General features: G+C 42.8%; 42 protein-coding genes and 2 tRNA genes. 8 read left to right on the plus strand and 36 right to left on the minus strand.

Annotation, left to right across the window (positions count from 1 at the left end; genetic code table 11):
* From JXA84_09495 to JXA84_09560, 14 genes are all read right to left on the minus strand, one after another.
* A partial coding sequence (locus tag JXA84_09495; GenBank protein ID MBN1151439.1) for an aminotransferase class I/II-fold pyridoxal phosphate-dependent enzyme occupies window positions 1–607 on the minus strand: 607 nt, incomplete at its 3' end.
* Window positions 608–619: 12 nt separating this feature from the next.
* Window positions 620–1,120: a pantetheine-phosphate adenylyltransferase gene (gene coaD, locus JXA84_09500; protein ID MBN1151440.1), complete on the minus strand. Its 501-nt coding sequence runs from the start codon at window positions 1,118–1,120 to the stop codon at window positions 620–622.
* Complete coding sequence (locus tag JXA84_09505; protein ID MBN1151441.1) at window positions 1,107–1,649, minus strand: RsmD family RNA methyltransferase; 543 nt, start codon at window positions 1,647–1,649, stop codon at window positions 1,107–1,109. Before JXA84_09505 ends, coaD begins: the two co-directional genes overlap by 14 nt.
* A complete protein-coding gene (locus JXA84_09510) occupies window positions 1,646–1,864 on the minus strand; it encodes a hypothetical protein (protein ID MBN1151442.1) in 219 nt (72 codons plus the stop codon). Before JXA84_09510 ends, JXA84_09505 begins: the two co-directional genes overlap by 4 nt.
* Window positions 1,861–2,811 (minus strand): D-glycerate dehydrogenase, encoded by a 951-nt coding sequence (locus JXA84_09515; GenBank protein MBN1151443.1) that lies wholly within the window; start codon window positions 2,809–2,811, stop codon window positions 1,861–1,863. The genes JXA84_09510 and JXA84_09515 overlap by 4 nt, the downstream gene beginning before the upstream one ends.
* A 34-nt stretch (window positions 2,812–2,845) precedes the next feature.
* A complete protein-coding gene (locus JXA84_09520; GenBank protein ID MBN1151444.1) occupies window positions 2,846–3,391 on the minus strand; it encodes an HDIG domain-containing protein in 546 nt (181 codons plus the stop codon).
* Between the two features lie 17 nt (window positions 3,392–3,408).
* Window positions 3,409–4,488, minus strand: a complete 1,080-nt coding sequence (locus tag JXA84_09525) for an aminopeptidase P family protein (GenBank protein ID MBN1151445.1) — start codon at window positions 4,486–4,488, stop codon at window positions 3,409–3,411.
* A complete protein-coding gene (locus JXA84_09530) occupies window positions 4,482–5,270 on the minus strand; it encodes an SUMF1/EgtB/PvdO family nonheme iron enzyme (GenBank protein ID MBN1151446.1) in 789 nt (262 codons plus the stop codon). Before JXA84_09530 ends, JXA84_09525 begins: the two co-directional genes overlap by 7 nt.
* Before the next feature lie 71 nt (window positions 5,271–5,341).
* A complete protein-coding gene (locus tag JXA84_09535) occupies window positions 5,342–6,298 on the minus strand; it encodes a hypothetical protein (protein ID MBN1151447.1) in 957 nt (318 codons plus the stop codon).
* A 13-nt stretch (window positions 6,299–6,311) separates the two neighbouring features.
* Window positions 6,312–7,370, minus strand: a complete 1,059-nt coding sequence (locus JXA84_09540; GenBank protein MBN1151448.1) for a hypothetical protein — start codon at window positions 7,368–7,370, stop codon at window positions 6,312–6,314.
* A 42-nt stretch (window positions 7,371–7,412) separates the two neighbouring features.
* On the minus strand, window positions 7,413–9,251 hold the full coding sequence (locus JXA84_09545) for an amino acid permease (GenBank protein ID MBN1151449.1): 1,839 nt from the start codon (window positions 9,249–9,251) through the stop codon (window positions 7,413–7,415).
* Complete coding sequence (locus JXA84_09550) at window positions 9,248–9,796, minus strand: hypothetical protein (protein MBN1151450.1); 549 nt, start codon at window positions 9,794–9,796, stop codon at window positions 9,248–9,250. The genes JXA84_09545 and JXA84_09550 overlap by 4 nt, the downstream gene beginning before the upstream one ends.
* 112 nt (window positions 9,797–9,908) lie before the next feature.
* Window positions 9,909–9,982 (minus strand) — tRNA-Pro (locus JXA84_09555).
* Window positions 9,983–9,994: 12 nt separating this feature from the next.
* A complete protein-coding gene (locus JXA84_09560; GenBank protein ID MBN1151451.1) occupies window positions 9,995–12,364 on the minus strand; it encodes a S8 family serine peptidase in 2,370 nt (789 codons plus the stop codon).
* Between the two features lie 75 nt (window positions 12,365–12,439).
* Here JXA84_09560 and JXA84_09565 point away from each other — a divergent pair, with 75 nt between their 5' ends.
* The 4 genes from JXA84_09565 to JXA84_09580 are packed head-to-tail and all read left to right on the plus strand — an operon-like array spanning window position 12,440 to window position 17,316.
* Window positions 12,440–14,227, plus strand: coding sequence for a hypothetical protein (locus tag JXA84_09565; GenBank protein MBN1151452.1), 1,788 nt, complete (start codon window positions 12,440–12,442; stop codon window positions 14,225–14,227).
* Complete coding sequence (locus JXA84_09570) at window positions 14,224–15,099, plus strand: HEAT repeat domain-containing protein (protein MBN1151453.1); 876 nt, start codon at window positions 14,224–14,226, stop codon at window positions 15,097–15,099. The genes JXA84_09565 and JXA84_09570 overlap by 4 nt, the downstream gene beginning before the upstream one ends.
* Window positions 15,100–15,101: 2 nt before the next feature.
* On the plus strand, window positions 15,102–16,565 hold the full coding sequence (locus JXA84_09575; protein MBN1151454.1) for an amidohydrolase family protein: 1,464 nt from the start codon (window positions 15,102–15,104) through the stop codon (window positions 16,563–16,565).
* Window positions 16,558–17,316: a hypothetical protein gene (locus JXA84_09580; GenBank protein MBN1151455.1), complete on the plus strand. Its 759-nt coding sequence runs from the start codon at window positions 16,558–16,560 to the stop codon at window positions 17,314–17,316. The genes JXA84_09575 and JXA84_09580 overlap by 8 nt, the downstream gene beginning before the upstream one ends.
* A gap of 26 nt (window positions 17,317–17,342) precedes the next feature.
* On the opposite strand, the gene JXA84_09585 is transcribed toward JXA84_09580, so the two are convergent.
* From JXA84_09585 to JXA84_09645, 13 genes are all read right to left on the minus strand, one after another.
* The gene (locus tag JXA84_09585) at window positions 17,343–18,302 is read right to left on the minus strand and encodes a glycosyltransferase family 2 protein (GenBank protein ID MBN1151456.1); all 960 of its coding nucleotides are present in this window, start codon (window positions 18,300–18,302) and stop codon (window positions 17,343–17,345) included.
* Complete coding sequence (locus JXA84_09590) at window positions 18,292–19,269, minus strand: flippase-like domain-containing protein (protein ID MBN1151457.1); 978 nt, start codon at window positions 19,267–19,269, stop codon at window positions 18,292–18,294. The genes JXA84_09585 and JXA84_09590 overlap by 11 nt, the downstream gene beginning before the upstream one ends.
* A gap of 38 nt (window positions 19,270–19,307) precedes the next feature.
* Window positions 19,308–20,408, minus strand: coding sequence for a glycosyltransferase family 4 protein (locus JXA84_09595; GenBank protein MBN1151458.1), 1,101 nt, complete (start codon window positions 20,406–20,408; stop codon window positions 19,308–19,310).
* Window positions 20,405–21,277: a GDP-mannose 4,6-dehydratase gene (locus JXA84_09600; protein ID MBN1151459.1), complete on the minus strand. Its 873-nt coding sequence runs from the start codon at window positions 21,275–21,277 to the stop codon at window positions 20,405–20,407. The genes JXA84_09595 and JXA84_09600 overlap by 4 nt, the downstream gene beginning before the upstream one ends.
* A 55-nt stretch (window positions 21,278–21,332) precedes the next feature.
* A complete protein-coding gene (locus tag JXA84_09605) occupies window positions 21,333–22,199 on the minus strand; it encodes a 2-oxoacid:ferredoxin oxidoreductase subunit beta (GenBank protein MBN1151460.1) in 867 nt (288 codons plus the stop codon).
* Window positions 22,196–22,411, minus strand: a complete 216-nt coding sequence (locus JXA84_09610; GenBank protein MBN1151461.1) for a 4Fe-4S binding protein — start codon at window positions 22,409–22,411, stop codon at window positions 22,196–22,198. The genes JXA84_09605 and JXA84_09610 overlap by 4 nt, the downstream gene beginning before the upstream one ends.
* Before the next feature lie 10 nt (window positions 22,412–22,421).
* Window positions 22,422–25,385 carry a hypothetical protein gene (locus tag JXA84_09615; protein ID MBN1151462.1) on the minus strand — a complete coding sequence of 988 codons (2,964 nt, stop codon included), beginning with the start codon at window positions 25,383–25,385 and terminating at the stop codon, window positions 22,422–22,424.
* Window positions 25,382–25,936 (minus strand): 2-oxoacid:acceptor oxidoreductase family protein, encoded by a 555-nt coding sequence (locus JXA84_09620; protein MBN1151463.1) that lies wholly within the window; start codon window positions 25,934–25,936, stop codon window positions 25,382–25,384. Before JXA84_09620 ends, JXA84_09615 begins: the two co-directional genes overlap by 4 nt.
* A 13-nt stretch (window positions 25,937–25,949) precedes the next feature.
* On the minus strand, window positions 25,950–27,074 hold the full coding sequence (locus tag JXA84_09625) for a 2-oxoacid:acceptor oxidoreductase subunit alpha (protein MBN1151464.1): 1,125 nt from the start codon (window positions 27,072–27,074) through the stop codon (window positions 25,950–25,952).
* On the minus strand, window positions 27,074–27,568 hold the full coding sequence (locus JXA84_09630; GenBank protein MBN1151465.1) for a gamma carbonic anhydrase family protein: 495 nt from the start codon (window positions 27,566–27,568) through the stop codon (window positions 27,074–27,076). Before JXA84_09630 ends, JXA84_09625 begins: the two co-directional genes overlap by 1 nt.
* A gap of 7 nt (window positions 27,569–27,575) precedes the next feature.
* Window positions 27,576–28,688, minus strand: a complete 1,113-nt coding sequence (locus JXA84_09635) for a hypothetical protein (protein MBN1151466.1) — start codon at window positions 28,686–28,688, stop codon at window positions 27,576–27,578.
* Complete coding sequence (locus JXA84_09640; protein ID MBN1151467.1) at window positions 28,660–29,595, minus strand: PQQ-like beta-propeller repeat protein; 936 nt, start codon at window positions 29,593–29,595, stop codon at window positions 28,660–28,662. Before JXA84_09640 ends, JXA84_09635 begins: the two co-directional genes overlap by 29 nt.
* 115 nt (window positions 29,596–29,710) lie before the next feature.
* Window positions 29,711–31,015 carry a MiaB/RimO family radical SAM methylthiotransferase gene (locus JXA84_09645; protein ID MBN1151468.1) on the minus strand — a complete coding sequence of 435 codons (1,305 nt, stop codon included), beginning with the start codon at window positions 31,013–31,015 and terminating at the stop codon, window positions 29,711–29,713.
* A gap of 46 nt (window positions 31,016–31,061) precedes the next feature.
* On the opposite strand from JXA84_09645, the gene JXA84_09650 reads away from it, so the two are divergent.
* Window positions 31,062–31,145 (plus strand) — tRNA-Leu (locus JXA84_09650).
* On the opposite strand, the gene JXA84_09655 is transcribed toward JXA84_09650, so the two are convergent.
* Both JXA84_09655 and JXA84_09660 read right to left on the minus strand, forming a co-directional pair.
* Entirely contained in the window at window positions 31,146–33,380 is a 2,235-nt protein-coding gene (locus JXA84_09655; GenBank protein MBN1151469.1) for a hypothetical protein, read from the minus strand.
* On the minus strand, window positions 33,377–33,892 hold the full coding sequence (locus tag JXA84_09660) for an O-acetyl-ADP-ribose deacetylase (protein ID MBN1151470.1): 516 nt from the start codon (window positions 33,890–33,892) through the stop codon (window positions 33,377–33,379). Before JXA84_09660 ends, JXA84_09655 begins: the two co-directional genes overlap by 4 nt.
* Window positions 33,893–33,988: 96 nt before the next feature.
* Here JXA84_09660 and JXA84_09665 point away from each other — a divergent pair, with 96 nt between their 5' ends.
* Window positions 33,989–36,025 carry a hypothetical protein gene (locus JXA84_09665; protein ID MBN1151471.1) on the plus strand — a complete coding sequence of 679 codons (2,037 nt, stop codon included), beginning with the start codon at window positions 33,989–33,991 and terminating at the stop codon, window positions 36,023–36,025.
* On the opposite strand, the gene uvrC is transcribed toward JXA84_09665, so the two are convergent.
* The 7 genes from uvrC to JXA84_09700 are packed head-to-tail and all read right to left on the minus strand — an operon-like array spanning window position 36,026 to window position 43,695.
* Window positions 36,026–37,795: an excinuclease ABC subunit UvrC gene (gene uvrC, locus JXA84_09670; protein MBN1151472.1), complete on the minus strand. Its 1,770-nt coding sequence runs from the start codon at window positions 37,793–37,795 to the stop codon at window positions 36,026–36,028. It abuts the gene before it with no gap.
* Window positions 37,796–37,806: 11 nt separating this feature from the next.
* Window positions 37,807–39,564 carry a S8 family serine peptidase gene (locus JXA84_09675; protein MBN1151473.1) on the minus strand — a complete coding sequence of 586 codons (1,758 nt, stop codon included), beginning with the start codon at window positions 39,562–39,564 and terminating at the stop codon, window positions 37,807–37,809.
* A 12-nt stretch (window positions 39,565–39,576) separates the two neighbouring features.
* Window positions 39,577–40,773, minus strand: coding sequence for an NAD(P)/FAD-dependent oxidoreductase (locus JXA84_09680; protein MBN1151474.1), 1,197 nt, complete (start codon window positions 40,771–40,773; stop codon window positions 39,577–39,579).
* Complete coding sequence (locus JXA84_09685) at window positions 40,757–40,954, minus strand: 4Fe-4S binding protein (GenBank protein MBN1151475.1); 198 nt, start codon at window positions 40,952–40,954, stop codon at window positions 40,757–40,759. Before JXA84_09685 ends, JXA84_09680 begins: the two co-directional genes overlap by 17 nt.
* A gap of 2 nt (window positions 40,955–40,956) precedes the next feature.
* Window positions 40,957–42,252: an FtsX-like permease family protein gene (locus JXA84_09690; protein ID MBN1151476.1), complete on the minus strand. Its 1,296-nt coding sequence runs from the start codon at window positions 42,250–42,252 to the stop codon at window positions 40,957–40,959.
* Window positions 42,242–42,922: an ABC transporter ATP-binding protein gene (locus JXA84_09695; GenBank protein ID MBN1151477.1), complete on the minus strand. Its 681-nt coding sequence runs from the start codon at window positions 42,920–42,922 to the stop codon at window positions 42,242–42,244. Before JXA84_09695 ends, JXA84_09690 begins: the two co-directional genes overlap by 11 nt.
* Window positions 42,910–43,695: a hypothetical protein gene (locus JXA84_09700; GenBank protein MBN1151478.1), complete on the minus strand. Its 786-nt coding sequence runs from the start codon at window positions 43,693–43,695 to the stop codon at window positions 42,910–42,912. The genes JXA84_09695 and JXA84_09700 overlap by 13 nt, the downstream gene beginning before the upstream one ends.
* Before the next feature lie 221 nt (window positions 43,696–43,916).
* On the opposite strand from JXA84_09700, the gene JXA84_09705 reads away from it, so the two are divergent.
* Complete coding sequence (locus JXA84_09705) at window positions 43,917–45,311, plus strand: undecaprenyl-phosphate glucose phosphotransferase (protein ID MBN1151479.1); 1,395 nt, start codon at window positions 43,917–43,919, stop codon at window positions 45,309–45,311.
* 31 nt (window positions 45,312–45,342) lie between these two features.
* Window positions 45,343–45,641, plus strand: a 299-nt coding sequence (locus JXA84_09710; protein ID MBN1151480.1) for a hypothetical protein, incomplete at its 3' end; no start/stop codon positions are given.

A 45,641-nucleotide genomic window follows, 5' to 3' on the forward strand; every position in this document is an offset into this window, starting at 1 on the left:
AGATCACCAATATTTTTTCGTGTTTTTTTATAACTTCCCATAGAGACTTCAAAACATCAATAGAATAGACATTTCCCACCGGGTTGGAGGGCGTGTTGACGAAGATGGCTTTTGTTTTATCCGTGATTTTTTCTGAGAGTTTTTCAGGGTCGAGAAGATAGTCTGTGTCTTTTGTATCAATGAATACGGGATTTGCACCAGTCAATTGTACAAGGTAGGGGTAACTAACCCAATAAGGAGAAGGTATAATCACCTCGTCCCCTGGTTCGCATGTAGCCATCAAAGCGTTGAATATTGCGTTTTTACAGCCCGCGCAGACCACCACATTTTGAAAATTGTATTTTTGGGAGATAAATTCATTTGTTCTCAGCGCTATTATTTCCCTGAGTTCTTTTATTCCGGAGGCCGGCAGATACCTCGTAAATCCTCTTTCAATAGCCTCCTCGGCGGCTTTACGAATATGCTCCGGTGTGTCAAAATCAGGTTCTCCAGCGGTCAAATTCGCGATATCAGCTCCCTGAGCTATGAGTTCTTTTACGAGTCCTGAAAGTCTTATGGTCTCTGAAGGTTTTATGAGCGCAGACCTCGATGACAAGAAAATGGACATACACCTTCTCCTTTATTTTTTTTTCAATTTGTATTTCGATTCCAGAGCACCCTGCACACAATTAGGGACCCATTGGCTGACGTCTCCTCCAAACGAAGCGATTTCTTTGACCATTGTTGAGCTCAAATAAATCAGTTCTTCTCTCGGAGCGAGAAATATAGTTTCTATGCTTGAATTTAACTTTCTGTTCATCAGGGCGAGAGATAGTTCGTATTCAAAATCGGAGACAAACCTGAGTCCGCGAATGACAATGTTGACGTTGCTTTTTTGAATATATTCCGCGAGAAGGCCTTTGTGGATTTCGACGCTGATCTCTTTAGTTTCTCCAATGGCTTTTATAATGAAGTCTTTTCTGTCTTCTGCGTTGAACACGTATTTTTTGCTCGGGTTGTCGGCTACGAGTATAATCAAATTCTGAAAAATACCCGAAGCTCTTCGGACAATATCCAAATGGCCGTTTGTCACAGGGTCAAATGACCCCGGGTAGATCGCGGAATTTTTATTTTTCCGCATTTTGGATCTCGAAGAAAAACAATTTTTTACCTCCGGTTTCAACAAAATCATCTAAAACAAAACTGTCGGGCAAATATAAATCCCTATTTGTGTGCCAGATAACTTTGGCACCTGTTTCAGAAAACTGGATTATTTTCAGCGCCAATTCTCCGATTTTTTCAAAAGCATATGGCGGGTCGACAAAAATCGGATTGAACCTCTCCCCGCACGAAAAGCTTAAAACATCGGATTTGAAAACTTTTATCCTGTCTTCTATTTTCCATTTTTTAGAAATTTCAGAAATATAAACAGCCCTTTTGGAGTCATTTTCGACAAAAACAACCCTGGAACAGCCTCTCGATAAAGCCTCAAACCCTATGGCCCCGGACCCGGAAAAAAGATCCAAAACATTTTTACCGATTATAAAATCTGAAATTTTGTCGAACATCCTTTTTCTCATGTAAGCAGTCATTGGCCTGACTCCTGAACCCACGCCCTTGAGAGGTCTGTTCTTGAGAATCCCGGCTACTATTTTTGTTTGAACTGTCAATTTTTCGAGGAGGTTTTTGGGGCTTTTTCTTTAAGTTGTTTTGCGAGTTTAGTGACCTCTTTCAAGAGTTCTTCTCTGTCGATCAACCCTTTTTCAGAGAGAACATTCACCAAAGCCTCTATCGCGATGGCGTTGTTGTAGGGAAGCCTCTGGTTCAAAGCCAGCTCGTCTACGTTTTTTTTCTCTCTGCCGAAAAGTTTTCTCAATTGACTCATTTCGTCACCTCAGGGTTTACGGAGTTGTATGGCAGTTCGCCTTCGAAGTACCTGACTATGCTCTCGGCGGCAATGATCGCCATTTTATCCCTCGTCTCTTTGGAAGCGCTTCCTATATGCGGAGCCAAGACGACGTTTTTCAGTTCCATAAGGTCTCTTTCGACCTCGGGTTCCCTTTCGAAGACGTCTAAGGCGGCTCCTGCTATAGCTCTATTCTTCAAAGCTTCACAAAGAGATTTTTCGTCTATCAAAGGGCCTCTCGCAGTATTGACTATGTAGGCGTTTCTTTTCATCTGACCTATTTTTTTTGCGTCTATCATGTGGTAGGTTTCTTTCGTCAAAGGCGCGTGCAGCGTGACAATATCCGATTGTCTTATCAAATCCTCGACTTCTTGGAATTCAGCACCGTAGGATTTTTCAAAATCTTCGTCTCTTGTTCTCGAGTGATAAACTATCCTCATGCCAAAACAAGACGCTCTTTTGGCTACAGCCCTGCCTATTCTTCCGAGACCGATTATTCCCAGAATTTTTCCGTTTAGGTCTCCTCCTATCAAAAGTTCGGGAGCCCACCCCTTGAAGTTGCCTTGTCTGACGAACCTGTCAGCTTCAGTTATCCTTCGGACAACCGAGAGAAGCAGTGCAAAGGTGAGGTCGGCAGTCGCTTCGGTCAGAACTCCCGGAGTGTTCGTGACAAGAATTTTTTTCTCGCCGGCGGATTTAAGATCAATATTGTCGAAACCAACGGCATAATTGGCGATAATTCTGAGATTGTCGGCGTAACGCAGGACTTCAGAGTCAATTTTGTCCGTTAACAGGCATAAAAGAGCGTCTTTCCCCTTTATCTTTTCACACAATTCCTCTCTCGGTATTGCTTGAGTTGGATCGGTAGGGAGCTGGTATCCTCCAAAATATTTTTTCAGTATATCCAGACCTGCCCCGGGAATCATTCTTGTCACCAGAATATTTTTTTTCAAAAAAACCTCACAGGCCAAGAGCTCCCGAAATTTCAGCCATAGATTTCAAACATACATCAATAAAATCTTCAAATTTAAGATTTGTCTTTTCTATGGTCATTATTTGGTCTCTGTTCGCCCCGGCCGCGAATCTTTTTTCTTTGAATCTTTTTTTAATAAATTCTCTGTCTATAGATCCGATCTTTTTATCAGGGTGCATCAGAGCCGAGGCGATCGCAAGACCGGTAAAAGGATCGACCGCGTAAAGGCAGAGTGACATTAAGTCCTCCGGCGGTTCGGGTTTACAATGGTTTTCGATGGCGTTTAAAATTTCTTCTTTCAACCCCTTGGATGACAACATTTCTCTTCCAATCTTGCCGTGCAGCTCAGGATTATCTTTGGTCATGTCGTAGTCGATATCGTGAAGTATTCCCGCCATAGCCCAATCGGACGCATCCCCGCCGAAGTGCTCGGCCAATCCTTTCATGCAAGCCTCTACAGCAAAAAGATGTTTTTTTAAGTTTTCGTTTTTTATGTTTTCATCTATCAACTTCAAAGCTTCTTCCCTGGTCATTGTCTTCTCCTTAAAGCTTAAACCACCAATTTATAATCGAACGGAGTCAATACTTCATTCGGGCTTGACACTAAAATCGTGTCTGAAAACCTCAATATGCCGAAATCCGGGATATTCAACGACAGCAAAGCCACCAAGGCTTCATTTTCGCGAAAAGTATGTTTGCTCAAAGGCGCCAGATAAAAATAATCAGATGACGCTCCGAGGCTGAATCCGGATACAGTCATAATATAATCCGAAAGAGATCCGAGTTTTTCAGAAATGAATTCAAAGGCTTTTCCGGCGATTTTGCCCACTTCTATCCAGTCAATCATCTTTCTGTAAGCGTCAAGAGCTTTGTTTAAAACTTCGAGTTTTTCCACTTCAGGTTCATTAAAAAATGAAGTCCTTCCGAATATCGGAGCTTCTGTTCTTATGCCTGCTGAAATCTCATACATGACCATGTCGCCGAGGCATAGTTTCTGTGATGTGGGAACGGGGTCTGGAAAACTTGAAGAGTTTGAAAAACTGACAATTGTTGGAACGCCGAGTCTTTCGGCGCCCGTATTATGGAGTTCCTCATCGACAATGTTCCTGGCCTGAATCTCTGTGATTCCCTCTTTGAGCCGAGGAATAAACCTTTCGACGGCTGTTTTCATTATTCTGTACGCTTCGGATATCGAATCCAACTGCCAATTTTCTTTTTCAGACGCGATCATAGACAGGGTAGATCCTAAATTTCTGCATGAAAAATGGGTTTTAATATCTTTCCTCAAAAACTGGTTGTCAACAGCCAGAACTGTCTCTGATTTTTTATCCTTCAGCACCTGTGATAATTCACTCAGGAAAAAACCGCCAGTTTCATAGCTACTTTTCCAAGAGCTTTTGACGGATTTAAAATCCGTGTCAGTCAAAACCCTGAAAAGCTCAATCGAAGACGGATCTGATATCAAAAACAAATCGTCTAAAAAAACAAGCAGAAGAGCTCTTGTCTCGATAAAGTTGATGAATTTTTTAGGGTTCAATACAAAGTAAATATCCAAAATTTTTGACACCACGCAACAATCCCAGCCGTTTTGAAGCATTTTGGCTCTTAATTTGTCTAAAGGGGTTACCATTGCACGGTTCCATCCGGCAATATGATTATTGTCGGTGGAAGTTCTTCTCTGTTTGGAGGGATGAATGCGCATCTAAAACCTATGTTTGAGTATACGATGTTAGGATAAGCTATGCCCCGGTAGGTGGTTGAAGCGAGCTCTTTTGAGTTCTCAAAAGAACCGCCTCTTATAACCTTCACAATGCTTCCGAAATACTCGCTTTCCGCCGAGCTGTTAGGGTAGGCGTTGTACCATGTCGATGTCCACTCAAAAACATTTCCAGCCATGTCCAAGACTCCGTAAGGGCTGGCAGAATAGTCTCCATGCCAACCGACGAATTGCGGAAGGCTGAATTTATCTTCTATGGTTCTTGCGGCGTCATCAAACCAGTCGTCACCCCATGGATAAACCCGCCCGTCTACACCCCGAGCGGCTTTTTCCCACTGTGTTTCCGTGGGAATAGTCTTTCCAAGCCATTCTGCGTAGTCTTCGGCGTCTTGGTAACTGATGAATCTCACCGGTTCGAAATATTTGCTCAAAGCCAGGTAACCGCCTGGCCAATTCTCCGGTTTGGGATGACCGGTCAATTCACAAAAAACCATGTACTGGTAACAAGTCACTTCGTATTTGTCTATGTAAAAATTGTCGGTGAAAGCGTTGTGCTGCGGGATTTCATCTTCTAAACCATTTGTTGAACCCATTTTAAAATTTCCGGCGGGGATCAAGACCATTTCCCACAAATTCATGTTTTTTTCGGTCATTATCCTGGGCTGTGAAGATTTAAATGTTTTATCGTATTTCACTATGATCTCAGGGCTGACACAAGAAGTGACTGTAAGACCATAAACCGAAAAAACAAAAAAGGAGAAAATTTTTATAGTATTATTGGAGATCCGCATTTTTCACAATTCCAGGCATCAGGTCTGTTTTCAAAACCGCATTTAGGACATTTAATCGTGTTTTCAGATTCATCTTGAGTTTCAAACATCTCGGAAGTTATGTCTTCATCCTCCTCTTCTGAGGGTGGTTCTTCCTGGGTCATATCCTCTTCTTCATCTTCCTGAAAAAGACTGTCGAAAGAGTCTTCAAAAGAATCTTTGGGTTTGGAGTATCCGTCGGTCACTGACTGAACGGTTTTTATAGGTTCAAAATCGCTTGATTCGGGTTTTTTCGCCTCTACGGAAAATGTGTCTTTCACTAAAGGCTCCTCGAAATCAGGTTTCTCTGAAGCGTATTCGATTTTATTTTGTTGGGGCTCTTTATCCGGGGAGTCAGAAAAAGAAAACGTGCTGTCCGACAAAAAATCCTCTTTTGAATCGAATTTAGCTTCAATTTCATCGTCAGCGTCAACTGGAAAACCTTTTTTAGGAGTTTCCTGCTTTACAACAGGAGTTTCGGCATAGGAATTTTGAGTAGAAAATTTTCCGATTAAATTTTCAAAATCCTTTCTCGATTTGCTTAGTATTACAAGGCTGTCTTCGTATTGTTTTCTGTTTAAAGCAAAAGTATTGTTTTTTTGCTGGTATTCTTCTTCGCGTATCTCTCCCAACATGTGCCGGAATTCAGTTTCTTCTATCTGAATCTGTATATAGTCTATTTTCTTCGTCAGTTCATCAATATCTTTGTCGAGGCTTTGAATTTTCTGATTTACTTCAACACCCATGCCGCTCAACTGAGAATTATAACTTTCAAGCTGAATAAAATAATCGTTTATCACTTTATCATATACATCGGGCCGAACTTTATCTTTTAGTTGCTCGGCTTTGCTAATCATCTCTTTCAAAGAAATAATCTTGGACAGAATAGCCTCAAAATTCCTCTCTTCAGGCATACTCAAAACTCCTTTATTTTTTTGTATTTATTATATCACCAATCAATGAAGAAAGTGACAAAAAAAGATCGGATCCACCTGTTCTGATATCGAGATTTTTGTGAAACAGAATTTCTCTAACTTTTGATATTTCTTTCTCTTTCCAGTTTTTAGCGCCTATGATATACTTCGGGGCATTTTCAGGAGAAACGTATATTCGGTAATCCTTAAGAAGAAGTTTTTGAAGTGAATAGCTGTCAGAAGGCAGGCATTTTTGATCCATATAGTACCTGATGGCGCGAATTGTATCGAAGTAAAGGGATAGAGTTCTCACAATTTCGTTTGTTTTAATCCCCCATCGTGTCGCGTCTTCGAGACAGATAATAGCATAACCGAGGTCTCTGCCCCCAACAGAAAACGCCAAATTCTCAAGCGTTCCCGTTTCCGTAAAAAGGTCTTTAATTTCAAGTCCTGTTCCTTTCAGCAATTCATCTTTTATGATCCCAAATATTCGGTGGAGTTCTACCGCGGTTTGCGGTCCTTGGGCACAAATAATCTCTTTGTTCTGAGGTTCAATATTGACGTCGTATATCTTTTCCAACTCACCGATAAATGATTTTCTCTCGTTCGGGTAAGGGTCCAAAAATATGCAGACCTCTGAAAACGAAGATATGTCTCTTATAACAGAAGGGCATTTCCGAGATGATAAATACCGTTTCCCTTCACCAAGGTCTGAGAGAAAGACGACTATAGATGTACCGGGAATTTTTTTTTGTTCCTGCTCGGAAAAATATTTGTTGTCCTTGAGTTGATCGGTCTTGTGAACAATGATGATTTTGTATTCTGAAAAAACCGGAATAGACCAAAGCGCTTCGACAATTTTATCAAAAGCGTTCTTTTCATCTCCCCAAACCACTACCCTGTCAAAGGATTTACCGGACGAGTCTAAAAAAGTTTTTTCAATTCTTTCCAAAAATAATTTTTTGGATACAAAATCTGGTCCAAGCAAAAGATACTTATTATTTTTTGTTTTTCCGATGTTTTCAATTGCTTCGGTTAAATTGAATACAATGTTTTTTACGCCAGTAATCATAAGTTGTCTTTGTAATAATATAACTGGGCTTTTTCATCAGAACTATTCAAAACGTCTTCTCTCGCTCAATTGTATAAGGTTTTTGATAGCTTGAAGATTCTTGCAATTAAGCCACCTTTTCTCGAATTTTCTGTTCAGCACTATCTGGGCGATAGCTGAAAGCGCTTGAAGGTGGAAGTTTCTTTCGTCCAACGATCCGATAACAACAAACACGGCTCTGACAGAGCTTTTTTCTTCTGAAAACACCAGGCCCTTAAGGGATCTCGCTACGATTATTTCAAAAATTTTTTCACCTTCGACTATAATGTGAGGAATCGCGACAAAAGGAGTGATTGCGGTCGAAGCCAGATTTTCTCTATCCATAAAAGATTTTTTTATCGTTTCCGTGTCGGCGTTTAATTTATCCGCTACGTCTTCGGAAATCATAGAAAAGAGTTCTTCAAGATTCATTTCAGCGTCGATGTCATAAACAAGGGCGTTGTCAATGAGTTTGTCGAATCTGTCGAAAACGATTTCGTCTCTGTCGGAGATTACTTTTTTTAGTTCGAGCTCGAGAGAATCAGAATGCATTTTTTTATTCGTTATTCTCTCTACAAGATGCAAAAGAGCGTATTCGTTTTTATTCTTGATTCTTCCGTACGCGAAGTAAAATATGACGGCGGTGAACACCAGAGCCATACTGGTCAGAACAGTCTTTATTCCCATGTCAACTATCAAAAAACAGTATAGTATCACGCTCAGTATTTGCAGCCATGGATAAAGAGGACTTTTAAAGGTCGGCTGGTAGTTTTCGATCCGGCTTTCCCTCAATACAATCAAAGATATCTGTATCAGTATATAAGTCAGAATAATACTCGTCGAAGCCACTTTGACCAAGTTTTCAAGTTTCAGAAAAAAAGCTGAAACAATTATTATCCCTGTCAAAACTACCGCGAAAACAGGAGTTCTCGGATGAGAAGGAATCTTTCCAAAAATTTTAGGCAGTAATTTATCTCTCGAAAGAGCATAAGGATACCTAGAAGCCGCCATAATTCCGGCGTTACCAGTTGAAATAAAAGCGAGCATAGCCGCTAAAGTCAGCGCGTAATAACCGAACCCACCGGAGAAGGTTTTTGCCGAATCGGCTATCGGAGTCAGACTTCCCGACAGAGAATCTGGAGTTAACGTACCGACCGCGACCATAGACATAAGAGAATAAAAAACGATTACTGTGAAGAGTGAAACAAATAATCCAAGCGGCAAGTTCTTTCTGGGGTTTTTAACTTCTTCGGCCACAGTAGTTATTTTAAGAAGCCCTCCGTAAGCGACAAAGACAAATCCGCTCGTCTTCATTATGGAGTTGATTCCGCCCGAGGAAAATCTCTCAAAGCGCATTATATCAATGTTTCCAATACCGACAATTATGTAAAATGATACGATCAGCACCAGGCCTACCACAACGATGCTTTGGAAAATCGCTGAGTCTTTTACGCCGATTATGTTGAGAAAAACAAAGAAAACGGACAAAGTGACTGCTGAAAAATATACGTTGACTCCTAAAATGATAAACAGAATTTCGGCAATACCAATAACCGCAAAAGCCGTTTTCATGGACAAACCCAGCCAGCTTATCAAGCCGCTTATAGTGCCCGTCAGAGGTCCCAGACTTCTCGTTATATAAAAATAATCGCCTCCGGCTTTCGGCATCGCCGAGGACAATTCCACAATGCTCAGCAAACCGAGCAACGCGAGGATTCCCGAAAATAAATAAGAGACGAAAACCGCAGGGCCTGTCTTTGAAAACGCCAAACCCGGCAAAATAAAGATTCCGGAACTTATCATGGTCCCTGTAGCTATGCAGTAAATTTCCAAAAAACCGAGGTCTTTTTTCAGGGAGTTCATAATTTAAACTTCAATTCTTTCGTCACTTTGAAAGTTTTTTTTGCTTCAGGATCGGATAGAAGTGGCGGAGTGCATATAATTAAAGCTTTTAACCCCCCCCCCTTATCGAATTCAACCTGCCACTCGACTTTTTCCATTTCATAAAAAAGAATAATTTCGTCATCATCTTCATCTCTCCAAAAAACATCGGGAAAAATCTCTTTGAAACTGTCTTCTGTAGTTGATTTCGATATTATTAGAGGTTTTCCTGAAAGGAGAAAATCGCCCTTGAATGGTTGAAAAGGCGGATAAAAGTCACTGACGTTGATAAAGATATCCACTATTTTATCATTTTCGGCGTCGAACTCGAATCCTTGAGAATAATAACTGAATTTCATGGACAGCGCGTTGGACCTGTCTTCTGGAGTTCCGAATTTCTTCAAAAGAGAGAAATCGTCAAAAATGCCGACCTGGGAAAGCTTTAGATATTTAAAATCGAACTTTATCGGTATAGATGGTTTAGGGCCCCAATCGCATCCAGGAAATTTTTTTCTACCGAAAATCATTTTTCCTCTTCATACCTTCAATTTTAACGGGATTTCTCGTCGGTGCAAGAAGCAAAAAATATTTCCTTTGACAAAAAAAAGAGGGATTTTTATCCCTCTTACACATTATAAATCGGGGCGAGAGGATTTGAACCTCCGGCTTCTTGGTCCCGAACCAAGCGCGCTACCGGGCTGCGCTACGCCCCGAACAAAAACTTTTTATTCAAAAATAAAAACTTTAGAATAAACTTTTCCGTATTCAGTTGTCAACAAATAGATGTAACTTCCCGTGGGCATGTTTCCGGCGGGTAAATCAATTGAATGACCTCCCGCGGTCTTCTGACCTTCGTAGGCGGTCGCTACCTCTCTTCCCGTCACGTCAAAAGCTTTGAGTGAGACGAGTCCGGAAGACGGCAGAAAGTAGTCCACTCTCACTGAATTTCGGGTGAAGTCATATTTTGCCGACAATGCAAGCTGCACTTCTCTGCCGGGTATAATGACTTCCTCAACTCCATTTTGCAGACACACTACGACACCGACAGGCCAGCCATAGTAATAACTGAAATCTGCGAGTTCTTCCCAACCTCCGGTATTTGTCCAAGCCCAGTCGCTCTTGTCTGCTATGTAGGAATTCTCATTTGCCGGGAACGGATACGACGAAGAATTTGCGTATGTGAAACCGACGAGAACCCACATGTCTCCTGTGGCGTTGATGGGTACGTGGTTCGCTCCGAGAGCGATATCATACCATTGTTCGGAACCTGTAACCGAAAAAGACGACATGAGCAAAGTGTCGCCGGGGTTGGTCGAAGACCCGTCGCCAAAAATGTAAAATTTCGCGTCGTTTGCGGGGTTGCTTCCGTCAGAAAGCATGAACAACACCCTTTCGATATAACGTCCCGAATAGGGTGACAATTCCGTGGGTGTAAACCTCACTCCCATCCCCATCCATTCCGGGGGATCTCCGTAATTAAAAGTTGTTCCAACAGTTCCCCAGTCCCAATAAGTCAATGTGTCGCACTGTGATGCCGGTTCTGTTTCAATCGTGAAAACAGCGTCGCTGACGTCATAAACAGTTGAAGGGTGATTGTAATCTCTCACTCTGACAAGGCATTGTGAAGAAGGAGCGTTGGGAATCGTCCATGACCTTGAATTGCCCGTCACGTTGCTCGCGACAGAAATCCAAGTCGATCCGTTGTTCGTGCTGTAGTGAACGTCAAAATTTGAGACATTATTGTCTGTCCATGTTATGTTGTGCGAAGATCCTATATACCAATGCTCCCCACCGTTTGGTGCCGTGACGGTTATCGAAGTGTCGGGCGCTGTCCCCTGCACCGAAGCGTAGGCGTTTATCTTTCCGGCTCCCATGTACCCACTGTTGTAGTAACTGCAGGAAGGCATGGAGTCGGCAGCGTCGTAGAGCCTTTGAATAATCTGTGTGTTATTTTCACCGGGGAATTGGCATCTCATCAATGTGATGAGACCCGCTGTAATGGGGCAGGCCATCGATGTTCCGTCCATGTAGGCGTATGTTCCAAAGGGCACTGTCGAGTATATGTTGACTCCTGGCGCTGATATATCTATCCATGTCCCGTAGTTGGAAAAATTTGCTTTCTGGTTTGAAGAATTTGTAGCGGCTACGGCTATAGTGTTGTCTCCAGCCGCTGGATAGTATGGAGAAGACGTGTTGTAATTTCCGGCAGCGGCTACACAGACTACATCGTAATTGTTGTAGGCGTCGTTGATGGCGGTCGCTATTGATGAAATTGGAGAACTGGCGACCCAGCTCATCGAGATAGCATCCGCTCCGTTTTGCGCTGAAAAGTTGATTCCCTGGACTATCGCTGAAACGTTAAGTTCTGTCCTGATTCCTATCAGTCCGATGCCGAATCCTATAGAAGAAATTCCAGTCGAGTTGTTTGTCACTGCGGCGGCACATCCTGAACAGTGTGTTCCGTGATCATAACTAGCGTTAGGTGGAGTCGGGTCGTTATCGTTGCTGACATAGTCGTACCCCGTAATGTAATTTCCGGCGAGATCCGCGTGTCCTTTTTCGCAGGCATCATCGACTATTGCCACTATGTGAGAATGGTTCCCTGTCTGGATGTCCCAAGCCGCTGGAGCCTGGATGTTGGGTAAAAACCACTGACTCGAATAAGATGGATCATTGGGAGTGAGAAAAGGTTCCCATGAATTAAAAGGCGTTATCCCCGCCATTTCCATTTGAAAGTTCAGTTCGCAGAAATCGACCCAGGGGTTGTGCGTAAAAGCATTTACGCTGGAAACAGCTCTATCGTCTCGCGTTGAAGAGAAAACATAGATTAAATCCAAACCGTAGTCTATGTTTCTGCCGTAATCGTAATCCGGGATCAATTGATCGTAGGATACGATTTCGTACTCCGAAAATATTGAATTCAACGAAGGGATATTCGACGATACGAGACCGTCGGCCACTTCGAATGTGATTTCATCTCTGGAGCTGTTTCTGAATTTTACAATCACTTCACCGGGTTTGTGTACCATAGCACCTGCTACAGCAGTCGTAGCGATAAAAACCGCCAAACATGCTAAAATCAATCGACACTTCAAAATGCCTCCTTTTTATTTTCTTGAAACTATTTATGAAATCACTTAATATTTAAAGAATATATCACAAATAGGCTTATGAGACAAATTATCTGTATTGTAATTTTAGTATCCCAACCCCTTTTTTCTCAGGAAGTTCCCCGTGACGAATACGATCATCCTCCTGAAGATTATTACAAAAAATTTATCCCTTTAGCTCTCAGCGTCCTGAGAACCTCCGAAAGCGACGTAGGTTTTGAATTCTCCAACCCTCCTGCCCTTTTTGCAGAATCTCTTAAAACAGTCCTCAGAAAACCGCTTTCAGGAAGCGATAAAATGAAAGAAATCATGGAGAACATCGAAAATCTCGATATCCGAAGGGTTTATCCTATTTTTTGTTCTCTTTCCCTGTTTTTCAAATCTTCTATGACGGTTGCTGACTATACAAATCCGGAATTATTTTTGGGAGAATGCCAAATGGTTTTATCAGAAACTTTCGGTGAACACCAAGACACCCTGTTATCTCTTGCCGGCTCACTGCTCAAAGACGACGCGGCTCTTCTCAACCTCGACCCGTATGAAGAATACGCTCTTTCACTCGAATACAGATCATTCGTGACTTCTTTCACGCTTTTCGCTTGCCAAATAGACCTCTCGGGCCATGCGGCGGTCTTCAACGCTCTGCTCGAACACTCGGATTTCGGTCTTTTTGACGGGGATGCAAGTCCCTGTCCTTATTCAGAAGGCGAAATTGTGAAATGGAAAGACACACCACAAGGTCCAATAATAATCGGAGGATTGGGTTCAAACGTCTACAGGTTCAAAACAGGGATAATAATAGACATGGGCGGAGACGACGTATATTACATCGGTGAAAATTTTTATTCCGTAACCATGATAATAGACGCCGAAGGAGACGACAAATATTTCGGAACAGACGATTTCTCAATAGCCGGAACTTTTGGCGGTGTTTCAGTTCTTATAGACAGCTCCGGCGACGACTTGTACCGGGGAGGCTACGCATCTGTAGCCTCCTCAATTTTCGGAATATCCCTTCTTGAAGACATTGAAGGAGACGACACATATTTGGGAAAAGTTGGTACCTGCGGTTCTTCAGCATGCGGAGTAGCGTCTCTGATAGACAGGTCAGGAGAAGACAGGTTTATTTCATACGCATACTCCCAGGGTTGCTCGGGGGTTTCCGGAGTCGGAATTTTCGCTGACATTGAAGGAAATGATTCCTACATCTGCAAGGGAGCGTATTTGGACGATTTAAGGTTCAGCCAGAGATACCTCTCTTTCGGTCAGGGTTTTTCAATAGGCCTCAGGCCGGATCTGCCCGGAGGGTTTGGATTGCTCCTCGACGGCGGCGGCAACGACTCCTACGACGCCGACGTCTTCTCGCAAGCTTGTTCCTACTGGTACGGTTTCGGAGGAATTTACGACAAGTCAGGAAACGACAGCTATTTAGCTTCCCAATACTCACAGGGATCAGGAGTTCACCTCGCGCTTGGTATACTTTTGGACAGTGACGGAGACGACACATACATAAGCAAATCTGTCTCTCAGGGCTGCGGACACGACTTTTCGACAGGAATACTCGTCGATGAAGGCGGCGACGATTTTTACAGCGCCGAAGGTCTTTGTCAAGGTGCCGGAAACGCCAATTCATGGAGCATTTTCGTTGAATCCGCCGGAGACGACCTCTACTCCGTCAAAATCTCTGAAAATTCCCGTGGATGGTCCGACACTCGACGCGGCTACAGGGGGACGGGTTTGTTTCTCGACATACGAGGTGACGATTCCTACCTTGGAATAGGCGATGATTCACTTGTGTTTTTAAGACCTGATCTCGGTTTATTCGCTGATATCGAGGACGGGTTTTGATTTTTTTAACGACGTTTTTTTTGCCTTTTTTTGTCTCTTCAACAGACCTGACCGTATTAGACAGCCTTTTCGTCAGGGCATCGGTCGGAAGATACGACTGGATAGAACTCAACGAACCCGCTAGAGAATCTTTCGCCCGGATGGAAGGAGACTACGTCCTCGATTTTTTGACTTCCAAACTCAAACATGCTTCCGCCAGAGAATTTTTAGCCATAACAGAGATTTTCAAAATCATGGGCATCCGAACCCGGGAGCGGCTGCTTTCTCTTATGGAAAATGAAGATGAAGACTTGAAGATCTCAGCTGTCTACATTTCAGGCGAAATGGAAGACTCCTTTCTAATAAACAGAGCCTCAAATCTTTCTCAAGACGAAAACTGGAGGGTCAGGGCAAACGTAGCGAGAATTCTCGGCAATTCATGCGACCCCTTTTTAATCCCTGTGATAAAAGATATGTTGGATGATTTCTACCCCACGGTAAGGCTCAACGCTCTCGTCTCACTCGGCAAATTTGATGATTTACCTTTTGATGTTCTGCTGAGAACAGCCGACCTTTTATGCGACTCGAATTTATTTGTCCGTGAAAAAGCCGTTGAAATACTTCTGATAGAAGATTCAATTTCTGCAGAGATTTTACTTCAAAACAGCGATTTTTACCTCGATGAATCGAGAGATCAATTTCTTGTTTTTTTCATGAAATCTTCACACTCTGAAGCCGTAAAAGTCTTAGAGAGTTTTTTGACAACAGCTTCAGACATTGAAAATACCGCCGTTTCAATAAATTTGAAATTTTACAACCCCGATCTATGGAATGCTCTGGAAAATTTTTGGACTGGTTCGAGTTCGAACATCAACAGCGAAACTGGAGAATAAATTTGAAAAGATTTGTTTTAAAAAACTGCCTTTTGTATCCAAATTATGAAAAAAAAGACGTGATGATTGAAAATGGAACCATTAAAGCGTTAGAAAACCCGGGAATAATTCAAAACGCCGAAGTAATAGACCTATCCGGAAAGCCTTTGCTACCAGGTTTCACGGATTGTCATACACACCTTAACCAGTGGGGGTTATCGCTCTCTGGACCGCACCTGGGCGACGCCCAAAGCAAGGAAGAATCCCTGCAGATAATATCGGATTTCATGTCCAAAAATCCTTCTTTCGAACATTTCGTCGCCTGCGACTACGACGAAAGTTTTTGGAGCGAAAAGGCCGGATTCAGCAAAAATGAACTCGATTCAATTTCACCAAAAAAACCGCTTGTCGCGAGAAGAATATGCGGACACTTAGCAGTCGCGAACACTTCAGCACTTGCTTATATCGATTCAAAAAAATCCGATTACCAAAATTTCTCGCCGGAGATGATAGACAGAAAAAGCGGCGTTTTAAAAGAAATTCCCGTTTTGAGGATCAACGAAATTTTCCCTCCAGGAGAAAAACTTTTAGAATCAGCCCTGAAAAACGCTGTTAAAAAATACCATTCTTTTGGGGTCACTTCGGTGGGCGAAATAACTTCCAACTCCTCCAGAAGGAAAATCCTCAACCTCGACGGGCTGAAAATGAAATTCAGGTTTGCCGCTGTTGAAAAAAATTTCGACGATTGCCTTAAAAATAAAGGCGAAATCGACGAAATAATAGCTCTGAAGATTTTTTTGGATGGATCCATAGGCGCTCGGACCGCGGCGGTTTCTTTTAAATGGACCGACGACGAAAACTCGGGTTTTTTGCTTATGGACAGTGAAAATATTAATTCCTACGTCATCAAAGCCCTCGACCATGGTAAAATGGTCTGGTCGCACGCCATTGGAGACAGAGCTATAAGACAGATTCTCGATGTTTATGAAAATTTCAACCCCGAGGACAGAAAGCATTTCCGTATAGAACATTTTGAACTCCCCCGTTTAGACGATATAAAAAGAGCGTCAGACCTCGGAATTTTTCTGAGCATGCAGCCCAATTTTATCAGGGCTTGGTCAGGTCCCGGTGGACTCTACGAAAATTGCATTCCCCAAGACGTTTACCGAAACAACAACCCGATATCCATGATTCAAAACCTGGGCGGCAGGATATGTTTCGGCTCAGACACGATGCCCCCGGGTCCATTCTGGGGGATAAAAGGAACGGTGAACGCATGGCTTGAATCTCAGAGAATCACAACCAAAGAAGCCATAGAGTACTACACCTTACACTCCGCACAATCTCTGGAAGATCTGGACAGAGGTGAAATTGCCAAAGGCTATCGAGCTGACTTGATAGTATTGTCGGTCATACCCGACCAGGACAACCTCGACGAAGTTAGAGTAGAAAAAGTCTTTATAGACGGCGAAATTGCGTATGGTTGACATTCACTGTCACCTTCTTCCAGGCGTCGACGACGGATCCTCTAATTGGGATGAGACCATGGATCTCGCACGTGAAATGCAGGACTTGGGTTTTAAAAAAATAGTCGCGACACCTCATTGTTACAATAATGGTTTTGACTCATCTTTAATAAAATCACTTACTGAAAAAGCCTCGAAAAACTTTTCGGAAAAAGGTGTCAAAATAGAAGTTATGCCTGGAGCTGAAATTTATTATGACGATTCGGTTTCGTTTGAACCCTCTTTTCACCTTGGCTTGACCCTCGGTGATTCAAAATACATACTCGTAGAATTCGGCTTTCTCGGGATTCCACAGCGGTTTGAAAATTTCAGGTTTAGCGCAGAGACTCACGGACTTGGAGTAATCCTCGCCCATCCCTGCCGATATCCCTACCTTGCTCTGAAAAACCTCGAAAAATTGGTACTCAACGGGACGCTTGTCCAGCTGAACCTCGGGGCTCTTTCCGGAAAATACGGCTTTGAGGCCGAGAACAGATGCAAAAAGATTCTTCAAGCAGGTCTTAGCCATTTTTTGGCTACTGATTCACACGGTTTAAACCGCTGGAACCGCACACTCGCAGAGGAATTGGAGACGGCGAAAAAAATTATCGGAGAAAAGGAGTTTTACTATTTAACTGGAGAAAATCCACAAAAAATTTTCAACGGCGCAAAAGCTTCATCAATCGCTCCCGTTGAAGTCAAAATAAAGACCGGAAAATTTTTTGGGGTTTGAAACCGAAAGATCGGTTTTAGCAATTTTCAGGTATCGGATTTATCTCCACAAGGATATTCCCTTTCCTTGTTTTCAATCTTATAAATCCTTTTGAGTATCATCTCCTGCTGTTTTGATATTCCCGCCAATTTTTCACCGACAATTCCGAGCATGAATGAAAGAAATCCTCCCAGGACAAGAAGAATGACGAGATATAAAAGAGGCCTGTAACCGTGGGAGAGCAACCTGAGCACGAGAGCCAAAAAAGCGACAACACCTCCGAATGCCATGGACAACAACCCAACTGTCCCGAAGACGAGCATTGGTTTTTTCATAATTCTTATTTCGGAAAAAACGCCCAGGAGGTCGAGAATACCTATAGGTATTCTCATCGCTGTGAATTTTGACTTACCGCTCTTTCTCGGATGTAAATTGACGTCAATCTCCCCTATCGCCGCGCCGGATTCATAGGCGAGAATTACAATATACCTGTGCCATTCTTTTCTCAAAGGGACGGAAACGATTGATTTCCTGTTGTACGCTTTTATCGAATTCATGTCTTTTACCGGTATTCTGAAAAGAAATTTTCCTAAAGAATTGTAGATATTTGAAACGAATCTTTTCTCATACTTACCTATTTTTTTCCCTGTGACGACGTCGTACTCGCCGTTTACCACGGGTCCCGCGAGTCTTTCAATGTCATCCACTTCGAATTGAAGGTCGGCGGGAAAAAAGACAAAAACGTCTGATCTCGCCGCTTCATGCCCTGTTTCAAGAGATTTCGTTATTCCCAACCTTCGGGGATGTTTTATGGTTGTAATCCATTCATCATCCTTTGTCAGCTCTTTTAAAACTTTTCCTGTCCCGTCTTTGCTGCCGTCGTCGACGATGACGACCTCAAAGTTAAAACGGCTTTTTCCCTTCAGGAATTTCAGAGAAGACACAAGTTCAGGGATGTTGTTCTCTTCGTCGCAGGCTGGAATGATCGCAGTATAATCATATCTCATCGATTCCTCCTCTTCCGAACTTCATCATAGGCAAAAAAATCAAGCCGCTGAGGCTGACAAAAAGCGAAACTATGTAATAAAAAAGCGACAGGGTCAGAGCTTCGGCAGACGAACAGCCAGTGTTGCCGAGCAAAAGTACCACAGAAGCTTCTCTTGGTCCTAGTCCTCCCGGCGTTGGTATCATTGACACAACGTTGATAAAAGGAAGGTATCCGAGAAGAGATGTGAACGAGACTCCGTCAAGGTTCAGAGCTCTGGCGAGAAAATACATATTCAGCGTCAAAAAAAACTGAAGGAGCATTGAAAAAAAGACCGCCTTGAAAGCCGTTGAAGGCCTGTCCATGTAGCTTTTAAAGGCTTCATACAGAGTGACAATTCTTGAACCAATTTTCAGAAAACGCATTTTCTTAACGTTGAAAGTTATGAATTCAAAAAATCTTCGATTTGAAAACAGTACCAGGAAAACCACCATGAAGACCAAAATCGAAAGTTCCACGCAGAAAATCAAAAAAGAGTGCTTCACTCCCATATAGAGTGGAAAACAAACTATTCCGAGGAGTATCATTCCTATCAACCCGAAAAAACGGTCGGCGAGGAGGGAACTGAAAACCTCTCCTTTCTTTTTTGTGATTGAAAAGGCATAAGCGCCTCTTATTGCGTCCATGCCTATAGATGCCGGAAGTATATTGTTGTAGAGGTAGCCTATGAACTGAATTTTAATAGTCGTAAAAAATTTTATTTTGTTTCCATGCGAGGTCAAAAGCAGGTGCCATCTCTCGACAGACTGCATAATCGCTGTTATGTTCGCTATGACAGCGGCGGCTACGAAAAAAAGATTGCTCGAAAGCACAAGACCGAGCATTCCCAGCCAAAGGTTCTCCCCTCCATGGGACTCTGCCCAAATGGCGCCCTGGTCTTTTTGAACTTTGTAAAAAACGACGAAAAGTATTACAATCGAAAAAAACATCTTTAAAAGGAAAAAAATAAAATTTTTATATCTGCTTTTCATTTGAGGATTCTTTCCATGAGTTGATACGTTTTTTCCGCCGCGTTTTCCCACGTCAAATCTTTTACCCTTTCAATGGCCCCCGTTTCGATTTTTTTTCTTTGTTCTACGTCTTTTAGAAGATTTGATACCGCCTTTGTCAGATCATCTAAATCACCATGCCTGACAAGGATTCCAGAAATACCGTCTATTATCGAATCTTTGATTCCCGGAGAGTCGGAAGCGACGACCGCCGTTCCGCATGCGTTGGCTTCGACCCCCGTCAATCCCCAGCCCTCCTTTTCAGAAGTGTTGACTACTATATTCGCTTTTCTCATCCAATAGACCTTTTCTTCAAGGGACACAAAACCTTTAAATTCATAATCCTCGGGGTTCAGCATTTTCGAAGCGATTTTTTTCAAACCCGTTAAGGCGTCTCCGTCGCCCACAATAACCAGCTTTATCCCCGGAAAATCTCTTTTCAACTCTTTCAGGGCTTTTAGGGGCAAATCTACTCTTTTATACTTCTTCACCCTTCCGACGTAGACCAATAGGGGAATCGCGCTCTTTTCGCCGCCCGGGTTATAGACAGACCTGTCGATTCCGCAGTGGATAACGTGTATTTTATCTTTCACAAAACCTCTCTTGACGAGATCTTCTTTCGTTGACTCTGAAATCACTTCCATTTCATGGTCTCTGTAAAATTTTAACAGAGGCTTTTCCCACAAATACACATACAAAGCGAGCGGAAAAGGGGCTTCTCGGAATACAGTGGTTCCGAAAAGATGCGGTATCACAGGCAAAACAGGCGACTTCACCCAAAGAGGGGCGTAAAAAGGTATTTTGTTTATATCTTCGACTACAATGTCAAAATGTTCGTGCCTGAGGTTTTTTATGTAGAAATCTCTCGCGTCGAAGTTAAAGGTAGCTCTTTTCCCTGTTCTGATGATATCGATTCCGTCTATAGTTTCTTCTCTTTTGGCGCCTTCGAAATTTGAGCAGAGAAGATAGACTTCGTTTCCCATTCGAGATATTCTCGAAAAAATTTCTTCTAAATGAACTTCAGCCCCTCCGCCGAGGGGGTTTTTTCTGTCGCACCAGTTTATGAGGAGTATTTTCATCTGTAATCTTCCAGTATCAGTTTCAATTCTTCTTCAATTTTCTTTTCAGCTCTGAATCCCGTCAATTGTTCAATTTTTTCCGAGGAGCCCAGTTGAAAATTGGGATCCGAAGCCCTGAAAAAGGATTCGTCCTGCTCGATTTGGGCTTTGACCCCCGCCTTTTCCACCATCATGAGTAATATCTGACGCAGGTCTAAATCTGATTTCCCGGCAAGGTTGTAGATTTCTCCGCTCTCGGCTTTGTCAATCAATCGGATATAGAACGTAAGGGCGTCTTCCGCGGTGATGTATGTGCGTTTTGGTTTTAAATTGCCTGTCTTAATGACCGGCTTTCTGGAACCTTTTTTAATTTCCATTATCTGCTTGGCAACAGAAGGTATAAAAAACCTGCTGTTTTGCCCCCTTCCAATTTGAGGGAAAGGCCTTATCACGCAGCATTCAACCCCGTATGTCCTAAAGTATTGCAAAACCGCTTCTTCAGCCGCTGCTTTACTTGCGCCGTAAGGGCTCAAAGGCTTTTTGGGGTCCTCTTCTTTAGCTTTTTCATTTCCGGTGTCACCGTAGACCTCCGACGAAGATATAAAAAAGAATTTCACCCCGTTATCCCTGGCAGCTTCCAGAAAATTGACTGTCCCCATGAAGTTGACCTTAAAAGTCTCAACTGGATTCTTGAATGAGTAACCCGCGCTCGACTGCGCGGCAAAATGGTATATCAAATCCGGCTTCACAAAATCTACAAGAGTTTTGACGCTTTCAAAATCGGTGATGTCGCATTTTTGGAATTGAACCCCTTCAACTCCTTCAATCAAATCGCTGTATGTCGTCCCGAACACTTTGTATTTTTTATCAACCGCCAATTTTTTTGCCACGAGCCCACCGACAAAACCATCAGCACCAGTAATTAGCAATTTTAAATGATTTGAATTATAAATCATAAAGTTTTGCTTTGCAATAATCTTTCAATATGCTGTTTTTTGATTTATTTGGTTCAATAATTAGCTTTTTATATTTATCTGAATACTCTTCGGAGGGTATGTTCTTGAATATCCCCATAGGAATTTTTTCCTTTTTTGCCTCTTCGTCGAGCGCATCGTATGCTTTTATTGGGACCATCCTCTTTCTAAGCCAGTCCATCATGCTGTAAGGGGTTTTGAGCTTGTTTCGTTTTCCGTATTGTACATGGCAAAAACTTAAAATTTCTACGACCGAAAACCCCTCGTAGTTCAGCGCCTGATATATTATGTCGTCCAGGCCAGGGACATGAACAGCCGAACTTCTGGCGACAAAACCTGCTCCGGCGCCAATCGCCAGAGCTGCAATGTCGAAATTATTGTCTATGTTTCCGTAGGGTGTAGTAGAAGCTATCGCTTTTCCAGGCGTCGTAGGAGAGAATTGTCCTCCTGTCATGCCGTATATGTAGTTGTTGAAGATCAGGGCGGTTATGTTGAGGTTTCTTCTCGACGCGTGTATAAAGTGATTTCCCCCAATGGCTACAGCGTCTCCATCTCCCATGACAGATATGACGTTCATCTTTGGATTTGAAAACTTTATGCCGCACGCAAAAGCCAAAGATCTGCCATGGGTTGTGTGAAGAGTGTTGAAATCAACATAACCGGGTGTCCTGCTGGAGCAACCTATGCCGGAAACCAGCGTTATGTCGTCTTTATTCCATCCGGTTTTGTGTATTGCCCTTAAAAGAGAGCCCAAAATTATACCGTGGCCGCATCCTGGACACCATATATGAGGGAGTTTGTCTTTCCTCAAATATGAGAGGACAATTTCTGTCGTCATGCTTCTTCTCCTTTTATTTCCGTTACAGTGACAGCGAAATCCGGACAGACATATTCGCACCTCAAGCATCCTATGCAGTCATCAGGTCTCGCTCCGAAAGCTTTTTGTCTTGAATTGAGTTCAAGGACTTTTTTTGGGCAGGCAAGAACGCAATTTTCGCATCCCTTGCAAAGTTTTTCATCAACCGTGACAATAAATTTTTTTCCCTGCAAACTCGACCTCCTAAACAAATACGGATTGAACCAATTTAGCGATATTATTTTTTGATTTCACCATTATATCTCTGTAGAACTCGTCAAAATCAGACCAAGATTTCCCATGGTAGGGTATGATCGAAGCTTTAAAATTCCTGAAAATCTCAGCGACATCAACAATATTCGTCTTGGCTACCGTCAAACGCATGCACTGCCTTATCTCTCTGAGCTGTTTTAGGTGCATAAAGGCGAGGTCTAATTCGCCGGCGTAACCAGGGATTTTTTGGCGTAAATCTTCGAGAAGCTCGTCGCCGAACTTAAATGTCACACGATGTTTGGCTTTTAAAACGAGCACAACCATTTCTATGTCCTTTATTCCCCCGGGGCTTTCTTTGACGTTGTATATAAAATTGGAATTGTCAGCGTGACGATTCCGAATCTCTTCTATCATATTACGGGCAAAAATTTCCCAGTTTGAAAAAATCTGGTTTTCTATGAATTCATTCTTGAATTTTTGGAGAAAACTTTCGGATCCAACCAGAAATTTGGATTCCAGAATCTGGGATTTCTCGATGAAATTTTCCGATGAATCATCCGCGAAAAGATTTTTTAAATCGTTCAGTTTGGTAACGTATGTGCCGAAATGGTCGGCTAACCTGAACTGCGGAAGCGTTCCAGTCCTCACAATTTCCCGGCTCATTTTTGAAAGTATCTTGTTGTAGGTTGAGAATGTCTTCAAATCTTCCGAGCCAAATACTGCGACCAAATCTATATCGTCGTTGAAAGAACTGCCCCGAGCCATGCTACCTGCGACCAGCAGCATGAATTTGTCGTCGTCTCGAAGTCGGATCGATTTTTGTTCTTCCATCTCGAGTGAACAAATATCGAAAAGCGTCGTCAGGTAGTCGTCGTTTAAATCCATAAAACTTCCGGAGATTTCGTCGAAAGGTTTGCCCAGAATACCTTCAAGTCCAATGTTTAAAAATTTCAAAATATAAAATCTCGTCAAAAGTGATTTCTGTAGCTGTCTGTTTACAGTTCTGAAAATATCGGCGAAAATTCCCGAGCAGATGTCCTCGATTTTTTCTTCTGATTCAATAAGCTTTACTATCCATGGATCGGATAGAATTATTCTCTGGAAATATTTCCGAAAATACCTGCTGCCCTCGGAATACACGGTTAGGATGTTTTTAAAATTCTCATTTTTAGATTTTTTAAGTTTCCTCTCGGAAAAGTCTTCCTTTAGTTCTGAAAATGATTTTTGGATTTTCCTTAAGCTTTCTCTGTCTATGTTTTCAAGAAGTCTGCAAAAACCGATGTTGTCCTTTTCGAAAAATCCTACGAGTGAAAATAGAAGGTCCGGGTTTCTGTCCAAACATTCCATGAGAAAGCCCAAAAATTCTTCCGCAACTCTGTGGAACTCTTCATCATCGGGCAATTTTTCCAGCATGATGATAAAAGAGACGAGTCCGTCAAAAGTATATTCTACATGGGAGAAAAGGCCCTTAAGAATAACCTTTCTCAACCTCTCGTTCAACGCCAGGTAATCCTTTGTGAATACTTTTAGAAGTTTATAATCATCCGAGGCAAAAGATTCGAGTATGTCGTCCCAGAAATCCGAGCTTTTATAAATGCCGGAGTTTTTGGCGAAATTCACGGCGAGGTTGCCTCTGTTCTCGGAGAGGATTTCGTTGACCAACGTTATTCTCTTCAGGTATTCACGACAGTCTTCGAGCATAAGCTGGACTATTTTTTTTACCCTTCTCAAGTGGTCGTAGTATCTTATGAGGATATGCTCCTGTTTAGAAACCGCTCCTATTGAACCTATTCCCATCGCCGTGGACACCTGGTTTATCGTCCTTATGTTTTCCGGTAGGTCGAGGTATATCTGCTCTTCCTGTGTCCCGTAGAGCATAAAAAGAAACCGAAAAGTCTCAATAAAAGCAAGGCTTTCTCCAATTGCTTTGTATATGTCCCAGTTCTTCGAATCCAGATATTTCAGTTTGTCGAGAACCGCCCATGGATTTTTTTTGAAAACTCCGTATCTTGTCTTTTGAATGGATAACAGGGCTTTTATCATTCTCAGGGCGTCGTTTTTCGGATTGATATATTGAGATTCTATCGGTCTGTTTAAATAAAGCCTTATCTCTCCGAGTATCATTCTCAGATAAGCTTCGTGAAATCTGATGTCGGACGTGTAATCCTGGTAAAACAGCCTCTGGACAGCGTTTTCAAAACTATCCATTATTTCTTTGGGTCCGTAAATCTTCTTCGCGCCAATGATCTCGGTGATAAAAACGAAATTGGAAATATTCTCAATCGCGAAATCGGCGAATTCATCAACTGTAGCGCTGTATTTGTTGTTGTTTATGCTCTCGGCAAGATGAAAGTGCATTGGGGTTCCGTATTTAGTCAGGATTTTGTTTATTCGGCTCAACAGCTTGTCCAAATCTCTCGTTTCCTCTTCAACAGTAATCACCGCTACATCTATGTCGTCCAAATCTGTTCGGGTTCCTACGCTCGCTATGATGAATTGGGGGGTATTCAAACCTCTTGAGAGTATGGGCACGAGGTTTTCCAGAAATATCGATGTCAAAGACCTGAATTTCCATCCTATTTCCCTCATGAAGTTCATGTAAACTTTTAGAGGGTCTGATTTGATGACTTCAGGCTTCATGTAATCAATCATCGTGACGTTGAGTTCCACAAGTTTCATGGAATAATAGGTGCCAAGGTATTTTAGTTTGTCCTCATACTCGACATCCAGACCTGATAACAGCGACATCTCCCTGGACAACTGCTTGTCGAAATCGGGAAGGCTGTGCGAAAAATGAATTTTGTCTGAAAGGTTGTTTTTGTTGAGTACTTCAACGAGCGAATCATAATAGCTCTCGATGAAATAGGCGTATTTCCGCATGTGGTTTCCCCATTCGGAAATTTCAATTAAATTCCTCTGAAGAGGAGTGAGTAACTTGTGCTCGGTGCTTTTCAAAGTCCCTGTATTTGTTTGCCTTTTTCGTAACCTATTTCAAACGCCTGCAAATTCAGGTCTTCTGTGCCTTTTGGAACCCTTGACTTTATGGCTTCTTTCACGGAATCTACCGTTAGAATATTCGATATGTTTATGACAAGCCCAAGGGCTATCATGTTTGCGACAATGGGTTTTTTGAGTTCGTTGATAGCAATGTCGGTGATATCGGATGAAAAAAACCTCACGCCTTCGATTTCTCTCGGAGAATGGACGAGTTCTTTGTCGTATAAAACTACGCCGCCTTTTTTTGTCATATCCGAATACTTGTCAAAAGCTTCTTGTGTCATCGCTAAAAGAAAATCAACTTGTCCCGCTTTAGGGTAATCTATGTCTTCGTCGGAAATTATCACTTCGCTTCTGCTCGCTCCGCCCCTTGATTCGGGGCCGTATGATTGACTTTGTGTCGCGTTGAGGTCGGAAAATATAGCGGCCGCCTCGGCCAATATTTTGCCTATCAAGATAAGGCCCTGCCCTCCTGCTCCGCTTAAACGTATTTCGTATCTAAAAGACATTTCAAGTCCCCTTTTAAAATTTTTTAAGAACTTTCAATATATCCTCAGGATGCATGGATTCGCCGTCGTATCTGTTCGCTCCCAAAACTTTTACCCTTCCGGAGACGGCATTTTCGACTTCGTGAAGCGCCTGCCCCATGTTCATTTCCGCTACGATTATTCCCTTTAGGTTTTCAGTCAGAGCGAAAATTTCTTTGTCGGGAAAAGGCCAAAGGGTCAGCGCTTTCATCAATCCGACCTTAAATCCCTGTTCTCTCGCCATTTTCAAAGCTTTTCTCGAACACCTCGCCGAACTGCCGAAAGAAAATATCAAGTATTCCGCGTCTTTAACGTCTATAAGTTCCGTCATGACTGTTGAGTTTCTGGCCAGGTCGAATTTTTTACGCCATCTGTCTTTCAGGGCTTTGATCTTTTCGTTGTCGTTTGTCGGAAAACCCGTCTCATCGTGCATGAGTCCGGTGACGTGGTGCCTGTACCCGCTTCCGAAATCAGCCATTGGAGGAACGCCGTCCTCGGTGTCCTCGTATGGCCTGAAATTCTCATGCTTGACGGAAGGCCTCTTTCTTTCAACCACTTCAATCTGCCCAGGTTCGGGAAGGACCATTTTTTCGGTCATATGTCCCACTATTTCGTCCATTAAAAGAATCACAGGCGACCTGTATTTTTCTGAGAGGTTGAAAGCTTTCACTGTCAGGTCAAACGTCTCTTGGACGCTCGAAGGGGAAAGGACTATTATAAAATGGTCTCCATGGGTTCCCCATCTGCTCTGCATCAGATCTTCCTGAGACGGCATCGTAGGGCTTCCGGTCGAAGGTCCTCCGCGCTGAACGTTGACAATGACGCATGGAATTTCGGCGTTACAAGCGTATCCTATGTTTTCCTGCTTTAGGCTGAAACCAGGTCCTGAAGTCGCGGTTAAAGACTTCACCCCGTTGAGACTCGCGCCAATCACAGCGGCTATAGAGGCTATTTCATCCTCCATCTGTATGAATTTACCCCCGAGTTGAGGCAGCAAAACCGCCATTTCCTCAGCTATTTCGCTCGAGGGCGTGATTGGATATCCGGCAAAAAACCTGCAGCCGGCTATAATAGCGCCGTAGGCGCAGGCTTCGTTGCCGTGCATCATTTTTTTTATCATCAATCCTCCTGTCTTTTCAGACTTATTTCAACCAAACTTTTTTTAGCCAATTTTACGTACTCAACAGCAGATTCGGTTATTTTTTGTACCTCTTTGTCGGTGAGTTGCCTCTTAATCTTTGCCGGAATTCCCGCCACAAGGCTGTTTTTAGGAATTTCCTGATTTTCAAGGACCACAGAACCCGCGGCTACTATTGAATTGTCGTTTATTTTTGCGCCGTCGAGTATTATGGCGCCCATACCGATCAATATATTGTCTCCAATTACGCATCCGTGGATTATTGCACCATGCCCGACCGTTACATTTTTCCCGACAACAACAGGCAATTCATGGGTTACATGCACAAGACAGCCGTCTTGAATATTAGTGTTCTCGCCTATTTGGATATAGTTGATGTCCCCTCTCAGGACCGCGCACGGCCATACATTGGCGTTTTCGCCAAGCCTGACATCTCCTTCGAGGACGGATTTGTCACTCAAGTATTTTTTTTGCAATTTGTCCTCACTTTCCGAATATTCTTAGACCATTTTCCGAAAAAAAAGTCAAAACACCTGAAAAAACAAAAAAGTCCGACATGACCGAACTGTCTGTGAAAATTCTCATGGTTTCACCATTGTAATCTACAACGGATAAAAAACTATCTCCAGCCAAAACAATAGCGTTTTCAAAAAGCAGAGGTTTTCCATACAGATCTTCTCTTTGCCAGGACAATCTCCCTTCTTTCGCATCGAAGAGAAAACAGTTCTTTTCACCCTCAAAAAGGGAGGAGACCACTATTTTATTTTCCTTGACGGCGACAAAACAAGGCGATGATATTCGCGGCATCGAAAGTTTTCCGTCTAAAAAACCTGTCTCGGGGTCCAGGATGTGAAAACTGCCTTCACAGTCGAGAAAGGCGGGTTTGGATCTGAAAACTACCGGAACCGATCTTATGGGGAAAAAATTTCCCGTGAAATAGCTCCAGAGAAACTCTAAATCTTCAAAATCAAGGCAAACCAGTTTTCCTTCAGCTCCTGGCGCGAAAATTTTACCGTCAAAAACCAGAGGTGCTATTCTTCCGCTCCCCCTGAAATCGGCTCCTTCGTAAACTGCTGAAATTTCGCCATTGGACACCGTTATTTTGTAAATTCCCTTTTCGCAAAAAACGACGAGAAAGTCTTTATAGATCACAAGATGAGAAATTATGGGGCAAACAAGACCTTTTCTCCAGACCTCTTTAAAATCCGGGTCGAGTTTTACCAGCCAAAAACTGTCAGCGACAGCGTAAAAAAAACCGCCTGACTCAATCACCGAAGATATTTGCCCGCCGATTCTGCCTCTGTCGATTATCTTGCACTTTTCCAAGTCAATAGATAAAACTTCTCCTGTGTTTCCAAAACACACAAAATTTTCTTCCAAAGAAAAAATTCCGGCACAGGGTGTTTTTATGTCAAAAAATAGTTCATCGCTTTTTTCGAACAATCCAAGATCGAAAATTTCGGATCTATAGGGAGAATGAAAGTTGTCTCCACCGTAAACCGAAAAATCGTACTGCCTGGCAGTTGAACAGGAAACGAGAGTTAAAACTGACAATAAAAAAAATCTTCTACCTTTTCCCGATGACACAAAAAACACCTTTCTCTCCTACTGCAAACAAAAATTTACCGAAATTTTCAAAATACTTTACTCCGGACAATCCCATTTGAAACGTCATTTTAGAGGTTCCCGTCCACCTGTCGACGACAATAAACTTGCCGTCGAGGCTGGCATATATAACATAATCCCCTTCTAATAAAGGTTTGACCAAATACAAATTTTCTGTCTTGAGATTCCAAAGGAAACCGTCAGACACCCTGAAATATACTCCTAAATCCCCGTTTTCTGCAATATAATAAACATCTTCACAGGACAGGTCAAAGAAAAACCCCATATCTAAGAATAATTTTCTATTGTCGTGGATTCTTCCGTCAAAACTCTCTAACGAAACCAGAGATCCGTCACAAAAAGAGACGAAAACCGTGTCGTTGAAGACGTCGAAATCACTGGGAATAGCTGTCTCGTCAAATGGTGAAAACCAGAGAACGTTGCCCGTATTTTCGTCCAGACACCAAAGTTCTTCCCTCGTCAGAAAGAAAACCTTTCCCATGCTTTTGACCGGTTTTCTCATTCCTATGCCAGTGGCGTCTGTAATACCGACTTCTGAAATAAACAGTGTCTTGACGTCGAGAATGTAGATCATTCCGTCAATTTTTTGGTAGAATATTTTATATTCGCTCTCAAAAGAAGGCATGTATCTGCCCTTTGAAATTTTGAACTCCTGCAAGATCTCGAATTTTTCGTCAAACATTTTTATGACACCGTCTTCGAAAAGAACCACCATTTCACCGTTTACGCAATTTATCGCAGAGACGGAACTTTGGAATGTCGTGTCGAAAATTCTACTGCCATTTTCCAGAGAATACATAGTTATCCTGCCCAACGAGTTTCCGACAATGAGAATCGAATCGCCTTTTGTGTCCCAGGAGTTTATCTCTCCCCCCAAAGAATCTCGGAAAAGAGTGAAGTACTCGAAATTTTCAGGCTCTTGGGCGATATTTATTTCTCTTCTGGAACAGGAAAAGAAAATAAAAGAAATCAAAAAATACTTACATATTTTTTTACTCGGTGTTTTCGGCATATATTCTGTTTTTTGTAACTCTCGTGATTTTAAAATTTGACCAAGTTCCGCTGAAAAGTTTTCTTTCGCCGTCTTTTATGAAAATTGCCTTGTCTATATCGGGCATATCCCAGTCTGTCCTAGCTACAGCGTAATCTCCCAGGTATCCGTCGATAATTCCCTCGACCACTTCACCCTGCCTTTTTTTGTCCTGTTCGAGCATTATGTCTTCAAGAACTTTTTTTACTTTGAAATACCTTTTTCTCGACACGCTTTTTGATATTTGACTTTCAAAATTTATCGCTGGAGTCTTTTCTTCCGGGCTGAATACAAAAATTCCCGCTCTTTCAAATTTGATCTTGGGCGCGCAATCTAAAAGTAATTCAACATCATCCTCGTCTTCTCCTGGAAAACCGACCATAAAGGTCGTCCTTAAAGCGACCTCGTTAATTTTTTTTCTGATCTTGCAAACCAGATCAAGAATTTTTTCTCCTGAATAACCTCTGTTCATGCTCTTTAGGATTTTGTCAGAGAAATGCTGAACAGGAATGTCGAGACATTTAACCATTTTCTCTGAATTTCCAATGGTGTCTATCAAATTGTCGTCTAATCCCTTTGGGTGCAGATAAGGTATTCTGTACCTCGTTTCTTTGTTGACCGTGTTTTCCAATTTTCGGATTAAATCCGTCAGAAGGCTTTCTCCTCTGTTCAGGTCTTTTCCGTAAGCAGTGGCGTCCTGAGAGACGAGAATCAATTCAGTGCAACCTTCATCTTGAAATTTTTCTACCTCTGCGATTATATTTTCCATGGGTCTGCTTCTCAAAAGACCTCTGATGTAGGGAATCGCGCAGAAAGAACAATTGTTGAGACAACCCTCGGATATTTTGACGAAGCCTATATGGAATAACCCCATCCTGTTTCGGTTGCCTTCAAGAGACGGCAGTAAAAGGTCTCTTGAGCTCTCTCCGGTCTTTAAAGCCTTTACGAAAGATTCGGGATTCGACCCTTCAACCCAAATGTCGACTTCGGGAAGGTTTTTTTTCAATTCTGCTCCGTGCCTTCTGAAAATACAACCTCCCACGACGAGAACCGCCTCTTTTTTCATAGAAAGACGGGTCTCAATTATCATCTCTATGCTCTCCCGCCTCGCCTCTTCTACGAAACCGCAACCCAAAAATATGCATATATCAGCGCTCTCTGGGGAATTGGTCTCAAGATAAGAGTTTTCGATGAGCCTTGAAGAGACCAATTCCGCATCGACGTGGTTTCTGTGGCATCCGTTGAAGTCTATAAAAAATTTTTTCATTCTTGATTTGTCCTGTCCGAGCAATTATAATCTCTCTTCTTTATGTGCCGGAGTGGCGGAACTGGTAGACGCACTGGACTCAAAATCCAGCGGGGTTAGCTCCATATGGGTTCGATTCCCATCTCCGGCATTAACTTTCATAAATGACAATTTCATCGCCTTCAAAAACGTTGTCAATTTTTTTAACTTCCCTGAAATTTTCCGAAATTTTCGACTCCAGTCCGCCCTTTTCTAAAGCTCGGTTTTGAAACCTTTTTTTTCTTATGTAGATTATTTTTCCCTTGATGTTTTTCAGATTTTTTTCTATCACGTTTTGGTAGGGCTCAGAGTAATTTCCCCCAAAACCCGCCGCGTTTGAAATCAAGCGGGATTTGGCTTCTGTTAATTCATAGCCCAAAGGTTGCTCACGGGCTACAGCAAAATCCGCGCGAACCAATTCCGTTTTCTGAAAACACAAATTCTCCCTGAAAGACCTCAAAACATAAGAAAAGGAAAGATAGAACTCGGAAAAAAGGTTAAAATCGGACAATACAGCGCTGTCCCTTTTTTTGGTGTAGGCCATCATCAGACATACAAGAAAGAAGAGCTTTTCATTTTTATCCTCGATTTTATCTATTTCACCTAATATAAAAGAGACAGACAGTTTATTTCTCGTCGTGTCAGACCTGAAGAGAGAAATTTCATCGTAGAATCGACCGCCATTTTTCTCCAAAGAGTCAAGAATCTCTTTAAAAGCAATAAAATCTTCATCCGTGAATTTAATCGACACTGCTTTTCTCAAAGATGAATATGAGCACCCCGTATTCGAGCATATTGCCTGGGCTCCGTCGTTTCCCACCGGATGTCGGTAAACAACCATTTCAGAACCACACGACGGGCATTTTTTTCCGGTGAAAAGATATTTTTTAGAAACCTCCGTAAATATTTTCTGCTGTTCAGAAATCCTTTTTTTCACCCTTCTGATAAAATCGTACTCTTGTCTTTTTTGTTCGAAAACTATACCGGAAAGCATCTTTTCCCAAGAGGATAAAGGTATAAATTTTACCTTTCGCTTTGACGATTCAAGCATTTTACAAACGTCGAGAGCCCCTTCAAAAGAAAAGACGAAACCGGTTTCACCCCTATTGGTCGCGAGGTCTAAAAGATCTCTCAACGGGAAAAGAATCCTCTCCGAGGATTTTTTCGGCAAACGCATTTGAGTTGAGCTTTCGTCTTCTTTTCTGCCGGGTTTTTTATCCGCCGTCAGTAGATAAACCTTCAATTTTATGTCTTTCAAGGTGAAATTAAGGACGTCTCCCTTTTCCAGAGAGAGAGCTCTGATTATACTCTGCGCGTTCAGAAGTCTCTTTTTTGAAAAGTCGTATTCTACGAGCATTTTTTTCCCGCCTATCTCGAGTATGATCTGCGTGTCATTGTCGGGAAAAAACTCGTAAACCACAGGCTTTAAAATCAGATAGCCCTCTTTAAGCGATTTCTCGGAAACAGGATTTGTCGTGTAAAACTTTCTCGTCCCCGGCTGGTAGAGGGTTCTCGATTTTTCATACTCCCATTTTTTCAGGTGCCAAAATCCCCTGCGAGCAGACGCAAACCTTTTGTCCTCGGAAAGGGCCGCGGAAATAGTCCTGTCTTTAAACTCCATCCCGAATTTATCCCTTAAATCGTCTTTCAGTTCTCTCAAGAGCAAAGGCCTCTGTTTTTCAACAAAAACAGATTGAATCATTTCGGTCACGTTTGATTGAAAATGCTTGAAAGACTTTTCTTCCGAAGCCAGTATGGATTTACCGATATTTCTGACAATATTTTTTTTAGTTAAACGGGACAATTCCGCGTAAAAGCCCCCGTCAGGGTTTATGTATATACCTGTGTTTTCGGATATGTGTCTCGCCAGATCGTTTCTGTGCACGAACAGTTTATTTTCTAAAAGAAAGTCTGTTATTTTCTCGGAGAAAAATTCTCCAATACTCGATGTCGGCATAAACTCTTTTTTTGCGGCGAAATAATCGCTTGTCCCCCACCTGTAAAATCCGCTGTCGACCAAAACTTTCTTTATGGTGAAGCTCTCCTGGGAAGTTATCTTGCCCCTGTTTATCAGGCATGTGGAAATTTCCTGGACGAACATGGGTTTTTTCTTTTCTTCGAGAATTTCCTTCACCGCTTCTTTAAGCTTTATATCGTCTTTTGTCCCGGTGTTTATTCTCCAATAACCGTTTCCGTCGCTTTCAAACCTTCTGTCCTGACTCATCAGAGCGTTGACGGTGCCCGGCTTTACCTTGAAACCGGCTTTTGACAGCGCTTTATGGATATCCATGTAGTGAAGTTCAGGATTTTCCTCGAGTAAAAGAAATATTTCGTTTGAAATGCTCATGAATTATTTTCCATACATAGAATGTTTTTGTATATTTTTTTGTCTTCCGGCGAAAAGCAAACAAATATTACTTTTTTGGGCAGGGCGTGTTTTTTTGAAAACTCAAGAACAGCGTTGACGGCTATTCGGGCGGCTTTTATTTTCGGGTATCCGTAAACACCTGTGCTTATCGCGGGAAATGTTATAATCTCGACGCCGTTGTTCTCCCCCAGCAAAAGAGAATTCCTGTAGCAGTTCTCCAGCAATTCAGGTTCTCCGTCCTTTCCTCCCCTCCAAACAGGGCCCACCGTGTGTATGATGTATTTTGCGCCGAGTTTAAAACCCGGGGAAATTTTTGCCTGCCCGGTCTTGCATCCTCCAAGCCCTCTGCAGTATTCGAGCAGTTGGGGACCCGCGGCTCTGTGAATAGCGCCGTCCACGCCACCTCCTCCGAGAAGAGTATGGTTTGCGGCGTTGACAATTGCGTCCGCCGCAATTTTCGTGATATCACCTTCGATGACTGTAATTTCCATTTTCTCTTGCTTGCCCTGTGGATTTAATTTTTATTTTAACATATAATCGAAGTTATAAAAAATTATGATTTTTCGTCTGATTTTTCAGGAGGATAAATGAAACTTTTTTTGACGTTCACCCTTTTATTTTCTTTTTCTCTGACAGGAATTATTTTTGCTCAATCCGGCGAAAAATACGAGTACTACTCGATCCGGATAAATTCCAGAGAAGACATGGACATAATCCGAAACATGGGAAACGCTTTTATTGTCTCTAGGGATGGTGATCTCTTATACATCGAAGCAGACTATACGGCGGCTCTAAAACTCGCCTCGTCGGGTTACAGGTTGGCAAAACTCTCACAAGAGGATATTTTCGGAAAAGCTCCCGAAGGTTATTATCACAGTTGGGATCAAGTTCTTTTAGAAATTGACTCCTTCACCAGCACATATCCGGGTATAACAAAATGCGACACCATAGGTTTTTCAGTCCAAAACAGGCCTATTGTCAGGATTAAAATAAGCGACAATCCTACAGCCGATGAGCTCGAAGGCAGAATCCAGTTCAACGGATGCCACCACGGAAACGAGAAAATTGCGACGGAGATCAACCTCTACTATATGCGGTATCTCTGTGAAAACTACGGCGTTTTAGGCGAAGTGACATCAATGGTCGACAACAGGGAGATATTCATAATACCTGTCGTCAACCCCGACGGATTCGTCCTGAACCTAAGGAGAAATGCAAACAATATTGACCTCAACAGAGACTATGGATACCAGTGGTTCAGCGAAAGCGGAGCTTCCGTCCCTTTTTCCGAGCCTGAATCCAGGGTAATGAGAGACGATTTCATAAACGCCGGATACACCGTTTCTCTTTCCTACCACTCGACAGCTCAATACGTAAACTATCTCTGGGATTATTCACCAAACAACATACCGGATTACTACGAAGAAGTCGACATGTTCTCAATTCCCTACTCAGATTCCACAGGTTATGTTCCGATAAGGGGTAATGACTGGTATCAGATCGCTGGTTCATGTCAGGACGCCACATACGGCCTTTTTGGCATTTTGGCTGTGACGATAGAGACTTTGATGCCCACAACAGACCCCGACCCGGAATGCCTGAACAATCTGGGTGCTATGAAAATGACGACAAAGTTTGCAGGATACGGCATCAAGGGATATGTATTCGACTCTTTGACAAACCAGCCTCTCGAGGCAGTTTTGTTTTTTCAAAAAGGGTCCGACCCAAAATGGCCTGTAAACTCAAGGGTGCAAAACGGTGAATATCAGAAAATCCTGTCCCCGGGGTCTTATCAGGTCACGGCGCATGCACCGGGCCACCAATCAAAAAGCCTGACAGTGCAAGTTTACTCAGACACTTCAATCGTCCAAAATTTCTATCTTGCTCCATCAAACTCTGCATTTGGCTTAAGGATGATGTGCGCCAGGCAGGAATATTCAAATTTTTCGAATACCACGTATTCATTCAACGCTCTCGGTCCTTCCGACGGAGTCGCGATGTCCCTGAACCGACAGGGTTACGCAATAATTGATTTCGGAGAGAATCACCGCATAACAGACGTAGCCGGATACGACCTGAAGATCCATGAGGCCGACGATGGAACACTTGATTCATGCCTGGTCTACGCGGGAAACTCTCCCGATTACAGCGGAGCTTGGATTTACCTCGGAAAAATATCCGGCACGGACAGCTTCGACATATCTTCAGCCGGCATCACAAGCGCCAGATACGTGAAAATTCTCGACGACGGAAGCTCGACATCCGGAACAACCCCCGGTTACGACCTTGACGCCGTGACCGGAATAAACCAGCCGCTTTCAGTAGAAGAACCCGAACTCCCCGGGGTTGAAAACGAATTGAGTTTCAGTCTGTCGGGCAATTTTCTGGGAAAAAAATTACTCATAGTCAAAAACCAAACAGGTGAGACATTCCCTGTAGAAATCTCCATTTCAGACCTCTCTGGAAGAATAGTCAATCGGGATATTTATGCCGTGGAAACCGGCGAAAATCTTCTTGATCTATCGGTTTTATTCGGCAGGGACATTGTCCGTTCAGGCACTCATTTTCTGATAATTGAAGGCGACGGTGTCTTTCAGTCTTTTAAACTGGTAACGGTGAAATAATCAATATTTTTTTTTGACGAAGTCGACGATATATCTCGCCTTTTTCTCCCCTATTAAATCTATTTCGGCGACTTCCTCGACAGGACAATTTTTTATGTCCTGAATTTTTTTGAACTTTTTTCTCAATTCTCTGGCAATTTTTTCACCAACACCCGGTATCTCGAGAAAAGAGGATTTAAAGAGGTTTTTAGTCCTTTTTTTCCTGTGCGATGTCACCCCGAACCTGTGGCTCTCGTCTCTTATCCTCTTCAGGAGAAATAAAACCGGAGAAAACCCAGGCAAAGAGAGGGTTTCCCCGTTTTCAAAATGGATGGTTTCATACCTTTTCGCTATTGAGATGGCGTCTATTTCAAGCCTCGACTCCCTCATTCCCCTTAGCGCCGCCTTCAACTGCTCAGGACCTCCATCGAGAACGACGAGATCGGGTTTTTCAAGATCTCCAGACGCAACATGCTGTGAAAATTTTTTGACGACGAAATTCATCGCCGCCAGGTCGTCAAAACCGTCGGGTATATCGTATTGACGGTACATCTTTTTATAAGGCCTGGCGTTTTTAAAACAGATCTGACTGCCTTTTATTTCCCTGAACTTTGTGTGGGAAATGTCGAAACAATATATTGTCTGGGGCGGCTCATCTAGTTTGAGGGCTAATGCGAAATCTCTGAGCAGGGGGGGAACTCCCCTTTTTACGGGCAAGAGTTTGCTCAAGGCGATTTTCGAGATTTCGTCGAGTTTATCCCTTTCAAAAGCATTTCTGGGGTTTCTGATGACGGATTTAGTCCCGTGTGAATCCTTCATCCATTCTTCAATCAAATTTTTATCGTTTACCCTGGTCTGTGAAAGAATGATTTCAGGGGGCTGTCTCGACCTGTAAAAGTCCACTATAAATCTGGAGAACGCCTCTTCTTCGCTTATTTCAGTGGGAAGTTCGGTCATGACCGGAAATGCCTCGTGTAATCTACCTTCTCTTATCTGCATAATGAAAAAACAACCTCTTCTTCCCCTTTTCGCAAAACCGACAATGTCCCTGTTCCTCCCATCGTTGAAAATCTTTCTCTCTCCGAACATTATATTTCTCATGTGGGTTATCGCGTCCCTCTTTTCGGCGGCTTTCTCGTATTCCATTTTTTCAGAAAGCTCTTCCATCTGGATCTGGAAAGACCTAACCATTTTCTGAACTCCTCCAGACAGGAAATCCACAAAGGCAAGAATTGATTCTCTGTATTCAGCCCTGCTAATTTTTTCTGCGCAAGGCGCTGAACAGAGCCCAATGTGGTAATCCAGGCATTCTTTCTTGGGCAAAACCCCTGTACAGGACCTGAACTTAAAGTATTTTCTCGAAAGAAACAGCGTGTTTCTCAGCGAATTGGGTTTCAGGTAGGGTCCGAAATACTTCGCTCCGTCCTTTTTTACGTATCTCACAACCTCGGGGTAAGGCCATTTTTCGCTTAGGTCTATTCTTATATAAGGAAATCTCTTGTCGTCTTTGAGAAGAACGTTGTATTTAGGCCTGTGAAACTTTATGAGGTCGGCTTCGAGAATAAGAGCTTCGCTCTCTGTTTTCAGCGTCAGAAAATCGAGGTCTCTCGCCAATTTAATTATTTGGGTGTTTTTGGTATTCTCTTCTTTGAAATAGCTTATGACGCGCTTCTTTAAACTCTTTGCCTTTCCTATGTAAACAGGTTTTCTCGCAATATCCCTGAAAATATAAACGCCGGGTGTATCCGGCGCGTTTACCGCCGTCTCTTTGAGTCTGTCTCTGATTGTCAAGGGCTAAAACGTCACCTGACTACCGCTATTCTCTTGATATCTTTTCCGTAACCTGTCTCCAGAACAAGATAGTATAGTCCTGAAGCCACAAAATCCCCGTCACGGTTCTTTCCGTTCCAAGAAAACGTGTGCCTTCCATCGTCTATAACGCCAATTTCATGAGACCAGACCATCGTCCCGTCGAGAGTGAAAACGTAAAAACTCGCATAAGTCCTGTCGAGGAGTATGTACTCAATTGTCAGTGAAGAAGCATCGGAAGGTTTGAAAGGGTTAGGATATAAAATTTGGATAGTGTTGTCTGTAACCGGTTCAACTTCGGGTGTCTGGCTGTGAAGCGCCGCGTATATATTAGCGACTCCCCAGCCAGTTGTGTCGTTCGGATTTTGATTTCTCGACGCGGTGGATTTCAGGGCGTTGATGACGTCTGAGAGCTTCCACGAGGGATGTGCCTGTAATAGAAGCGCAACGCCACCCGCTGTTACCGCCGTAGCGCTCGAAGTCCCTCCCGCGTAGCTGTAACCGCTGTCTCCTGAATTCGGTTCGAGAGTCAGCGCCCACCATGAAGCGGAAACTTCAGGTTTCCTCCTGCCGTCAAAAGTCGGCCCGCAAGCGCTCGCGTACCAGGTGTTGTTTGAAGAAGAGAGTCTCATGTAGTGGTTCCCGGAAGAATCTGTCCCTCCCAGGGAGAGAATAGAATCGGCGTCGGCGGGAGTCTTGATACATGTGTCGAGGTCAGGCTGTATCGCCGAGTTGAGCCACGTGATGTTGCTCATCGCTGTGACTACGACAATCCCTGCCCGTGCTGCTTGATAAGCAGCTCTCGAAGCGTAAGTCGTCTGACCGTTCATAGAGTTGTAAGACCAGTCCAGGGAGTCTCTGAAGACCTTGTAGGAAAGGCTCGAAGATATTATGTCCGCCCCCGCTGAATCTGCTCTTTCAGCGGCTAAAACCCACCAGTGCTCTTCGTGGACTACGTCGAGGTTGTTGCCGTCGTACCATTCGGTCTTGTATAGGCAAAAATCCGCGTTTTTCGCGGCTCCTATAAGCATTCCCGATTTGTCGCCCGCTATAAGCCCGAACATCCTCGTCCCGTGCCTGAATTCACCCAGGGGGTCAGGGTAATTTATCGTGTCTTGAGGGTCGCCCTGTGCCGTAGAGCGGTTTCCGTTGACGAAATCCCATTCATCTACTATTCTCATGCTGTCGCTTTGAGAGAACCTGTCGAGAGCTTCGTGCGTCCTGTTAAAACCGGAATCAAAAATTGAAACAATAACTCCTTCTCCCCTGTATCCTTCATCATGACATTGTTTAATTCCTAAAAAAGAAAGCTGGAACTCACTCGGACCATAAATGAGATCTCCGTCAAACGACTTAAAAACTTGAGTTTCATCGAGATCAGACTCCATGACATTCACTTTATCTACATAAACAACATAACTAAGGTCTTTTATACTTTCCAAAAGATTTGAGTCATCTGTTCTTATCACTGCTGAATTCAGCCATTTTGAAGTGCCGATAATATCTACGCCGACTGCTTCGACTTCTGACATATAGTAAGGGCTGACGGGTACATCGTCGAGTGTGACCCCTGAACCTCTTATGGTTCTCCTCCAAAGTGATCTTGGAGAAAGGTGGTTTTGAGCCTCTATCATGACGCTTTCTACCCCTCCTCTTCTGTCGATGTCTTTGTCCCTGAAAAAAACCCAGTAATCAGCGCTTTGTATGTAAAGTGGAAATAACAAAAGCAGAATTGACGTTAGTTTTAGCATATATCCTCCGGTTTATTTATTGAAGACCATTTTCATCAACGTCGGGACCAATGAAGATGTCATTTTAAAAAGGGCAGGCACAGACTTAATCAGTCCTAAAAGCATTTCATCCGCTGAAAATTTTTCTATGGTTTTGCCGTCCAGATTCTTTTTTGCCCAGTCAAAAACCGGCGGCATAATTTTTTTGTCGTTTGCTATATAGACGTTTCTCAAAAAAAGCCTCTGTTCAAACTGTCTTCCCTCACCGTGCCACCACGCTTTGTCGTATATATTAGAATCTTCGAGTTTATCCTTTTTTAGGAGTTTTGACGCTATTTCAGACGCAAGCCTCGCAGATGTGAGCGCAGGTCCTATTCCTCCTCCGCTCAAAGGATCTGCCAGTCTTGCGGCGTCTCCGACGAGAAAAACCCCGTTGGCGGAAAGTCTGTCCATCTTTTTTACCGGCACCACGCCGGCAGTTTCGGAAACTATTCCTGCGCTTTTGAAACTTCCGCTCAGCCAATCATCGAGCCTCTCCAAAGCAGTTTTGCCCCCGGCATCTCCCCTTATTCCAAGACCTATATTGGCGGAATGGTTTTCCTTTGGAAAACTCCAGGCGTATCCACCGGTGAACAGATCTTCATCAAGAGCCAAAAGAAGCGCTCCATCCTCTTCCATACCTGAAATATCGGCTCGGACTTCACAGCAGGAATAAATATCCCTCGGCGAAATGCTCGTGTCTATGCCCGCCATTTTGCCTACCATAGATTCAGGCCCGTCTGCGCCGACGACAATTTTCGCTTCTATTTCAACCGGTAATCCGTTTTTTTGCCCTTTCGCCCTCCAAAATCCATCTTTTTGCTTGAGTTCGTTTACAGTGCAGCCCAGAATAATTTCAGCGCCCGCTCTCGCCGCGAGATACCCCAGATATTGGTCGAACAATTCTCTGTTCAAAATTACGCCGTGGCCGGGAGAATTCAACCTCACCCTGTCGCATTTATAGTCAATTATGATTCTGTCTATCTCAAAAGAGACCAGGTTTTTAGGGATTTCACCGACGATATCCCTAATGGTCGGTAGGTCCAACCCCTCCGCGCATCTTATGTCCCCTCCTATTCTGTCCCTTCTCTCGACTGCCGTGACTTGAAAACCCTCCTGGGCTAAAAACCTGGCGGCGGTCGTCCCCGCTGGGCCGCATCCGACTACGAGGGCGTCAGTTTTTATCTTCATCTTTCTCTCCAAGTTTTATGGCACCCATTGGGCATACTTTGACGCAGTTCATGCAGAAAACGCATCTCTCATGTGAATAAAACAGTTTATCATTTTTCATCGAAAGAGCTGTCGGCTGACAGACTGCAACGCATCCCCCGCACAATTTGCACTTTGAATGTTCAATCAATATCCTTTTCATATTCACTCCGCGAGAAGTTCCGGCAAGTTTCTATCAACTGTTCTCAAATATACAAAATAAGCTATAACGGAAGGAATTATACTCAAAGTGAGCAGTATAATCAAAAGTAAAATTACCGGAAACGCGATTACACCGCCGGTGAGTATGTGTATAGAAGGCAAAAACTGTTCTATAAACTTGTCCAAAGCTTTTGAGAGCGCGAATCCCAGAGAATAACCTATAAGCAAATCCACAAAAGCAATTGAAAAAACCTGAAAAGAAAATATTTTCGTAAGATCAGAAGTTGAAGCGCCGAGAGCCCTTAAAACTCCTATCTGACCGGAACGCTCTGATATTCCTCTTGAAATAGTGTATATCGTGCTCGTCAGGGACGAGATGACGATTATCAGAGAGAAAGCGGTTATGCCGAAAGTTACAAGCCTTAAAAAAGTAGATGTTTTTTTGACAAGTTCGCTGTCGGTTCTCGCTTCAAAACCCATTTTTTCTATTTCCTCTACAACTTTTGAGACCTCAGAAGGCGACTCCACTGTCACTATCACTGAGGAATACTGCTGCGGCTTTTCGGGGTGGTAGTAGGAATTAGCCTCCCTGACAAACTCTGTCGGGACTCCGAGGGCGAGAAGCGACAGGTTGGATGATAGCCCGACGAGTTTTACCCTGAATAGCCTTGGCGGCAGGCTTTCTTCTGTTATAGAGCTTCTACCGACTTCGAGGTTTGCTTCAAAACCTATCACGGCTTCGGGGGTTATTCCGGGAAGTTTATTTGCCGGTGCCAGTCCCGCGTTGTAAAGATTTAGAAGTGAAGATGAAATCACCACGGGCAAAATCCTTGCTGAACTGTCGTAGAAACTCCGTTTAAAATGGAGTCTTGCGACAGGGTCGTCTATGTAAGAACTGTCAATTCCCTCTATAGTGACATCAGTGAAGTAATTGCCTTGAATCCCGGGGACGTGCCCTGATAAAGAAGCTGGGACTGTGCAGAATAGCTGTGAATCAATTGAGACTACTCCCTCTATTCGAAGAATTTTTACGGCCGCTTCGTAGTCGAGAATCGAAGAGTTTTTTTTGTCGATGGTGAAAAAACCGACCCTGTTGACGGCAGGAGACACGAGTATCTGACCGCTGGTGAGAGAAGACGAGAATATTTTCCCAAGCGCGGATTTGATGCCAAACCCGAGAGAGAGAAAAAGGAAGACAAGCGAAGTGCTTACAACAAGCATTGTGCTCGAATACAAAAACGAGGACCAGTGCCCGCTGTTCCAAAAAGAGAAAGCCCGGATTGAGTTCCTAAACTTCATCCACGACCTCCACTTTTTTATCTTGAACCAAAAAGACACAGTCCGGGTTCAAGGAAACATTGTGGACAACTGCAATAAATGTAAAAGGCTTTTCTGATCTCAGTTCACCGACAAGGTCGAAAAGAATTTTTGTGTTTTTCTCATCGAGGCTCGCCGTAGGCTCATCGCAGAGAAGTATCGAAGGAGAATTTATCAGCGCTCTGGAAAACGCCACCCTCTGTTTTTCTCCCCTTGAAAGCTTGTTTACGCTGTGGTTATAAACTTCTTCCAACCCAAGCCGCACAAGAAGCCATTTTGCCCTTTCATTAATCCTTTTATAAGGCAAATCCGTAAAAAGGGCCGGCAAGACTACATTTTCAAGAGCGGAGAGATTCCCCAATAAATGAAAATCCTGAAACACAAAACCAATCATCTTCTGCCTCATCAGAGACATCTCCCTGTTTCCGAGTTTTTTCACGTCTTTGCCGTCAATGAGAACTTCTCCGGAAAAATCCTTGTCTATCGACCCCAGAATTCTCAGCAAGGTCGATTTGCCGCTTCCGGAGAGGCCTTTGATGAAATATATCTTTTCTTTCTCGATTTTAAGATCAATATCTTTTAGGACCTCTAAAGTTTCGGAGGGGAGTTTGTAGCACTTTTTGAGGTTTTTTACATTTATCAGAGGTTCCAAAAAAACCGCCTGGAAATTGACGCGTGGACTTTTTTCGGATCCCATCCACTGAAAGATACTTTGGCTGAAATCTCCCCAGAATCCACTATTGCGAAAGCTTCCAAAACAAGGCTCTTTTCACCCATCACCCTCGCCGAGAAGCCTTGAACTTTTTCGGCTTTGACATCCTCCAAAAAAAGAGGCTTCAATTCCGAAGGGACCATGTCGAGTAGCGAGAAAACCGAACCCGGTATAAAAACCCTCACCCAGTCATTTTCTGAAAACATCTCCGACAATTTTTGAAAATTGTCCGATCTATGAAAAGGCCTGTCGTTTTCAATGATCCCTTTTAGTATTGTGTAGGACGAGCTTCCGGAATAGACATACGCCCTGGAATCCACAAGGGTATAGCCTCCCGTTTCCCTGTTAAGGTCGTCGCGGAATATCACCATTTTCTCGACAGTGTCTTTTAGGCTTTCAATTCTAGAGGGAAAAGCGGTGTCAGAGATAAACATGAACTTAATCTCTCCATTTACCGGGTTGAAGCCTAAAAAACAGAAAGCCCAGGGTTTTTGAATTCTCTGGGGTAACGGCCAACCCATTCTATTTATCAATACTTCTCTCAACACACCGTAATACTGATCCGAGACTTCATCGGGTGTTTTTTGTGTGACTTCAAAATACAGCATAACACCTTCTTGAACATTCTCTCCGTAAGGCGTAAAAGTCTTTTGAATGCAACCCGTTGAATAAAAGATATAAAACCCTAAAAAAACAAAGAAAACTTTCTTCATATCAGCTCCTTGATTTCAGGATTATAAGATTTTTTAATCTATATATTAAGTCCTTTTTATCTAAAATCAAAAAAATGCTTTATTATGTTTGATTTTGAAAATACGACGCTATTAATTATGTGGTTTTAACGAGATCTCAATGATCTACCAATTAAGGTATTGAATATCCAAAAAAAATCAGCTTGAACATAAATTTTCTGTATATTAGAATGTTTGCTTAAATGAAAATTAGAAGAAGAAACTTTATTCAATTTTACCTTTATCTCGCCGCAGATTTATTGACCATTTTTTTTTCATTTGTCCTGGCGTATTATGCCAGATTCAATTTCATAAAATTTCATCTGGTACCTGGTTTTAAACCTTTTTTTGAAATCTATTTAATGGCTTTCTTCTTCACAACATTTTCTTATCTTTTAATATTCTACCTTCTCGGACTGTACGATACTCAGAAAAAACACTACATTATTGATGAATTTTATGACATAGCCAAAGGAATCCTTTTCGGAACAGCCCTTGCTCTTCTGCCTGCCTTTTTTTACAGAACAGGAAGCTTCTCGAGACTTGTCCTTGTCATAGGCGGGACGATTTCTTTCTTTCTCATCAACCTCAACAGGGTTCTCATATACATAATCCTCAGATATTTCAACAAAAAAGGAAGAGGCGTAATCAGGACAGCAATTGTCGGAAGCGGAGAACCGGCAAAAACCATTTTAGAAATGCTCAACAGAGACAAAGAATTCAAGTTAATCGGTCAGATCGCTGGAATAAATGACATGTCCTTAGAAAATGTAAAACTCCTCGGATCAAGCGAAGACATACGAACGATAGTCAAAGAAGAAGGAATTGACATGCTCGTCATGGCATTCCCTCTCAGAAACTCGAGCGACGCGACCAACATAATAAGGAGCTGTGCTAATCTCGACGTCCAGCTCAGGTTTCTTCCCGACATACACGGCCTTGTTTCGAGCAGAATAAAATTTTTTGAAATCGGCGGCCTTCCTCTTCTCGGCCTAAGAGTTTTCCCCCTGACAGGCATCAACAAGTTCATTAAACGTTTCCTCGACATAACGGTTTCAACAGTGGGACTAATATTCACCTCTCCTTTGATGCTTCTTACCGCCTTAGGTGTAAAATTGACTTCCCCCGGTCCCGTCTTCTATCGGCAAGAAAGAGTTGGAAAAGACGGAAAAATCTTTATAATGATAAAATTCAGATCAATGAAAAAAGACGCGGAAAAATACACAGGTCCCGTGTATGCCCAGAAAGAAGACTCTCGCAAGACCAGATTTGGTTCTTTTATCAGGGCGGCAAGCATTGACGAACTCCCACAACTTTTTAATGTCATCAAAGGCGATATGAGCTTGATAGGCCCCAGGCCCGAACGAGAGATTTTCGTCGAGAAATTTATAGAAGAAATTCCAAGATATAACGAGCGACACCGTGTAAAACCCGGCATCACCGGCTGGGCTCAGGCAAATGATTTACGGGCAAATTCGTCCATCGAAGAACGTGTTGCCTATGACTTGTATTATATAGAAAATTGGTCCTGGGACTTCGACATTAAAATCATGCTCAGAACAGCTTTTACAATATTTTTCCATAAGAATGCTTATTAATGCATAATCTGAAATTACAAAAAAAAAAATAATGAAATACAAACTATGTCAAGTTATAAACCACGCCAAAATTGCCGGAACAGAAAAGCACGTCTTGCTTTTATCAACAAATCTTTCAAAAAACGATTTTATATGCACTGTCTGTTCTTTCGAATCAGGTGAATTGATAAATCATTTAAACGAATTACAGATCAAAACCAAAACAATACAAAACAAAAATAAATTGATTCACTTTTTATGTTTAGTTAGATTCTTAATGACCAATGAATTTGATTTAGTCCATTGTCATTCTGGCGGATACGGATGCATAGCAGCCAAAATTGCGGGAAT

The sequence above is a fragment of the candidate division WOR-3 bacterium genome (assembly GCA_016926475.1).
GTDB lineage: Bacteria > SDB-A > SDB-A > SDB-A > SDB-A > JAFGIG01.

Bases quoted from the DNA above. Each gene is read 5' to 3' on its own strand.
- coaD (MBN1151440.1), bottom strand. From the start codon at position 1,120: ATGCGGAAAAATAAAAATTCCGCGATCTACCCGGGGTCATTTGACCCT.
- JXA84_09510 (MBN1151442.1), bottom strand. From the start codon at position 1,864: ATGAGTCAATTGAGAAAACTTTTCGGCAGAGAGAAAAAAAACGTAGAC.
- JXA84_09515 (MBN1151443.1), bottom strand. From the start codon at position 2,811: ATGATTCCCGGGGCAGGTCTGGATATACTGAAAAAATATTTTGGAGGA.
- JXA84_09520 (MBN1151444.1), bottom strand. From the start codon at position 3,391: ATGACCAGGGAAGAAGCTTTGAAGTTGATAGATGAAAACATAAAAAAC.
- JXA84_09525 (MBN1151445.1), bottom strand. From the start codon at position 4,488: ATGGTAACCCCTTTAGACAAATTAAGAGCCAAAATGCTTCAAAACGGC.
- JXA84_09535 (MBN1151447.1), bottom strand. From the start codon at position 6,298: ATGCCTGAAGAGAGGAATTTTGAGGCTATTCTGTCCAAGATTATTTCT.
- JXA84_09540 (MBN1151448.1), bottom strand. From the start codon at position 7,370: ATGATTACTGGCGTAAAAAACATTGTATTCAATTTAACCGAAGCAATT.
- JXA84_09545 (MBN1151449.1), bottom strand. From the start codon at position 9,251: ATGAACTCCCTGAAAAAAGACCTCGGTTTTTTGGAAATTTACTGCATA.
- JXA84_09550 (MBN1151450.1), bottom strand. From the start codon at position 9,796: ATGATTTTCGGTAGAAAAAAATTTCCTGGATGCGATTGGGGCCCTAAA.
- JXA84_09565 (MBN1151452.1), top strand. From the start codon at position 12,440: ATGAGACAAATTATCTGTATTGTAATTTTAGTATCCCAACCCCTTTTT.
- JXA84_09580 (MBN1151455.1), top strand. From the start codon at position 16,558: ATGGTTGACATTCACTGTCACCTTCTTCCAGGCGTCGACGACGGATCC.
- JXA84_09585 (MBN1151456.1), bottom strand. From the start codon at position 18,302: ATGAGATATGATTATACTGCGATCATTCCAGCCTGCGACGAAGAGAAC.
- JXA84_09590 (MBN1151457.1), bottom strand. From the start codon at position 19,269: ATGTTTTTTTCGATTGTAATACTTTTCGTCGTTTTTTACAAAGTTCAA.
- JXA84_09595 (MBN1151458.1), bottom strand. From the start codon at position 20,408: ATGAAAATACTCCTCATAAACTGGTGCGACAGAAAAAACCCCCTCGGC.
- JXA84_09605 (MBN1151460.1), bottom strand. From the start codon at position 22,199: ATGACGACAGAAATTGTCCTCTCATATTTGAGGAAAGACAAACTCCCT.
- JXA84_09620 (MBN1151463.1), bottom strand. From the start codon at position 25,936: ATGTCTTTTAGATACGAAATACGTTTAAGCGGAGCAGGAGGGCAGGGC.
- JXA84_09625 (MBN1151464.1), bottom strand. From the start codon at position 27,074: ATGATAAAAAAAATGATGCACGGCAACGAAGCCTGCGCCTACGGCGCT.
- JXA84_09645 (MBN1151468.1), bottom strand. From the start codon at position 31,015: ATGAAAAAATTTTTTATAGACTTCAACGGATGCCACAGAAACCACGTC.
- JXA84_09655 (MBN1151469.1), bottom strand. From the start codon at position 33,380: ATGAGCATTTCAAACGAAATATTTCTTTTACTCGAGGAAAATCCTGAA.
- JXA84_09660 (MBN1151470.1), bottom strand. From the start codon at position 33,892: ATGGAAATTACAGTCATCGAAGGTGATATCACGAAAATTGCGGCGGAC.
- JXA84_09665 (MBN1151471.1), top strand. From the start codon at position 33,989: ATGAAACTTTTTTTGACGTTCACCCTTTTATTTTCTTTTTCTCTGACA.
- JXA84_09675 (MBN1151473.1), bottom strand. From the start codon at position 39,564: ATGCTAAAACTAACGTCAATTCTGCTTTTGTTATTTCCACTTTACATA.
- JXA84_09680 (MBN1151474.1), bottom strand. From the start codon at position 40,773: ATGAAGATAAAAACTGACGCCCTCGTAGTCGGATGCGGCCCAGCGGGG.
- JXA84_09685 (MBN1151475.1), bottom strand. From the start codon at position 40,954: ATGAAAAGGATATTGATTGAACATTCAAAGTGCAAATTGTGCGGGGGA.
- JXA84_09690 (MBN1151476.1), bottom strand. From the start codon at position 42,252: ATGAAGTTTAGGAACTCAATCCGGGCTTTCTCTTTTTGGAACAGCGGG.
- JXA84_09700 (MBN1151478.1), bottom strand. From the start codon at position 43,695: ATGAAGAAAGTTTTCTTTGTTTTTTTAGGGTTTTATATCTTTTATTCA.
- JXA84_09705 (MBN1151479.1), top strand. From the start codon at position 43,917: ATGAAAATTAGAAGAAGAAACTTTATTCAATTTTACCTTTATCTCGCC.